43 protein-coding genes and 3 tRNA genes are annotated in these 57671 nt (G+C 47.1%); 22 read left to right on the top strand and 24 right to left on the bottom strand.

The genetic code is table 11. The annotated features are described in order from the left end of the window. Nucleotides 1-468: 468 nt before the first annotated feature. Nucleotides 469-729 carry a hypothetical protein gene (locus JGK22_RS04030; RefSeq protein ID WP_293208111.1) on the top strand — a complete coding sequence of 87 codons (261 nt, stop codon included), beginning with the start codon at nucleotides 469-471 and terminating at the stop codon, nucleotides 727-729. Between the two features lie 76 nt (nucleotides 730-805). Here JGK22_RS04030 and JGK22_RS04025 read toward each other — a convergent pair whose 3' ends face one another. From JGK22_RS04025 to moaC, 3 genes are all read right to left on the bottom strand, one after another. After that, nucleotides 806-1108: a DUF3181 family protein gene (locus tag JGK22_RS04025; protein WP_293180728.1), complete on the bottom strand. Its 303-nt coding sequence runs from the start codon at nucleotides 1106-1108 to the stop codon at nucleotides 806-808. A gap of 62 nt (nucleotides 1109-1170) precedes the next feature. Further along, the gene (locus JGK22_RS04020; RefSeq protein WP_293157023.1) at nucleotides 1171-1428 is read right to left on the bottom strand and encodes a 2TM domain-containing protein; all 258 of its coding nucleotides are present in this window, start codon (nucleotides 1426-1428) and stop codon (nucleotides 1171-1173) included. An 87-nt stretch (nucleotides 1429-1515) separates the two neighbouring features. Further along, nucleotides 1516-2037, bottom strand: a complete 522-nt coding sequence (gene moaC / locus JGK22_RS04015) for a cyclic pyranopterin monophosphate synthase MoaC (RefSeq protein WP_293180725.1) — start codon at nucleotides 2035-2037, stop codon at nucleotides 1516-1518. Between the two features lie 78 nt (nucleotides 2038-2115). On the opposite strand from moaC, the gene JGK22_RS04010 reads away from it, so the two are divergent. Continuing rightward, nucleotides 2116-2189: transfer RNA gene (locus JGK22_RS04010), tRNA-Arg, on the top strand. Between the two features lie 349 nt (nucleotides 2190-2538). Here the strand turns inward: JGK22_RS04010 and JGK22_RS04005 are convergent. From JGK22_RS04005 to JGK22_RS03995, 3 genes are all read right to left on the bottom strand, one after another. Then, on the bottom strand, nucleotides 2539-3783 hold the full coding sequence (locus JGK22_RS04005) for an MFS transporter (RefSeq protein WP_293190156.1): 1245 nt from the start codon (nucleotides 3781-3783) through the stop codon (nucleotides 2539-2541). 229 nt (nucleotides 3784-4012) lie between these two features. Then, a complete protein-coding gene (locus JGK22_RS04000; protein WP_293180719.1) occupies nucleotides 4013-5200 on the bottom strand; it encodes a glycosyltransferase family 4 protein in 1188 nt (395 codons plus the stop codon). Between the two features lie 232 nt (nucleotides 5201-5432). After that, entirely contained in the window at nucleotides 5433-7121 is a 1689-nt protein-coding gene (locus JGK22_RS03995) for a DUF2079 domain-containing protein (RefSeq protein WP_293312391.1), read from the bottom strand. Nucleotides 7122-7209: 88 nt separating this feature from the next. Between JGK22_RS03995 and JGK22_RS03990 the strand changes: the two genes are divergently transcribed. Next, nucleotides 7210-8448: a histidine kinase gene (locus JGK22_RS03990; RefSeq protein WP_293190152.1), complete on the top strand. Its 1239-nt coding sequence runs from the start codon at nucleotides 7210-7212 to the stop codon at nucleotides 8446-8448. Nucleotides 8449-8661: 213 nt separating this feature from the next. Here the strand turns inward: JGK22_RS03990 and mutT are convergent, their stop codons facing one another. The 6 genes from mutT to JGK22_RS03960 form a co-directional block, all read right to left on the bottom strand. Next, complete coding sequence (gene mutT / locus JGK22_RS03985) at nucleotides 8662-9066, bottom strand: 8-oxo-dGTP diphosphatase MutT (protein ID WP_293180710.1); 405 nt, start codon at nucleotides 9064-9066, stop codon at nucleotides 8662-8664. Between the two features lies 1 nt (nucleotide 9067). Next, a complete protein-coding gene (locus tag JGK22_RS03980; RefSeq protein ID WP_293180707.1) occupies nucleotides 9068-9250 on the bottom strand; it encodes a hypothetical protein in 183 nt (60 codons plus the stop codon). 191 nt (nucleotides 9251-9441) lie between these two features. After that, the gene (locus JGK22_RS03975) at nucleotides 9442-9783 is read right to left on the bottom strand and encodes a DUF760 domain-containing protein (protein WP_172187001.1); all 342 of its coding nucleotides are present in this window, start codon (nucleotides 9781-9783) and stop codon (nucleotides 9442-9444) included. Nucleotides 9784-10003: 220 nt separating this feature from the next. Beyond that, on the bottom strand, nucleotides 10004-10963 hold the full coding sequence (locus JGK22_RS03970) for an RNA polymerase sigma factor, RpoD/SigA family (protein ID WP_293180704.1): 960 nt from the start codon (nucleotides 10961-10963) through the stop codon (nucleotides 10004-10006). 542 nt (nucleotides 10964-11505) lie between these two features. Beyond that, entirely contained in the window at nucleotides 11506-12282 is a 777-nt protein-coding gene (locus JGK22_RS03965; RefSeq protein WP_293312389.1) for an RNA methyltransferase, read from the bottom strand. Between the two features lie 74 nt (nucleotides 12283-12356). Beyond that, nucleotides 12357-12438: transfer RNA gene (locus JGK22_RS03960), tRNA-Leu, on the bottom strand. Nucleotides 12439-12698: 260 nt separating this feature from the next. On the opposite strand from JGK22_RS03960, the gene JGK22_RS03955 reads away from it, so the two are divergent. Then, nucleotides 12699-13595 carry a Uma2 family endonuclease gene (locus JGK22_RS03955; protein ID WP_293180698.1) on the top strand — a complete coding sequence of 299 codons (897 nt, stop codon included), beginning with the start codon at nucleotides 12699-12701 and terminating at the stop codon, nucleotides 13593-13595. 198 nt (nucleotides 13596-13793) lie between these two features. Here the strand turns inward: JGK22_RS03955 and JGK22_RS03950 are convergent, their stop codons facing one another. After that, nucleotides 13794-13928 carry a hypothetical protein gene (locus JGK22_RS03950; protein ID WP_293312387.1) on the bottom strand — a complete coding sequence of 45 codons (135 nt, stop codon included), beginning with the start codon at nucleotides 13926-13928 and terminating at the stop codon, nucleotides 13794-13796. A 56-nt stretch (nucleotides 13929-13984) separates the two neighbouring features. After that, nucleotides 13985-14215: a hypothetical protein gene (locus tag JGK22_RS03945; protein WP_293312385.1), complete on the bottom strand. Its 231-nt coding sequence runs from the start codon at nucleotides 14213-14215 to the stop codon at nucleotides 13985-13987. A 33-nt stretch (nucleotides 14216-14248) separates the two neighbouring features. On the opposite strand from JGK22_RS03945, the gene ccsB reads away from it, so the two are divergent. The 3 genes from ccsB (at nucleotide 14249) to tilS (ending at nucleotide 17701) form a co-directional block, all read left to right on the top strand. Continuing rightward, the gene (ccsB, locus tag JGK22_RS03940; RefSeq protein WP_293180695.1) at nucleotides 14249-15319 is read left to right on the top strand and encodes a c-type cytochrome biogenesis protein CcsB; all 1071 of its coding nucleotides are present in this window, start codon (nucleotides 14249-14251) and stop codon (nucleotides 15317-15319) included. 400 nt (nucleotides 15320-15719) lie between these two features. Then, entirely contained in the window at nucleotides 15720-16151 is a 432-nt protein-coding gene (locus JGK22_RS03935; protein ID WP_293180692.1) for a KGK domain-containing protein, read from the top strand. A 410-nt stretch (nucleotides 16152-16561) separates the two neighbouring features. Further along, nucleotides 16562-17701 (top strand): tRNA lysidine(34) synthetase TilS, encoded by a 1140-nt coding sequence (tilS, locus tag JGK22_RS03930; protein ID WP_293312383.1) that lies wholly within the window; start codon nucleotides 16562-16564, stop codon nucleotides 17699-17701. 2 nt (nucleotides 17702-17703) lie between these two features. Here tilS and hmpF read toward each other — a convergent pair whose 3' ends face one another. After that, a complete protein-coding gene (gene hmpF / locus JGK22_RS03925) occupies nucleotides 17704-19509 on the bottom strand; it encodes a pilus motility taxis protein HmpF (protein ID WP_325315127.1) in 1806 nt (601 codons plus the stop codon). Nucleotides 19510-20244: 735 nt separating this feature from the next. On the opposite strand from hmpF, the gene JGK22_RS03920 reads away from it, so the two are divergent. The 9 genes from JGK22_RS03920 (at nucleotide 20245) to JGK22_RS03880 (ending at nucleotide 37072) form a co-directional block, all read left to right on the top strand. Beyond that, complete coding sequence (locus JGK22_RS03920; protein WP_293211091.1) at nucleotides 20245-21627, top strand: IS200/IS605 family accessory protein TnpB-related protein; 1383 nt, start codon at nucleotides 20245-20247, stop codon at nucleotides 21625-21627. Between the two features lie 349 nt (nucleotides 21628-21976). Continuing rightward, nucleotides 21977-23203: a response regulator gene (locus JGK22_RS03915; protein WP_293180683.1), complete on the top strand. Its 1227-nt coding sequence runs from the start codon at nucleotides 21977-21979 to the stop codon at nucleotides 23201-23203. A gap of 719 nt (nucleotides 23204-23922) precedes the next feature. Next, nucleotides 23923-24312, top strand: coding sequence for a hypothetical protein (locus JGK22_RS03910; RefSeq protein ID WP_293180680.1), 390 nt, complete (start codon nucleotides 23923-23925; stop codon nucleotides 24310-24312). Nucleotides 24313-24802: 490 nt separating this feature from the next. Further along, on the top strand, nucleotides 24803-25336 hold the full coding sequence (locus JGK22_RS03905; RefSeq protein ID WP_293180800.1) for a chemotaxis protein CheW: 534 nt from the start codon (nucleotides 24803-24805) through the stop codon (nucleotides 25334-25336). Between the two features lie 146 nt (nucleotides 25337-25482). Next, complete coding sequence (locus JGK22_RS03900; RefSeq protein WP_293312381.1) at nucleotides 25483-28569, top strand: methyl-accepting chemotaxis protein; 3087 nt, start codon at nucleotides 25483-25485, stop codon at nucleotides 28567-28569. A gap of 141 nt (nucleotides 28570-28710) precedes the next feature. Then, nucleotides 28711-29529, top strand: coding sequence for an HNH endonuclease (locus tag JGK22_RS03895; protein ID WP_293180674.1), 819 nt, complete (start codon nucleotides 28711-28713; stop codon nucleotides 29527-29529). Between the two features lie 51 nt (nucleotides 29530-29580). Then, the gene (locus JGK22_RS03890) at nucleotides 29581-34854 is read left to right on the top strand and encodes a hybrid sensor histidine kinase/response regulator (RefSeq protein ID WP_293312379.1); all 5274 of its coding nucleotides are present in this window, start codon (nucleotides 29581-29583) and stop codon (nucleotides 34852-34854) included. 373 nt (nucleotides 34855-35227) lie between these two features. Continuing rightward, nucleotides 35228-35722, top strand: coding sequence for a peptide-methionine (R)-S-oxide reductase MsrB (gene msrB / locus JGK22_RS03885; RefSeq protein ID WP_366024950.1), 495 nt, complete (start codon nucleotides 35228-35230; stop codon nucleotides 35720-35722). Nucleotides 35723-35848: 126 nt separating this feature from the next. Next, on the top strand, nucleotides 35849-37072 hold the full coding sequence (locus JGK22_RS03880) for a Rid family detoxifying hydrolase (protein ID WP_293312377.1): 1224 nt from the start codon (nucleotides 35849-35851) through the stop codon (nucleotides 37070-37072). A 603-nt stretch (nucleotides 37073-37675) separates the two neighbouring features. Here the strand turns inward: JGK22_RS03880 and JGK22_RS03875 are convergent. Next, nucleotides 37676-39823, bottom strand: a complete 2148-nt coding sequence (locus tag JGK22_RS03875; RefSeq protein ID WP_293180665.1) for a polyribonucleotide nucleotidyltransferase — start codon at nucleotides 39821-39823, stop codon at nucleotides 37676-37678. After that, nucleotides 39792-39959: a hypothetical protein gene (locus tag JGK22_RS03870; RefSeq protein ID WP_293150440.1), complete on the bottom strand. Its 168-nt coding sequence runs from the start codon at nucleotides 39957-39959 to the stop codon at nucleotides 39792-39794. Before JGK22_RS03870 ends, JGK22_RS03875 begins: the two co-directional genes overlap by 32 nt. 264 nt (nucleotides 39960-40223) lie before the next feature. Between JGK22_RS03870 and JGK22_RS03865 the strand changes: the two genes are divergently transcribed. Next, nucleotides 40224-43583, top strand: a complete 3360-nt coding sequence (locus tag JGK22_RS03865) for a DEAD/DEAH box helicase (protein ID WP_293312375.1) — start codon at nucleotides 40224-40226, stop codon at nucleotides 43581-43583. Between the two features lie 259 nt (nucleotides 43584-43842). Continuing rightward, complete coding sequence (locus JGK22_RS03860) at nucleotides 43843-44670, top strand: SWIM zinc finger family protein (protein WP_293180659.1); 828 nt, start codon at nucleotides 43843-43845, stop codon at nucleotides 44668-44670. 498 nt (nucleotides 44671-45168) lie between these two features. Here the strand turns inward: JGK22_RS03860 and JGK22_RS03855 are convergent, their stop codons facing one another. The 3 genes from JGK22_RS03855 to queG all read right to left on the bottom strand — a co-directional run bounded on the left by JGK22_RS03855 (nucleotide 45169) and on the right by queG (nucleotide 47368). After that, complete coding sequence (locus JGK22_RS03855; RefSeq protein ID WP_293180656.1) at nucleotides 45169-45807, bottom strand: HAD-IA family hydrolase; 639 nt, start codon at nucleotides 45805-45807, stop codon at nucleotides 45169-45171. Nucleotides 45808-45884: 77 nt separating this feature from the next. Beyond that, nucleotides 45885-45956: transfer RNA gene (locus JGK22_RS03850), tRNA-OTHER, on the bottom strand. A 428-nt stretch (nucleotides 45957-46384) separates the two neighbouring features. Continuing rightward, the gene (gene queG / locus JGK22_RS03845) at nucleotides 46385-47368 is read right to left on the bottom strand and encodes a tRNA epoxyqueuosine(34) reductase QueG (protein ID WP_293208704.1); all 984 of its coding nucleotides are present in this window, start codon (nucleotides 47366-47368) and stop codon (nucleotides 46385-46387) included. Nucleotides 47369-47579: 211 nt separating this feature from the next. On the opposite strand from queG, the gene JGK22_RS03840 reads away from it, so the two are divergent. Together JGK22_RS03840 and JGK22_RS03835 are read left to right on the top strand one after the other, a co-directional pair. Then, entirely contained in the window at nucleotides 47580-48542 is a 963-nt protein-coding gene (locus JGK22_RS03840) for an orange carotenoid protein N-terminal domain-containing protein (RefSeq protein ID WP_293180650.1), read from the top strand. Nucleotides 48543-48882: 340 nt separating this feature from the next. Next, nucleotides 48883-49314 (top strand): nuclear transport factor 2 family protein, encoded by a 432-nt coding sequence (locus JGK22_RS03835; protein ID WP_293312373.1) that lies wholly within the window; start codon nucleotides 48883-48885, stop codon nucleotides 49312-49314. A gap of 764 nt (nucleotides 49315-50078) precedes the next feature. Here the strand turns inward: JGK22_RS03835 and JGK22_RS03830 are convergent. From JGK22_RS03830 to rsmH, 3 genes are all read right to left on the bottom strand, one after another. Then, nucleotides 50079-50501 carry an anti-sigma regulatory factor gene (locus JGK22_RS03830; protein ID WP_293150468.1) on the bottom strand — a complete coding sequence of 141 codons (423 nt, stop codon included), beginning with the start codon at nucleotides 50499-50501 and terminating at the stop codon, nucleotides 50079-50081. A gap of 458 nt (nucleotides 50502-50959) precedes the next feature. Further along, nucleotides 50960-52633 carry a SpoIIE family protein phosphatase gene (locus tag JGK22_RS03825; protein WP_293180644.1) on the bottom strand — a complete coding sequence of 558 codons (1674 nt, stop codon included), beginning with the start codon at nucleotides 52631-52633 and terminating at the stop codon, nucleotides 50960-50962. Between the two features lie 354 nt (nucleotides 52634-52987). Continuing rightward, entirely contained in the window at nucleotides 52988-53890 is a 903-nt protein-coding gene (rsmH, locus tag JGK22_RS03820) for a 16S rRNA (cytosine(1402)-N(4))-methyltransferase RsmH (protein ID WP_293180641.1), read from the bottom strand. A 228-nt stretch (nucleotides 53891-54118) separates the two neighbouring features. On the opposite strand from rsmH, the gene JGK22_RS03815 reads away from it, so the two are divergent. Beyond that, nucleotides 54119-55303 (top strand): NAD(P)H-quinone oxidoreductase subunit H, encoded by a 1185-nt coding sequence (locus tag JGK22_RS03815; protein ID WP_293122540.1) that lies wholly within the window; start codon nucleotides 54119-54121, stop codon nucleotides 55301-55303. Between the two features lie 94 nt (nucleotides 55304-55397). Here JGK22_RS03815 and JGK22_RS03810 read toward each other — a convergent pair whose 3' ends face one another. Continuing rightward, nucleotides 55398-56069, bottom strand: coding sequence for a hypothetical protein (locus tag JGK22_RS03810; RefSeq protein ID WP_293241439.1), 672 nt, complete (start codon nucleotides 56067-56069; stop codon nucleotides 55398-55400). Nucleotides 56070-56316: 247 nt separating this feature from the next. Between JGK22_RS03810 and JGK22_RS03805 the strand changes: the two genes are divergently transcribed. After that, entirely contained in the window at nucleotides 56317-57531 is a 1215-nt protein-coding gene (locus tag JGK22_RS03805) for a class I SAM-dependent methyltransferase (protein WP_293312371.1), read from the top strand. Nucleotides 57532-57671 lie beyond the last annotated feature (140 nt).

Raw genomic sequence — 57671 nt, 5'->3', positions numbered from 1 at the left:
ATTACGCTGGATGTGACAATTAAATCTCTGGTGTCCGGGGCTATAAGGTGTATTTTTAAACTTCTCCTTCAAATTTAGATCCGCCTTGCATCCCCCTTAAAAAGAGGGACAAAAGAGGATCTTGCTTCACTCTTTTTTAGCTGTCAATTAAGTAAATGAGTATGAAAATATACAAGTATTCAAATAGCGATCGAGACGAAGTGAAGTGAAGTCAAGCAATTGCTCCCTGACACCCATACACATTCTGTTACACCGCACCGATTTATTGGCGCCTACTTACTTAGTCCCATTTTGTTTAATATTTACGATCGCGCCACCGCCCCACCATTCCCTAAATTCACCGCGATCAATAATCAGAAAAATATAAATAATTGTAAATAAGCGAACTCAATCACAGACAGTGCGATCGCACTTTGCTAATTTCCTAGTAATTAAAAGCCTAGGGTGCCATCAGCTACGAGATAGAAGTTGCAAAATGATAGTTTAATTTGCGGTAGCGGTAACAATCTATTTGTCTTAGAAGCCGATGGAGGATTTGATACGATCCCTGATTTTACCGTCAATCGAGATTCGATCGCACTAACCGATGGTTTGAGTGTTAGCCAGTTGGGAATAACTCAAAATACTCAGGGAACTCCGATCGAAAACCTCTTGACAGGGGAGCAGTTAGGTGTGATGGTTGGAGTAAGTGCGAATGCGATTACCCCTGCTAATTTCTGGTTGATTTAGGCAAATAATGAAAAGTGCGATCGCCCTTAAGTCAAATTAAGGGCGATCGCACTTAAATCCCAATCAATAATTGAGATCACATATCCCGTTGAAATTCCTCAAGAACATCCATCAATTGCACTTGACACTGCATCGGAATCAAATCTGCCAGCGGCACTTCCCGCTTACCGCCACCGAGCTTAACTGAAATACCTTGCAAAACTCGTGCAACTTTGTCATCATTTAAACTGCCATCTTCCAGCATCGGGTAAAGTTGTTGGGCAACAACGGTATGCAGGTGGGCATCACGGAGATATAAATGCCACTTGGCAATGTCAATGTAGACATTTTCGCCGATTTGGGCGGCTAAGGATTCGATCGCAACTGTAGTATTAGCCATATCTAAAAAAGCAAATTATTTGTGCTGGATTAAAACAGTTAACAAATCGCCGACAACTCCCTTCAACCAGAATCTTTGGTTAAAGGCGAATAATCGGCGATCGCAAAAATGAAAATCGCGTGGGCCAAAACTACTAGAGCCCATACACCCGTCACTGTAACTGCCCAAGGCCAATCAGCCTTTTGCAAATTTTGAACAAACCACAAACCTGAATTGGAAGCAGAAAAAAGACCGACGTGGATCGCAAAATTCATGCGATCGTCTAATTGACGGTACTCAGGGTCTTTGCGATCGGGTTTGCGGGGCCAACGAGGAGGCATAGTTTTTCACTTGATGTTAGTAGTTCTGTGCCTATTTTAAGCATAAGTGCTACTTTTTGAATTCTGCCTCCCCCCAAGGCCGGAACTTTATCCCTCTAAATTTTGATAGTCTCCCGATTTGCCGCCGCTTTTGCTTACCAGTCGAATCGATTCAATGGCGATCGACTTGGACAACCCCTTAGCCATATCGTACAGAGTCAGCGCTGCAATCGAAACCGCCGTCATCGCCTCCATTTCCACACCAGTTTCGCCCTTAATTTTCACCGTCGCCCGAATTTGATACCCCGGCAACCCAGCATCCGGTATCACCTGCACTTCCACGCTGCTAATGGGCAGAGGGTGACACAGAGGAATCAGATTCGCCGTCTGCTTAGCCGCCATAATTCCAGCCAGCCTTGCAGTGCCCAATACATCGCCTTTCGGCGCATTCCCCGCTTCGATCGCCGCAAACGTCTCCGGCAGCATCCGCACCCGCGCCGCAGCCACAGCTTGGCGCACAGTTGCCACTTTCGCCGAAACATCCACCATTTGGGCTTCCCCGCTGTTGTCGAGGTGAGTTAGCTGCGCGCGATCGGGCAATTTAGAAAAAGTTTCGGAAAGGTCTTGCATTATTTTAGTAAAGGTGTTACTGTTAGATTCTGTGAGAAAAGAACTTAATCAATTTTAGATTAAGTCTGAACTCGACAGGGGCTTGTAGCTTAGTTGGATAGAGTGCATGGCTACGAACCATGAGGTCGGGGGTTCGAATCCCTCCAAGCCCATTATCAAAAGCGACGCATCTTACAGTATTTTGTAGGGTGCGTTTGTTGTTTAAAGTTGCCAAGTGCGATCGACAACAGACAAGATTCCAAAAATAGCTAAGACGGGCTCTCCGGCCCATTCCACAAAACTTTTTTCTTGTGGGATGGGCCGGAGAGCCCGTCCCGAGACGAAGAGAGGAACGAAGCAATCGCAGAGTCTATTTTTCACATCGCTTTTACTATCTTGAGATCTTATCTAAACTGTATCGGACAATAAACAAGATTGCAAAAATAGCTAAGACGGGCTCTCCGGCCCATTCCACAAAACTTTTTTCTTGTGGGATGGGCCGGAGAGCCCGTCCCCATCCTGTCACCTATTCAAAGCATAAACATCTTTGCCACGCCCGATCGCAAATTTAAGCGAATGAGACAAATTCTTGCTACACAAAGTAACAAAAATCAGCAAAGCCAAAGCAGCCAGAACAGCCGCCAAACCAAACATATTCCTGTAGCCAACTTGTTCAGCAACAAAACCCAAAGTCGGGCCAGCAAGCGCAATCCCCAAATCAAACCCACCAATACAAATCGAAAACAAACGACCTCTTTCTTGAGGTTCGCACCTATCCGACATCAGCGTCACCATCATTGGCATAACAGTACCGCCAGCCGTACCTTCAACCAAAGCCGCGATTAAAAAAGCACCGCTGCTGTTAGCAAAATACAACAATAACATAGACACGGCGTAACAGATTAAGCCGCCAGAAATAAACAAGCCGCGGCCGTATTTGTCCGAAGCCCGCCCCGTCACCAACCGCAAACTGAAACTGGCGATAGCCGCCGTAGAATAAAATAATCCCGGATTCAAATTAACCTTAGTTTCTTGGATAAACAAAGGCATAAAAGTGCTCAAAGTTCCGAATACCAAACCAACCAGCAATAGCACCAAAGCCGGAATCCGCACCCGGGGATTCCACAGCATTTGCCAGTATTTTTGGCTGTTTTTGTCCTCAGATAGCGAGTCAGACTTTGTTAACTCAGCGAAATTCGGTTCCACAACTTTGGTGGTAATAAATAAAGCTGTTGTGGCGAAAGCCGCCGACATCGCAAACAAAGCAGGATAACCAATCCCAGCTTGAATAAATCCGCCCATCGCAGGGCCAAATGCCAAACCGATAGGGGCCGCCAAACTCATATAACCGATTAATTCGCCCCGCTTTCCAGGCGGCGACAAATCTGTCACCAAAGCGCTGTAAGCTGTAGTAAAAGCGGCGATACTAATGCCGTGAAAAGCCCGGAGAAACAACAGTAATGGGACAGATTGAGCTAACAGGTAGCCGATAGGGGCAAGTGCAGCGACAGACACGCCTAGCAGCAAAACTTGTTTGCGCCCCCGGCTGTCGGCTATTTTACCCAACTGCGGCCTCGATAGCAAAAGCCCGATCGCAAATGCACCCATCACAAAACCAATTTGCTGCTTGCTACCGCCCACAGATTGAACGTACAGCGGCAAAGTTGGCAGCAGCGAAGCCAAACTACACCAGAATAGCAAGCCTGCGGTAAATAAAGTTACCAAGCTGCGTTTGGGTTGGGGTTCGATGTCCCTAAAAATATTCAAGATGCAAATTCCCTGTAAATTTTCTGATTACCAATTAGCAATTGCCAATTCCCATTACCAATTACCAATTACCAATTACCAATTACCAATTACCAATTACCAATTCAGTAACTTGAGAATTGCCACATTTGTTTCTGTAAACTGTCAACCCTTCGACAAACTCAGCGCAAGCTGTCAACTATCAACTGCAAACTGTCAACTGTCAACTGTCAACTGTCAACTGTCTGTTTTACCAATCAACCTCGGCCCTTTCCTCCACCACGCGCTGATAAACCCATTCGGTTTCCATTGCCAACTTCGGCCAACTAAATCGACGTTCCAAATCCTCATAAGCATTGTCAACCAACCATCGCCCATAACCAGGATTTCTCAGTACCTCCAAAATCCCCCAGGCCAAAGAATCGCGATTGTTAGCCTCAGTAACAACACCAGTTTTTGTATGCTGCACCACCTCCGGTAAGCCACCCGCATTCGACACCACCACAGGTACTCTTGCAGCAAAGCTTTCTAATGCTACAATCCCAAAAGGTTCGTAAAGACTGGGGAAAACCGCGCAGTCAGCCACCGTCTGGAATTTGTCGAGATGTTCCTCAAACATGAAACCCGTAAAATAACACTTATTCCAAATTCCTAAATTCCAAGCCATAACTTTGAGATGGTCTGTATTGCCACCACCAACAATAACAATTTTTGCGTTACCCCCCATTTCCCTAATTACTTGAGGTGCTGCATTGAGAAATACAGCAATGCCTTTTTCGTAGCTAATTCTGCCTACATAATAAACTATTTTTTCGTCGTCTGCTGCAAACTTGCGGCGGAAATCCATCGCGTCAAATTCGTCCCTGCGCGGCTTTTTTTCCGATCTAATTCCGTTGTAAATTACCTCTATTTTGTTCCACGGAGTCGATAGTACAAGTTCGGCTTCCCGCCGCATATAGTCGCTGCAAACAATGACGCGCCAAGCGTTATAAGCGAGGTCGTTTTCCTTGGCGTTAATGTAGCGCTGCCCGTCATTGTGGAGGCCGCTGAAGCGCCCGTATTCGGTGGCGTGGATGGTGGCAATTAGCGGTACTTTAAAGGTATGCTTGAGGGCGATCGCCGCATCTCCCACCAGCCAATCGTGAGCGTGGATCAAATCAAAGGGGCCTTCTTCTAGCATTAGTTTGCCGCCTTGGTGCCCCATGCTTTGGTTGAGGTTCGCCACCCAGTGAAAAAAGTCCTTGGCGTGCCCGACTACTACACGATGCACCTCTATTCCTTCAACCACTTCGTACATCGGCGCGTGACCGAACTCTACTGTAATTAAGTGAATCGAGTGCCCTAGCTTCACCAATTCTGGATACAGTTCCGATACGTGGCGGGCGATACCGCCGACTATTCTGGGAGGAAACTCCCATGCCAATACCAAAATTTTCATCTTTCTCCCCTCCTAAGAATTTATATATCTTAATGTTTATTGTTGACTACTTTATTGTATGATCCACAGCCTAAAATGTTGATCGATCGCAAATCTATGCCCGAGGGCTGACTTTTGGCAGCAACAAGGACGGAAAATTATGCAGAAACCGGGTGTTTGCAGCAATTGCTCTCTGGCCCGGTTTCTGGAATATTTGGCCTAAACCGACAGTTTCGGGCGATCGCCCGCACCCTCAAGATTGCTTCAAAATCGGTTCCAACTCGCGGCGAAAACGATCCCAAGCAGCCACCGATGCAGAATTAGAAGCAGCGCCCTGACGCATTAAAATCGCACCGTCTTCAAAGCCAACAATTCCGTAGTCTCCAGATTTGGACATTCGATCGATCGCTGGCACGATTTGCTGCAACTGTCCGCGTTCCCGGCGAAACGCAGGTTGATACTGCTGCAACTGCCACATATCGGCAATTACATATTCCATCTTCACTGCCTCTCCCGCATCATTCCGCAGTTCAAACATCGGAAACCGGAGAATTTCCCGGCGGCTTGACAAAATCGGCACAATAGTATTCGTTGCAGCCACGCTAGCATTATCAGGAATTTGAGCTAACAGCGGGCGCACTTGAGACACGTGCTGCCACTGTCTGATGAGAGGAACCTGCACCCAAGGATCGATCGCATCGGGCAAAATAAACGAAAAAGTCCGATTGGGGTTAGACGTGAAGGTAAAAAATAGCGACAAGCAGATGCAAAACCCCCAAAAGCGGCGAAACTGTGAAGACGAAGGGAAAGGCAACACCGCATTCGGAAAACGCAAGATTGTTTGTTCTCCCCTCCTAATTCTATCTTCTTCCTTTTGACGGCCAGCCCACCACAGGATTGCCCCATAAAACAGCCCCGGAACCACAGTCATCGCATAGCGAATATTAATTGCCAGCACAGATTCTCCTTTAGCTAAAAATAGCTTTAGCAGCGGGAAACCTGCGATCGTCCAAGATGCGGGCGCTACGGCAGGAACCAAAGCTAACGGCAACCACTGACCAAGTAGGTATCTAATCTTACCAAAAAAGGGCGTAAATAGCTCAGTCACCAACCGCCCGGGATTGCTAACCATTCCCCAAATAATTTCAAGAGTCGAAGCTTCATCACCATCAGCATATTGACCGAAGCGTTCCATCATAAACCGCTCGGAAATATCAGCAGAAAACAAAGGCATAATCAGATTTGTCAAAGCAATCATGTAACCAAAACTGAGAATGCACACAGCCAAGCCAGTCAGAGGATAGCGCCGACTCAAAATCATGTAAGCCCCCACCCCAAACAACACAACTCCCCCATCTTCTCGCACGGCTAACATTAAAGTTGCGAGAATCCCAAACAGCGGCCACCAGCGCTTCTCCATCGCCAGCAACAAGCCAAAAACATAAAGCGGAGTTTGGCAAGAATCATGAAAATTACCCAAAGTCGGGCCGATAACGGCGTTAGCTGCGTAATAGCTCACGACAATTGTCGCCGACAGTCGCGGTTCTAGATGGTGTCTGGCGAGAGCGTACAGGACTAAACCAGCCGCCGTAATTAAAGTCACCTGCAACACCGTCAAAGTAACAGGAGAGGGGAACAGCGAGTAAATTGGCAGCCACAGCATCAGCGCTGGGGTGAAATGCTGCCCCAACCGATAGTAAGATACAGACGGGAGCTGATTTTGGTGAACCACGTTAGTGGACAAAGCCGAAGACAGGGAACTCTCAAACAAGTGACCCCGAGTGCCGTTCCAAAAAAGTTGATTGAAAATGCCTTGGTCGTATGTAGCGTAAAAGCTGTAGTAGCGGTGCAGCGTCAGCAGCAGGCACAGCACAAAAAAGGCCGCCGCCACTTGAACCACTACCCGCAGCGACTCATTTTTCTTCCATCTCAAAAATGTCATTGGCCCGCCGTAATGAAATCATCGGACAATAGCATAAATCTAAAGTAAGTATTAAATTAAAGTAGAAGTGAAATAACTCGGCTCGGCAATGGTCAATTATTTTCACCCGATCGAAAAAGTCAACAGCGTCAATCCAACATCCGGCAACGACGACACCGACTGTTCTCCCGAACAGCCGACCAATCCTGCACCGCTTTTACAGCTTTTGCTGTTCGTAGACAAGCGTCCCTCTTCCAGGGAACAGACCAGACACATCCGCAAGTCCCTACAGGCTTTGAAGGCAGAGTGCGACTTTGAGCTTCAAGTCATCGACGTAGGAGAACAGCCGGATTTAGCCGAACACTTTAAACTTGTAGCCACTCCCTCGCTGCTCAAAATTCATCCCGATCCCCGACAAACTCTCGCCGGCAGCAATTTGATCGCCCAACTCGAACATTGGTGGCCCCGCTGGAAGCGTTCTGTAGAAGAATACGCAGCTCAGCAGCAGTCTACCTCGGCTCTGGCTGCCAATCTGGCCGACCCAAAACCCATCTATTCGGTTGCTTGCGCCACCGAACTCGTGCAGCTTGCGGATGAAGTTTTTCGGCTCAAACAGGAAAAAGAACACCTGCAAGAGCAGTTGCAGTTGAAAGACAGGATTATTGCGATGCTGGCTCACGACTTGCGAAATCCCTTAACGGCCGCATCTTTGGCTTTGGAGACTTTGGAGTCAAATCAGAAGGTAAAGGAGGGGCAAAAGTCCCGTTTGACACCGACTCTGGCGGCTCATTTGATGAAACAAGCCCGCCGCCAAATCCGAATTGTCGATCGCATGATTACAGATATCCTGGAAGCAGCCCGGGGTACTAACGCTCAACTCCACATGGAACCCAAAAAAATCGAACTGAGGGCGATTTGTCAAGATGTAATCCTGCAATTTCAAGACAAATTTCAGGCTAAAAGTCTGAACTTAGAAACAGACATTCCCGCAGATTTGCCCTTGGTTTATGCCGATCCCGATCGCATCAAACAAGTCATAGTCAACCTGCTTGACAACGCCAGCAAGTACACGCCAGAGCAAGGAACTGTAAGTATTTCCATACTGCACCGCACTGCTTACAAAGTTCAAGTCAGCATTGGTAACAGCGGCCCAGGAATTCCCGAAGAAGATTGTGCGAGCATTTTTGAAGACAGCTATCGCTTGCAGCGAGATAAATCAACAGACGGTTACGGCATTGGACTGTCTTTGTGTCAAGGCATCATCCGCGCCCACTACGGTCAAATTTGGGTAGACTCTGTACCCGATCGAGGTAGTTGTTTTCACTTTACCCTGCCTATTCAGAAATAACTGTCAGTTGTTAGTTGTTAGTTGTTAGTTGTTAGTTGTTAGTTGTTAGTTGTTAGTTAACAGTTGTCAGTCGCAAGCAACCGAATTTGATATAGCGGTTCTCAAGCGTGGTGAGGTATGCCCTATGCCCTATGCCCTATGCCCTATGCCCTATGCCCTATGCCCTATGCCCTATGCCCTATGCCCTATGCCCTATGCCCCATTCCCTAAAGTTCAATTTGAACGTAGGGCAGCGATAATCTGTTCGTTTGCTTTGGGAAAAGTAAACTGGTCAATTTCGTCGAGTGTCACCCAGCGAATTTCATCGCATTCGATCGTTTGCGGTTCCCCGCTGATGTAGCGGCAGTGGTGCACGTAAAGCCTAACTGTAAATTTAGTGTAGTCGTGGTCAATTGTAATCAAGCGATCGCCAACTTCTACCACAATCCCCAACTCCTCCATAATTTCCCTTTGTATGCAAGCTTCGATCGTTTCTCCCGGCTCTATTTTACCGCCAGGAAACTCCCAGAAACCGCCGTGCAGTCCGTGTTGTCGGCGCTTGTCAATCAAAATTTCTTGGCGATCGTTCCAGATCGCAGCAACGCCGATAACTTTGTGGGCCACAGGAGAAAGAGACATATTAATTGGGAATTGGGAATTGGGAATTGGGAATTGGTGATTGGTAATTTTGACGCACTGCTAGTTTCGTACTTACCGTTTTTTTAACCGCAACTGTGGGCTGTAACGAAGTATTACGGTGAAACAACCAGCTAGATGGCAACCCGTGCGATCTATTGTAATTAAAAATTAATAATTTAATCATATTATCAATTTTATTAACAAATCACAAGTGACAACTAATACCGTCTCATAAAAGTCTGGCTGCAAACTTTCGTGTTGGGTTTCAATTCAGCAATCTACCCATCCAAAATCCAAAATCTAAAATCTAAAAATTTAAGCCCCCATCTTCCGAAGGGGGCTTGACACTTGTACGATTTAAATGTTAATAATCAACTAATCATCCGAGCCGTGTCTCTCACTAGCTTGGATGGACTTTTCAAAAGTCATTCGCTGTTCGGCATTTTTGAGAAAATAGCCGCTAATCATAGCCGAGGCGAGCAATCTACCCAAATGTTCGCGACTGGTAGTCACTGTCACCCCGAAGTGTTCCGAAGGTAAATTCCCCAAAAGCCCGACAATATTTCGCTCCATTACTTGAAACACTTCGTGAGAAGTCGGCTTAGACAACTGAGAAACAGTGTCGGGAGCCATTGACTGCACGTATTGCCATAATAAATTAGCATTTTCTCCGTCTTCTTCAAAGAATTCAGGGGATTTATTAGATGAGTTGCTCACGAGTACCTCCGTTTCAGAGACAGCTTGTTATTTTAGACGCGGGCGGTTAAATTAAATAACCCTTATCCGATCGCTGCTGCTATTTATTACCAAGTAATTACTAATGTAGCAGGACAGTCGCAGCAACCAAGTGGGTACAACCGAATTAAAGGCGGCGGTTTTTACGATTTTAGATTGGAAAATGGCGATCGCCTGTGTCCCGATCGCCATTCCCATCTAGCTAGCTGGCGAGATAATCGTTAATATCTTGCTTGCGCTTGCGGAGTTTGGTTAAAGCTTCCCGTTCAATTTGACGCACCCGTTCCCGACTGATGTTCAGACGATCGCCTATTTTTGCCAAAGTTAAAGTTTGCCCGTCTTCTAAACCGAACCGCAAAGCAAGGACTTCTCGCTGTTGCTGAGTCAGTTCCGCCATTAGGTGGTCTAAGTCAGTCCGCAGGGAAGCTTGCAGGGCAAAATCTTCTGGAGTAGTACCCGTATCTTCCAACAAATCGCCCAACTCAGTATCTTGATTGTCTCCCACGCGCAAGTCCAGTGAAAGTGGCAGGCGCGCGCGATCGAGATATTCGCGAATTTGCTTGGGAGTCAAATCTAACTCTGACGCCAATTCAGCAGCAGTAGCCGCGCGGCCGAGCTGTTGAGCTAGCAGGCGCTGAGCCTTTTTAATTTTGTTGAGTTTTTCGGTAATGTGGATCGGCAAGCGGATGGTGCGACCTTTTTCGGCGATCGCCCGGGTAATTGCCTGACGAATCCACCAATAAGCATAAGTTGAAAATCTGTAGCCCTTAGTCGGGTCAAATTTTTCTACTCCCCGCTGCATCCCGATCGTACCTTCCTGAATTAGGTCGAGTAAATCTACATTGCGCTTGATATATTTTTTTGCAACAGACACAACCAGGCGCAGGTTAGCTTCCACCATGTGGCGCTTTGCCCTTTCGCCATTGTCGATCGTCCGCTGCAACTGTGCCTCAGACAGCCCGACTGTCTGTGCCCATTCAGCCGCCGTCGGGTCGCGGCCTAACTCTTCGGCTAAAATATTTTTTTCCTGATGCAGTGCGGCTGAGCGCTGTACCTGTTTCCCGAAGAGTATTTCTTGCTCATGGGTCAACAGCGGAACGCGACCGATTTCCCGCAAGTAAGCGCGAACAGAATCTGTATCTGAGGACTTAAGAGTTTTCATGAGCTTTTCCCGCTGAGGATCTGTGCCTCTAAAGGTTTGTCGGATAGCAAACCTCTAGCTTTAGCTGGGAAGGAAAGCGGGCGGGGACTTGCGCTTTCCTTCCATTTAAAGAGGCTTAATTTTATGGTAGCTAGCTGTTACTCCCAGTCAGAACCCTCTCAGGTTAGGTTTTGGTTGGGGGTGCACAATGCTACTTATGTTAAGAATCTTAACATTTGTGAGAGCAGTTGGCTACACTTCTTTACATTTATTTCATGGAAGCCTGCAATGTTGGTACGAGAGTACCCGCAAACAAGCTTTGCAGTTGCATCATGTTAAACAAAATGCGCTAAATCTCAGAGGGGTAGAGGGGTAGAGGGGGAGATGGGGAGATGGGGAGATGGGGGGTAGAGGGAAGAGGGGGAGAGGGGGAGAGGGGGAGATGGGGAGATGGGGAGATGCTTTCGGACAACGCAATTAAAAAATACACTTTAAATGCCCAGCAGCTTTTCAATACCGCCCCAACAGATAATGACTAATGACTAATGACTAATGACTGATGACTAATGACTTCTTTGCCGTTGAGCTTCGTACAAGATGAGGGCTCCGGCGATCGACACATTGAGAGATTCTATGCCGCGGCCGAGGGGGATTTGGATTTGTCGATCGGCTAAACTTCTCAATTCTGACGACAATCCAGAACCTTCGTTGCCCAAAACGATCAGAGTCGGCACTCGCAAATCAACTTCCCAATAAGTTAAACTGGCGCCGGCAACGGTTGCTAAAATTTGCATCCCGCGATTTTTATACCCGGAGACTTCGGCGGTTAAATCTGGAGTGACTGCTACTGGCAGCTTAAACCAAGCTCCTGCTGAGGCGCGCAGCACCTTGGGATGGTCTAAATCAGCGCTGTCTGAACTCAGCAGCAAGCCGTCGGCATTAGCAGCAGCGGCGGTGCGGACGATCGCCCCCAAGTTGCCGGGATCTTGGATGGTTTCTAAAGCTATACCTAAAGTTGAGATTTCTGCGGGTTGTGTTGCGGTACGGGGTGCGGTGGCGATAATGCCGTCGGGTTGGACTGTAGTGGCGATCGACTCTAAGACTTTGGCACTGACTAATTCTGTGCGATCGGCTAAACCAACAATTTGTTCCCACAATTTCCCATGCTGATCCAGCCATTCGGGAGTGCAGCAAACCGTTGCTAACGGGTATTTGGCCGCGCAAGCTTCTTCGAGCAAATGCGTACCTTCGAGTAAAAATAATTGTTGTTCCCTGCGTCCCTTAGAGCTGTGGAGTTTGCGGATTTCTTTTACTAAGGGGTTTTGAATACTTGTCAGCATTTTCTTAATTCAGCAGAGCGAATGGGGTTATTGCCTGTATCGGGTTAACCCCAAACTTTTTTCTGCCTTGGGAATGCGGAACCCGGGACTTGAACCCGGAAGGCTTGCACCACATGAACCTGAATCATGCGCGTCTACCAATTCCGCCAGTTCCGCATTGGTCACGAATTACTACTATCGGGTATGCTCGCCAGTTTGTCAAGTGTTTTGGGAAATATTTTTTTATTCTAGCTGCGAGTAATATCAAGTCCGTTGGCAAAGGAAGAAGAAAGAAAATCTTCCTTCTTCCTTTTTCCCAATTCCCAATTTTATAAAGGCGAAGATGGCCCATGCCCCATGCCCCATGCCCCATGCCCCATGCCCCATGCCCCTTCTGTTATAGTTGTTGTGGCAGATAGTTCTCACCTCGACTACCTATGTCTGAGCCATTAACCCTCGATCCGAGTCAGTTGCCAGATATTAGCAACTTAGTTCTAGAAGACGATACTCCTTTGGACAGCTTCATCAACGAAAAACAGCAGCGATTGCTGACAACGGTTTTATATAGCGGTGGCGATACGGGGATTACCGTTCCCTTTATTGCGGCGGCAAATGTCGGTTTGTTCAGCAGCGTGCGTCAGCCGGGAGTCGCCCCGGATGTTTTTCTGAGTATCAATATTACTGGTGCTGAGGATTGGTGGGAAAGACAAGTGCGATCGTATTTATTTTGGGAATTTGGCAAACCTCCCGAAATTGCGATCGAAATTGTTTCTCCAACTCCAAGTAACGAATTGGGCAGCAAATTAATAGATTACGCTCGAATGCGAATCCCGTATTATGTTGTGTACGATCCGCTACGCGAGTTGAGAGGCAGTACGCTGCGAATCTTTGAATTGCACAATCAATCTTACGTGCCTAAAACTGATGCTTGGTTTCCCGAAGTCGGTTTGGGACTAACTCTGTGGCAAGGTGAATTTGAAAATGTTACTGGTACTTGGTTGCGCTGGTGCTCTGCTGGTGGCGCTTCCATTCCTACAGGCGACGAACTGGCGGTACAAAAAAATACTCAGTTATCTCAAAAAGATGCTCAGTTATCTCAAAAAGATGCTCAGTTATCTCAAAAAGATGCTCAGTTATTGGAGGAACGGGCGCGCACTAAACAAGCATTTATCCAGACGATCGAACTCGGTTTAAGACTGAAATTCGGAGATGAAGGATTGCTGCTGCTTGAGGAAATTTTGGAAATTTCTGATGTGGGTGTTTTGCAGGCGATCGCCTCTGATATGCTTGCAGCCAACAACCTGGACGAAATTCGGCAAATTTATCAATCGTAATCTTACAAGGTTAGTAATCTCATCTCTGTTTATAATTTTAAGTGTTGCTTAATTTGCTGTGAGTTGAGATATTAGCTGGCGTCGAAATTGTTAAATATTGTGGAGTCAGAGGTGGCTTACTTAGGAACGAGAATTAAATAACTTACAATTTTTATTGTTCTTGTGGGATGGGCGTCCCGCCCGTCCAGAAAAGACGGGCTATAAGGGCCCATCCCACAAATATGTGTAAGTTATTAAATTTTCGTTCCTTACTGCTAATTGCTGATTTTTACCAGAAAGAATTGGTTGAAAGCCCCAAGCCCGATCGGGATAAATTAAAATCAGACGATTCATTACTCCCATCCTCTTCCTTCCTTTGTCAAGTGCTGTCAACTGTCAATTGTCAACTGTCAACTGAATCGCTCTCTCTCGGTTCTCTGATGGGTGTTCCAGATATCTGAGTACAACCAATTCCCTTGTGTTAGTTGCGGGTGCAGAATGTGGGTTGATGGGCCCGGGCGATCGCCCGCCGCGCCGGGGCCCCCTACCTCAACCACCGCCAAAAACTCAGAATTGCCACAAAAATTCAAAATCTCAAACCCAAAACTGCCCAACCCCAGTACGATCGATCTAGTTAGCAAAAAATAAGTAAAAACACTACCGGAGTAAATTATATGGATCTGGTCGTACTCCAGAACTGGCTGGACAACATCTCCTTTGCCATCTTGTTCGCAACAATGCTCATTTACTGGGTGGGTACAGCATTCCCCGGCATTCCCTACCTGTGGGCCTTGGGAACCGCAGGGATGGCTGTCGCCAACCTCTCCATCGCCGCTTTACTCGGTTCTAGGTGGATAGAAGCCGGCTACTTCCCACTCAGCAACCTTTACGAATCCCTATTTTTCTTAGTTTGGGGAATCACCACCATCCACCTAGTCGCGGAAAACATGAGCCGTTCCCGCCTAGTTGGAGCAGCCACATCCCCCGTAGCAATGGCAATATCCGCCTTTGCAGCCCTGACTCTGCCCGACACCATGCAATCGGCAGAGCCCCTAGTACCAGCCCTCAAATCCAACTGGCTGATGATGCACGTTAGCGTCATGATGCTCAGTTACTCAACTTTAATGGTAGGAGCATTGCTGGCGATCGCATTTTTAATCGTCACCCGCGGCCAAAAAATCGAACTCACAGGTAGTTCCTTCGGCACCAACGGCAACCGCAACGGCAACTACCGCCTGCAACGCCCACAAAATCCCGAACCTCAAACCCTCGAAACAGTAGGCGACAGCGCGTTAGCTTTCAGCGAACCGTCTTTCAACTCCAACAATAACGGTTTTGGCGCCACCGCAGTCCTAGAATCAGCAACAATTCAAACCGCATCAACCGCGGCAACTCAAACCTCAGAACTTCTCTCGCCCCAGCGCTTGAATCTAGCAGAAACTCTTGATAACATTAGCTATCGCATCATCGGTTTAGGATTTCCCTTACTAACAATTGGGATTATTGCCGGTGCCGTTTGGGCTAACGAAGCTTGGGGATCTTACTGGAGTTGGGATCCGAAAGAAACTTGGGCGCTGATTACTTGGTTAGTATTTGCAGCCTACCTGCACGCCCGCATCACTCGCGGCTGGCAGGGAAGACGCCCAGCAATTTTAGCCGCCACAGGTTTTGTAGTAGTTTGGATTTGCTATCTAGGCGTCAATCTGTTAGGCAAAGGTTTGCATTCCTACGGTTGGTTTTTCTAATTTCTGAACCACAAATCAGTCCCAGAGAAACAGAATAAATCACCGAATAGGGATTAATATAATCTCCAGTTGTAGGCAGCTATTTCCAGCAAAGTGTGTCAATTTAAGCCTAAAATCCTTTGTATCTATTCCTGTCCTCCCTTCTTAAGGGCTAGGCAAGGTTACAGATAGGTACGTAGTTGGGCTTTAGCCCTCTTTCTTTATACGCATAAAGAGGGCTAAAGCCCAACTACGTACCTTAGACCATTACTACGTTTGATATTAAGTTGACACAAAGGCAATGCCCACTTTGCTAAACTACTGAGACTGTAAAATTTTACTCCCTCTTCCTTCTTCCTTCTTCCTTCTTCCTTCTTCCTTCTTCCTTCTTCCTTCTTCCTTCATTAAAATGACAATTGATATGGACGATTCACAAATATTTCTCAAAGAAGACGATGTTTTGTCGGCTCCTACCAGCGCTTTGATGTATCAATGTACGTTCAAAGTCAACGAATATATGACCATTCTGAATTCAAGATTGCTAGAAGAAAGATTATTGTCAGATGGCATGGATTGCGAGCTGTTAAGTTCAGGAAAAGGCTGGACACAAGGAAAAGTTAGATTGCGCCTGGAGTTCATTCCCATCGAACCTGAGGTGAAAGAACAAAAAGCTCTTCCCGCCGCACCGGAAGAATCAGACACCGCCCAAAACAACGCCGAAGATAGCTCCGACTCAGAGCAAATTGATACAAATGAGCCATTAGATGTCACGGACTCAACAGAAATAAGTAATGATTTTCCTATTTCTAGGTATCCAGACAGCAACCCCCACAGTCGAGGAATGTGGAGCTAAGCTGCTACTTACAGGGAGGGAAAGCAGGAAGATTTTTAAATTTTAAGTTGAGAGTTTTGAGTTGAGGAGCTTCTAATTGCATCCTTCATACAACTGACAACTAACAACTGATACCAATTAAAAAATCCTTGCTACAACGCTCTTAGGAACGAAAATTTAATAACTTACACAAGTTTGTGGGGTGTCCCGCCCGCTGGCCCTTTTTGGACGGGCGGGACGCCCATCCCACAATAAGTAGTTAAAATTATAAGTTATTTAATTCGCGATCCTTAGTTGAGTTTGTGTAGTCAAATATTGTCGGTGGTGCGTCGCTCGATCGATTTTCTGTCTTTTGTTGGGTAGTATCGATGGCGACACACCCTACGACTACTGACAAGCTGACAACTGACAACTGCTAACTATCAACTGTAATGCCTGAATCTTCCAATTGGACGCGCCTCCACGCTCAACTGCACCGGACACTGCTGCAACGACAAATCTTGCCCTCAAATCAGCGATTGTTAGTAGCAGTATCCGGCGGGCAAGATTCTCTGTGTACGCTCAAATTACTGCTGGATTTGCAGCCCAAATGGGGGTGGAATCTAGCCATTGCTCATTGCGATCACTGCTGGCGTTCTGATTCCCAATCTAATGCTAATCATGTAGAAAATTTAGCTAAAAATTTCGGAATATCCTACTATTTGCAAACGGCCTCGGACATCCCCAAAACCGAAGCAGCGGCCAGAAAGTGGCGGTATCAAGCTTTAACCGAAGTTGCGATCGCCCACAACTACCCCTACATTGTCACAGGCCACACAGCCAGCGATCGCGCGGAAACACTCCTCTACAACCTAATTCGCGGTAGTGGCGCCGACGGACTTTCCTCCCTGACTTGGACGCGCCCCCTTGCCGATTTGCGATTGCCGATTTTAGATTTTAGATTGGGAGATTCTGGCGACAATCCCAATTTCCAAATATCTGCCGATTTGCGATCGCACAATTTAGATCAAACTCCCCAATCAAAAATCCCAAATCCCAAATCTAAAATCTACTTGGTTCGTCCGTTGCTGGAAATCACCCGATCGCAAACAGGTCAATTTTGTCAAGAGCAAAAACTACCAATTTGGGAAGATTCCACTAATCAAGATTTGCAATATGCGCGCAACCGAATTCGATCGCAATTATTGCCTTATTTAGAAACTCATTTCAACCCAAAAGCCCAACAAGCCCTCGCCCAAACAGCCGAACTCCTGCGCGCCGATGTCGAATATCTCGAAATTGCAGCCAGTGAATTACTACAGCGAGCCATCTCTCCAACTACAGACAACCCGCAGTTGCAAATTCAACTCCCCGTCAAGTTAAATCGCCCAATTTTACGAGAAGCACCCCTGTCATTGCAACGGCGAGCAATGCGACAGGTATTGCTACAAATATTGCCCTGTGCACCCAGTTTTGACAGCGTAGAAAAACTCAGCAGCTTAATCGCAGCGCCCAACCGATCGCAAACCGATCCATTTCCTGGAGGAGCGATCGCCCGAGTTGAAAACCCTTGGATCGCGATCGATATTTAATTTTAGGCGCTTGGCAGAAAACTCGAAAGAGCTTGCCGCAGATCCGAAACAACCCGATCTTGCTGCTCTCCAGTTTGCTGTACGCGATCGAGTTCTCCCCCCACCGCTTCCAGCTTTTGGCGCAGCCCGCTCAAATTGTCCTGCACCGGTTGCAACATTTCTTGATAAACATTCACCCGGCCCCAGAGTTCCGCCACAGCACCTTTCTGGCTGAACAAAGTCTGCTCTAACTGCTTAAGTTCATTGCGTTTCGCTTCACTTTCCCCATTTTGACGGTTGACATTTCCCTCAATTTGAGATATTGACTCCCGCACCTGCTGAATTTCGGTTTCCAGCCGTTGCAATTCTTGGCTTTGCTGCTGGCGTTGAGTATTGAGCTGTGTGACGATCGGCCCCAAATCAATCTGTCCAGGTTCTGTTTTTTGAGGATTAGCAGTACCCAAGCGACGCCACAGCACCGCCTGATGCTGCTTCAAAACATTTTCCCGTTCCTGCAAGCGGAGGCGCTGTCCCACCAAAGTTTCATTCAACATCTGATAACTTTCGAGTTCATCGGCCATTTCATTTTCCAAAGCCATGCGATCGTACTCGGAAGCCGCTTGAATTTTGGCTTGCAACTCCTCGATTGTTTCCCGCTGGAGAGTCAACTCCTCCTCTTGATCGTTAACAAACCGGAACACCTTTTCCAAATCCTCTTGCAGGTGTTGCACCAGCCCCTGTAATTCCTCAACCGGCATCCGCTCCAGAGCAGACACATCTACTACCTGCTCCACAGCCCCAGCACCCGAACCAGACGCCAGCCCGGAGATTTGCTGGTACATAGTCTCAACAGCCTTCACCTGGACAGACATAGACTGAGCCTGCTCCTGCTTAGCGCCGAGGGTACATTGCTGCCCTTTCAGTTGGGCCCGAGCTTGCGCCAAAGCATCTTGGGATTGATACCATTCCTGCCAGCGGCTTTGGAGGCTCTGATTTTGTCGATCGACCTCTTCCTGCTGTTGCTGAGCGTTTGTGCGTTTTTGCTCCAACTGCTGCCAGTGCAAATCCAGAATTGCCTGCTGAGCGCCCACAACACCAAAAGACTGATTCAGTTGTTCCCGAACTCCTTGGGCCGCAGAAATTGCTCCTCCCAGCTTGTTCATCAACTCCTGAATTCTCAATGCCTGCTGCTCGTCAACAACTGCCCCCTGAGGAGCCTGAGACTGCTGGTGAGCCACCTGCTGCTGTTCGCCCCGCAACTGTTCCCAAGCCGTCTCCATCTCCGCGCGGCTGCGATCGACCTCTTCTCGCAGTCGGTTAGCTTCATCTCGAGTATTTTCAATTTCCGAGCGTTGAGCCTCCAGGCGCTCCAACTCCTCCTCCATTTGAGCCAACTGCTCTTCGCGGGCTTGCATTTCCATTTCCCGGCGATTGAGTTCCTGACTCGAAAACGTCAGAGAAGCCTTCCACTGCTCAATTTCCTCTTCCTTATCCTTAAACTTGTCCTGCAAGCGGGAGAAATTTTGCAGAATGCTCACCAACTGGCGGGCAGCCTCCTGAATCCGCTGCACTTGCTTGTTAGCGCTCAACTCCACCAGCACCAGCGTGCCGTCGTTAAACTTATTAGCTTCCTCAACTGGGATCGCGTCATCGCCCGGTACGGCGCTCCAGTTGTGTTCGCCCCGCTGACAAGCTAGCAGTTTCAGTTCAGCCTTACCGCCACCGAGACCAAAGCCGCTTCTCTGTTTTTGTACTTCTGCTAGATACAGCACACTAATAGTCCTCTCTTTGGTGTCGTTTGCCCGATCGGGAATAGCATCCTTGAACAACTGTCTTCAGCACTCGCCGAGAGCACTGCTTCTCTCGCACTGCGTCTAGAAAGCACTGCCGCCGCCTGCTTTCTGAACCAATGGGAGAGCAGTATCAATGCCGCTTGATTCAAGACTAGCAAAACTGGGGGGACTGCCATAGCCCAAAGCCGAAAAAGATCAGTCAGTCAAAAACTTTCATTGATTGTATCAGGCTTTGGCTGCGGGTCGATCGCCATCTCGTCCTTTAATTACCCAGCATCGGGTCTCCTCCGCAGGCGGACTAGGGATTTGAACCGCGCTGCCTTAGAATAGTGGAATCACGCGAGCCTGTCATCGAGATCTACTCTTGAGCAAAAAGGTCAATGCTTTAAGACAGAACCCAACCGCAAGGACGCACAGCGCAAGGTAAACGTCAAAATTTTGGCGGTCGAAGACTTGAACCAGTCGTCCCTGCCAGCGTTGGACGACGATCGAAAAGCCCAGACAATTGTGTGTGTCATAAACCCCACGCACCAATGCCGGGGTGATGACTGTTAACAATTTACCTAGATTTACCCAGGATTTAGTAGTTAGATTCTCGGTAAGCCAATGGATAGATTGATGAGTATTGGCGAGTTAGCAGAGCTTTAAAGCTGTTAACATACGAAGAGATAAACACATTGAGAGGTCGAATCAATGGCTACCCTAACTTATTGCAAAGGCTTGCCCACACCAGTACACGAACTCAACGAACTAGGATTTACAGATTTCGAGATGTTCTTAGAAGCTTACGCCCAGATTTTTAGGGCTGCAAGCATTGAAACAGTTGACCGCTTACTTTTAGGTACAGAATTCAAGAAATCAGATTGGAACAAGCATTTACAGCAAACCTACGGCATCAATAAGCGCCACGCAAATGGTGTAATCAGTTCTGCCAAGGGTCGTGTAGATGGTGCTAAAGAACACAGGATTTTACATCTAAAAGCTCTTGAAGGAAAAATTAAATCTATTGGTGCGTGGGTCAAGAAAGCCGAAAGCAAGTTGGTATTAGCTCGTAAGTTCTATGCCAAGAAAAAATGGCAGAAATCAAAAACAGGTTGCAATTTCCCCCTAGCCTGCTCACTTCAATATAAATCCACAAACTGGCAGAATTTGCGCTTTCAAATTCACAACAAAAAGCGTAAACTGACTGGGTTAATTAACAGAGTAGAACATTTAAGGCTTTCGCCAGTCAAAGTCTTCATCCCGATGAGGGATATTTTTGTTGTCGGCTCTAAGGATGAGTCTTTTGGCAATCAAGTCTGCCAGTGGAATGGGGATAAAATAACTTTTAGAGTCCCCAAATGCTTAGAGTCACGATTTGGAAAAACTGTGTCCTCTGAGATTGGTGATTTCAGCCGCAACATCAACAGACTGCCAGAATGCGGTGCTAAAACCTGGCATTTCTACCGTAAGAATGGAAAGTGGGTTGCTGCTGTGCAGTTTACCCCAAATCCCGCGAAGCAGGTTTCGAGAGAGAGAATGTACGGTTGCATTGGTATCGACATAAATCCCGGTTCTATTGGGTGGGTGTATGTCGATTCTGAAGGGAATCTCAAAGCCAAAGGGCAGATCCCATTGCAGATAGGTTTACCCTCCGGCAAGCAACAGGCTCAAATTGTTGATGCTTGTCTGCAACTAGCTGCAAAAGCCACAGAATTTGAATGTCCTGTGGTTTGTGAAGAACTTGATTTCTCAACAAAAAAGCAATCGCTGCGAGAGAAAGGTAGAAAGTATGCTCGAATGTTGTCGGGTTGGGCGTATAGTGAGTTTTATAAACAACTCAGTTCTATTTTGTCGAATCGTGGGATTGAGTTGACAACGGTCAATCCAGCTTATTCAAGCATTATCAGCTTGGTGAAATACCTGAGAATGTATGGCTTAGCTAGTGACGAAGCGGCTGCACTGGTAATTGCTCGTAGGGCACGCAAGTTAAGTGAAAAAATACCTTGCTCCTTAACCGCCTATTCTGAAGTGAATTCAGAAAAGCACGTTTGGAGCGAGTGGAACAAACTGAATAAAAAAATCAAACGTTCCGCTATGATATCACGTCGTTGTGATTATTACAGTGTTTCTAACTGGAGTTTCTTGGTCAACCTCGATACTGAGGAAGCGTAAAGCGCTAAGAAAGAATGTTTCAAACTTATACCGCAGAGTTTACCTAGGTTTGCCTAGGTTTTTATAAGCGGCTTGTAAGACTTAATTCTAGACAGGCTGATGCCTGAAATTGCTGCCCGAAGCTCAAAATCCCCAGGCCTCCATAGCTGGGGAGTATGTCAACAAGAGAAAATCGCCCTTTCGTCAATTCCTAATTGTGCCAGTGGCATCAAGCCCTTCATTCAGTTGACAGTTGACAGTTGACAGTTGACAGGTAAATTATTGACAGAAACTAAAGTCAATATGAGCGCGATCGCACAGTCTTTCCGATTTCAGACGCCAACGGTTTTAAGGAGGATACTTTAGCTGCATGCAGGGAAATTTGAGTGAAATTGACATCCGCAGCATCCTGCAATTAATTGAGTTAGGTCAGCGCACCGGAGAACTGTTCGTAGAGGCCTACAGCTTCATCGGCAACTCGGGTAATCTACCTACCCAGCGCTCCCCTGCAGGACAATCCTGGTATGTCTTCTGCTTCAACGGTCAGATTATTTACGCTACCCAGAGTGCGGGCAGTTTGTTTCGCTTGCGCGACTACCTGCGCCGCTACAAAGCAGACACCGCCCTTGACAAAATCCAAGTTCCCTATATGGCATCTACCAATGCCCCAGAATACGCCTACCTGTGGGCCCTGCTAGAAAACCACACCCTCACCCCAGCTCAAGGGCGCAACATCATCCACAGCATGATCCACGAAACCCTGTTTGACTTGCTCAGCCTCCACCAGGGTTCCTTCACTTTTGAAATGGGATCGGCATTGGCTCCTCAACTCACCAGCTTAGAAATTAGCTCGCTGCTGGCGAAGATTGTCCAACAGGTGCAGCAGTGGAAGCAGTTTCACCCTCACATTCAGTCGCCCAACCAATGCCCGATGATTTCAGATCCCGCCCAGCTCCGAGTCGCGCTCCCTGCCAATACCTTTAATACTCTCAGACGCTGGGCCGACGGTCACACTTCGATCCGCCAAATGGCGCGCTACCTCAACCGAGACGTGCTGACTGTCGCCAAGGCGATTTACCCTTTCGTGCAGCAGGGATTGGTGCAAGTATTTTTCCAGCCTTCTGTTGTCCCTGGCAACAACAAAATAGAATGGTCTTCTCCAGAAACCAAGGTCAAGAGAGTTGTCTGTATAGACGATGACAATGTGATTCGCAAAACAGTTGAGTCAATTTTAAACGAACAGGGTTACGAAGCTACTGGCATCAGCAATCCCCTCGAAGCCCTGAGTTTAGTTTTTAAACTCAAACCCGATTTAATTTTGTGCGACATCGCCATGCCCGAACTCGACGGCTACGAAATTTGCGCGATGCTGCGAAATTCTAGTGCTTTCCGGCACACGCCCATTGTCATGTTGACAGGGATCGACGGATTTATCGATCGCGTTCAAGCCCGCATGGCGGGGGCGACTGACTACTTCACCAAACCTTTTGGCGAAAGCGAGTTATTAATGCTGGTAGAAAAATATGTAGGCCCGGGCTATCCTCCGGCCAATCTCTCGGAAAAATTATTAAGCCGATCGCTAGAACACGAATTATAAGCCAATAAATTCCGCACTGATGGCACGGGAGGTTTTTTGTATCCCAGCAACCCAGGGCAGTCCCGGCAGTCACAGAGAGAAAGCTCCTTGCTGCGGGCGATCGCACCATCAACTAGAATGTATAAATTTGCGAGCTGGCCGTCCGGCGTCAGTAAAACTCAGTTCAATTTCTCGACCGCTGTCGGGCCTAAGTCGCTCAAAGTGCAAATATAATATATTTGTTCTCCACTTGCAGCCGATCGCCAAAACCGATGGGCACAGCAATGATTCCTTGAATTTCAAATCTCAAGCAGACTGAATTATCTGAACAGACAAGACATCTTCTGTTAAATTTCCCAAGTAAAGCAAACGCTGGCTTTATGGCTAAACCGACATCGGATCAGGACTCAAATTCAAAAGAAAAGACCTTCAAACCAAACTGGAATCCGTTTTGTCAAATGAAGTCGGATTGGTTGTCATTGCCTGCAAAGCTGGTTGGTGCAGGTTTGGATTCAATTTTATCTCATGTCCGAACCTGCCCACAAAAACTGAGATATTGGTTCTCAAATCTGGCTACTTTAGCCCGATTTGAGAAATCGTTGAAGATGTCCTCGCCATCATCCACATCTTTAGTTACAGCCTGGGCGCGATACTCAGAAAATACCAATAGCAAGTATGCCGAGACCGTTAGTTACCAAGTTTACCCGTGCCAGAAATTAGGGGTAATCCGGAAAAAGTGGGTGAGCGCTGTTCGCAAAGTTTACAACATTTTAATTGCTTACCTAGACGAACATCAAGGTTTTATCAAAATCGGCAAGGGTCGAGGAAAGCGAGGTTTGAAAATGGTGCTAAAAACATCAGGTTTAATTCCTAAATGGTGCATCCCTAGAACGCTGGCAGCATTCAAAACCAGGATTCATGATTTAGGTTGGGAATGTGACAAACAAATTGCTTCTGCTTTTGCCACAACTTACGATTTTATATTTTTTCCGACATTTGAGATGTATAAAAGAGTAATTCAAAAAAATCGCATTTTAAGGAGTAAAACGGCGACATCAATGATGAATTTGGCTGGCAAAAATTCAGGAAAACCTTACAAAACTTGTGTTGCCTTGACGGTTCCAAGTTAGTTGGGAGCAAAGACGAACCCACCTCTAAAACATTCGTGCCGTGGGAAAAATTATACTTAAAATTGGGTGGTTGCCCAAATTGTAAGTTTCCTGACTGTGGGTATGAAATTTCTAGAGATTCCCCGGTTGTAAAGATTTTGGGGAAAGCTTTGTGGGATAAAATATCGATCGCTAATGTCCGAGCTCGCTCGTGTTGTACTTAGCATCTAGCAGGAAGTCTAAAATTATCCCAATCTTCAGGGTAAAAGTATCAGATAGTTAATAGCAGCAACAAAATAGGGAATTATGTAGAAAAAAGGCTGTCTGCACCAGTGGAAGTTTTAAGGTCTCAACTCAAGCAGGATTGGTGCAAGGAATTAGTCATAAATACTGCCAACACATTTACAAAAAGGACGGTTATAGTTATGTTTCATAGACCGAGCTCCCATTTTCCTCCCAACACCGACTTGAGTAGGGGTACGATGTGGGTTTCCCAGAGAGAAGAATTATGATTAGTGGCAGCCCAGACTTTATATTACCAGGACAAGGCATAGATCAGGCTCCGGAATTCCAGGAACTAGAAACTCCCGAAGGCGAGCTGCACCTGCGGTTCTACGTTCCTTCGGGGAACGAGTTCGCACTGCCGGCAACAGGGATTAGAGAGGTGCTATCCCCCTCCCCAGACCGAATGACACCCATTCCTAACGTTTCCTCCTTGCTTTTAGGTACGCTAAACATGAGAGGACGAGTGATTTGGGTGGCAGATCTGGGCCAATTTCTGGGAGACCAAACACCTCTGAACACCGATCGACCCGAAATCCCGATCGTGGCTGTGGAAGACCAAGATACGATTTTGGGGCTGGCAGTCGATCGAATTGTGGGGATGGACTGGCTCGACGTAGACCAACTGCACTCTCAGAACAATGCACCAGACGGCATGATTCCATTTCTGAGGGGAGAATGGATGTTAGGTGCACCAGCGACTAAAGTGCTCCGACTGCTAGATCAAGTGAAAATTCTGCGCTCTGCGCGGTGGGCAGCGTGAAATCGATTTTAGATTTGCGATTTGCGATTTTCGATTGGGGTCTAACTATCAACAGTCACAGGACTTGAGGCACGCATCTAAACATTCAAGCAAGATAAAAATCTAAAATCTCAAATCTAAAATCTAAAATCAAAAGAGGGCGGCAAATGGCAACAAGTACCAACTTTCAGCAGGACTACCAACGGGCAGAAGCGGCCTACATGGATGGCAACTATTCAGAAGCCGCAGCCCTAGTTTATCAATTAGTAGAAGATTTTCCCGAAGACCCCAGCGCTCGGCTGCTGTGCGGGCACATATACTGCTACGGACTGCAACAGTATGAAGTAGCACGGGAACAGTACATGGTGGTGCTGAGCCTGAGTGACGACCCGAGTTTGGTCGAACACGCTCACAGCGGTATTAGCCACACAGACCAATTTTTATCCGGAGAACTGCACACGGAAAGTTTCGAGGCTTTGTCTGCGGAAACTGAATTGGAATTCTACCCAGACTTGTCTATGGAGGAAGGGTTGGAAGACCCGGATTTAGCACTTTTCCAAGGGAATTCTCCATCCATGTCCTATGGGAGTCAATCGCCACAGGACATGGAAAACGAGGACTTGGCAGATTTGGGGATGAGCGGGTTGGAGTGGGAACCACAAGACAGCAGTAGCAGTGCTGCAACCTCTCTCGAAGATTTAACTAACCCCTTTGCTGGCGACAGCGGCGCAATGGCAGCTTATGCTGATGCGTCCGAGCCGCTAGACATGGACGAATTTGGCTCGGACTTGGGAGATCCTTTTGGCTTAGATGACCCAGGGTTTGATGCTGGTGACTTGTCTGATAGCAAAGTTTCTGGTTCCAAGGCGCCTTATTCAGGAGAGTTGTTTTCAGAAGCTCCAACTCAGGTACTCAACGGTCAAAGTTTTGCTGGTTCTGAAACCGGGAATTCCTTCGATTCGGAGCAATTAGACTCCCCCACTGGGCCGTCTGACAATTTTGGCGAACCTTTTGCGCCGCTCGATTTGCCAGACGAACTCGACCTGAATGATGACGACTACGACTATCAATCCCCGCCCGTGACCGGGCAAAATCAAGGTCAGAAGCCACCTCTGCCAGAAGAGGCAGACCCTTTTGCTCAGCCGATGTCCTCGGGTTTTGGGTCTTCTCGATCTCAAAGCAAGCAGCCGAATATTGACTCGGAATACTCGTCAAATTATTCGCTGGCGGAAGACGAAACGCTGTTGATGGGAGGTGCTGTCCCCAATTCTCAGAGTCAAAGGTCGAGCCGGGGACAATTTAATTCGGCCGATCGCTCAAACTCTAACAGCAATGGTTACGGCGACTCGGAACCGCAGGCATTTGGCTCCATGGACAGCTTTGAGCTAGATGCTTTTGATGACGACGCTTTCAGCGATTCCTTCTCTCTCGACGAAAACGAGCAAGCGACTGCTTTCGGGGCTGCTACCAAGAACAGCAGCGACTGGTCGTCAAGAACTGGGAACGCTCAAGAACACAGCGGCTTTTTAGACGAATTTGACGATTTTGACGATTTGGGCAATTTGCCGGATTTTGATATCTCAGAAGATGCCAACAGTTCGATCCTGACTAGAGGTAACACCAATTTCGGCAACTCGACCAGCGGCATGATGGGTACGAGCGGCAGCGGTCTGGACTTTGACAATAGCGACGGCTCGGCAATTCGAGACGATGAGATTTTTAGCATTTCCGGCCCTGCTGATGCGTCGGTGCCGACTTTTGCTCCGACAGAAAGTGAGGCGATCGATAGTTCGGTGACTGTAGAACAGGGCGGACTGGCTTTCTTGGAAAATGCCCCTCTGTTTACCAAACAGTTGTACACGGCAATCGGGGCTGGATTGGTTTCTCTGGTAGCTGTGGCTTTCGTGACTAACATTGCCTCCTATCAAGCTCTGAAGCAAGACAAGCCGGAGGCGATCGTTTACCTGCGCCAAACAGGCTGGGTAATGACGGCTGCCGCAGGCTTTACGAGCTTTTTGACTTCTTGGGGTATCGGCCAGTTGATCGCCAAGCAGGTACGCAAGTCCTCGGACAATTTGCAAGCTCAGTTCGATGCGGTATCTCAAGGAACTTTGGACGCTCGGGCAACGATTTACTCGGAAGATGAATTTGGCAAAATGGCTGCTAAATTCAACCACATGGCGAAGGTGATCCAAACTACGATTAGCGATACCAGACGCAAGTCTGACGAGCAGGAACAGGCAAAAGAAGACTTGCAGCGCCAAGTGATTCGCTTGCTAGATGACGTGGAAGGAGCGGCTCGGGGTGACTTGACGGTGACGGCGGAAGTGACGGCAGACGTTTTGGGCGCTGTTGCTGACTCGTTTAACTTGACAATTCAAAACCTCCGCGAAATCGTCCATCAGGTGAAGCAGGCGGCTCGGGAGGTTAGCAAAGGCGCTACGGATAGTGCCAAGTTTGCGGGCGATTTGTCTTCTGATGCGCTGCGGCAGGCTGAGGAACTGGCGGCGACGCTGAATTCGGTGCAAGTCCTCACCGATGCGATTCAGCGGGTCGCAGAGAGTGCTAGAGAGGCGGAAGAAGTGGCCCGGGGCGCGGCGGCAACGGCTCTGAAAGGGGGCGAGGCTGTGGAGCGGACGGTGGCCGGGATTTTGGAAATTCGAGAAACGGTAGCAGAAACCACGAGAAAAGTCAAGCGGTTGGCGGAAGCTTCTCAAGAAATTTCTAAGATTGTGGGTTTGATTGCGGCGATCGCCTCTCGGACGAATTTGTTGGCTCTCAACGCTAGTATTGAGGCGGCGAGAGCTGGGGAATCGGGTAGGGGTTTTGCGATCGTGGCGGATGAGGTGCGGCAGTTGGCAGATCGATCGGCGAAGTCTTTGAAAGAAATTGAGCAGATCGTGATGCAAATTCAAAGTGAAACCGGCGCGGTAATGACGGCGATGGAAGAAGGGACGCAGCAGGTGATTGAGGGGACAAGATTGGCAGAACAGGCGAAGCGATCGCTTGAAGATATCATTCAAGTTACCAATCGCATTGACGTGTTAGTGCGATCGATTACGGCGGACACTGTGGAGCAGAACGAAACAGCTCGTTCGGTGGCCGCTGTGATGCAAGCTGTCGAGTTAACTGCTCAGGAAACGTCCCAAGAAGCGCAGCGAGTTTCCGGTGCTTTGCAAAATTTGGTAGGCGTTGCTCGCGACCTTTTGACATCGGTGGAAAGGTTCCGAGTAGAAACAGCAGAAAGACAATAATTGATTGTTTAATGCTTTTTTTACTTCCTGATTTACAAGCACCTTAGTGTGGCAATGATGGCAAACAAAAAGCAACCTCGCAGTCTTGAAACGATTGCGGGGATGCCAATCCAGCACCTAAATAAACTAGGAGTTGTACAGATGAACGATAACATAGTAGAGGTAATTCCTGGTATTTTTGGTGAAATTCAGCCGAATGGCTGTATTATCTCTACTTTAACCAAGTCTAGCAGGGGCTATGCCAACAAAAGACTTAAGATTGACGGTGAATGGAAAACGTTTACAGTTCACCGTTTAGTATTAGAAAATATCTTAGGTCGTCCGATTAGATCAGAATACTTTTCTTGTCATACTTGCGATGTCCGTAACTGCATTAATCCCAACCATTTATGGGAAGGTTCTAGGCTGGAAAATTCTCAAGATAGGTTTAGAAAAGGACGGGTTAAAGATGTAGGAAGCACATCTGCTCCTAAACCTCAAAAAGTACCGCGAGGCATAGAAGTAATTCCCGGCATTCGGGCCGAAATACAGCCAAATGGCTGCATGATTTGTATCCTGGCTAAAAGAAGTGATGGTTACGCCATTAAGGGTACTAAAATTAATGGCAAAACTAAAAGTTTCTACGCTCACAGACTGGTATTGGAAAACAAACTGGGACGATCGATCAAACCGGGTTATTTTGCCTGTCACAGTTGCGACGATCGCGGTTGTGTCAACCCCGATCATTTGTGGGAAGGAACTCCCGCCGATAACTCCCGCGATTCTATAGAAAAAAACCGCTTTCCTTTCGTTCCCGGCAATATAAATCCTAACCGCAAGCTAAAACCCGAACAGGTGCAGCAGATTCGCTATCTTTTAGGTGAGGGGATATCGAAAAGAGAAATAGCCAGGACATTTGCCATATCTCGCAGTCAGATTATTCTCTTGTCAAGGGGACAGATTTACAAAGACATTCTCTAAGACTCCTAAAATAGACAAAATACAATAACGCTTAAAATCAGGAATAAAACTATGCTGCCGGAGCAACAACAGAGGATCATGGGCTACTTTATTGAGGAGGCAAAAGACCACCTCAATACGATCGAACAAGGCTTGCTCAACCTACAAGCGACGATCGAAGACCCAGAACTGGTTAACGAAGTATTTAGGGCTGCTCACTCTGTCAAAGGAGGAGCCGCAATGCTTGGCCTGACTAGCATTCAGCAAACATCTCACCGACTAGAAGATAGTTTTAAAATTTTAAAAGAGTGCAGCGTTAAAGTAGACCAACAGCTAGAGTCGCTGTTTTTGCGAATTTTTGACACGTTACAAGGGCTGTTAGAGCAACTGTCGGGGCCTTTTGGGCTGACAGAGGAATTGGGAGAGCAGATGGTTCGAGAATTAGAACCTGTATTTGAAGAACTCAACGGGCACTTGGGGGGACTCGTCGGACACTGCGCTAACGATTCAGACGAAAGCAGCCCGCTGCCAATACCACAAACAGTTATGGCCCGAATGGGAGCCGGGACGTTTAACTCATCGATGAGTTTTGCGGACTCGGATTCAGCTTACGCATCCGATCTCACAGAAACGGAAGAAACCGCGCTGCATCTGGTATTTGACTCGGATGTGCCGGCGAGGATGCGGGAAATGCTGCAAGAGTTCAAACAGCCTGAGGGTTCTGACAGCAGGCGACAACTTAGGAATATTTGTCGGAACTTGAAAATGGCGGGGGAGGAATTTGAACTGCCCGAGTGGATAGAATTGATCGCTGTGGTAGAAAAGGCGATCGCCAACTCAGAAAATACCTACCGCACCTTAGCCCCAACGGTCATCAAAGACATCAAACAAGCCCAAGAACAGGTACTTTTGGGTCAATCTGGGTCGATCGCACCCAGCGCCAAACTTCTGGCGCTGGTGCCGACGGTTGTGGTTCCGGAAACAGATTTTGAAGACTTGCTGGCATTCGCTCAACCGGGTACGTTGGGTTCAAATGCGGTCTCTGTTGAAGATGCGGCCTGGGATCTGGCTTTGGGCGGCGATTCCCCGGATGGATCGAACAAGTTGCTGCCAACAATTTCTGGGCTGAGCATAGACGAGCTGTTCGAGCAACTCGACGGCGACGAAAGTGACGATTACGCCGGAGGTCTATCGCCGTTGGACAATTCCCCAGGGTTCGGAGAATCAGATGTAGAGACAGGTTCTTTTAGAATCTCGACGCGCACGGGCCCGGAAGTGGGGGCGGCCGAACTCAACACTTTAGCAGACTTGTTTGAAGGCGAATCTCCAGATCTCGACGGCGCTTGGGAAGAAGAAGATGATCTGGACTACGTACAATCTGCTTCTAGGATGCCGACGGGGGGAATCATGGAATTAGATGATGATGACAATTCCGGCGATTTTACTGATTTGTTGTTTGACGAATACGGTGAGGAAAATTCGGAAACGAATGCGAGGACTCCTTTAGAGGATCTCACGAGTTTGTTTGGGGACGATTTGCTGTTTGGAGGTGAGGCTGATGGTTCGGCGGTGGCAGCCGATCGCGAAAATGCGGGTTTAAAGCAGCCGCCAACTCGCAAACAGCTTGAAACAAACAGGCAGGGTTTGGATCGGGGAGAGGGCAGGGTCGGCATTACCAGGAGGCAAGCTGATGAAGATGCTCTCGGTACGCTTTTGGACGAAGTGGCGGCCCAAACTTCTGTTGTGACGGCAGATGCTGATTTGGATAACTTGTTCGGCGATTTAGGCTCATCTGAGGAAGCGACTGTGCCGACAGTTTCCGAGGAGTATGCTCTCAACCCGGATGCTTTCGACGCAGAATTTTCGGATCTACTAGCAGGTGGTGGCAATGATTCAGGGGATGCAGAAAAACCGACTGTAGCCGAAATAGATGATTTCGAGTTGCTCTCTGGGGTGGAGGAAGACTCGGATTTCAGCGAGCTGTTGAGCATTACTTCTGATTTCCTTTCTTCTGAAGGTGAAGCTGGGGAGAGCAGGGGCGATCGATCTTTAGCTACTGGCAGCACACCAAATGAGGAAAGTGGCAGCGTTTTTAATATGACATCAAATTCTGATTCTGATTCTGATTTAGATATTTCTGCGGATGGAGATTGGCTAGAAGATGCTTTTGGCCTGGAAGACGAGTCTGTGCAATCGACCAACCTGGATCTGGAGGATACCGATTTAGATGCGCTGTTTGGGGAGATTACGTCGGACTCGATTTCTGAGGATGAGGAGACTGGGCGCGATCGGCAGGCGGTTCATTCCCAAGAAGCGGCGAATTTGGCAGATCTGTTCGGTTCTGTACCTACGGGTACTGAGTATGACGGGGAAGCTTCGCCAGAAGTCGATGGGGATTGGTTGAATTTAAATGGAGATTCTCAATTGCCCAGTGCTGGTACGGCAGCGGATGAGGGGGACTTGGCGAGTTTGTTCTCGGACTCCGAGGCTACTGTTTCGGAGGCAGGCTTGACAGATTTGGCAGCGGCTGAATTGGGGCTATTGTCCGATCGTCCTGATGCGGAAATTGCCAGTGTCGAGTCTGATGAGGGTACTTTCGATTTGTTGGAGGATATGTTTGGCGAAGCGCCTCCACCGTCGGTGGATGCCGAAGCTGGTTTTGATTTGCAGGAGTTGTCGGCCGAAGTTCCTGAGAGTTTGTTCGATCGAGCCCAAACAGATGCGGCAAGTGAATCCGACGAGGAGGAAGATGATTTGTTTGGCGCGCTGGAAACGGATTTTGCGGCTGGCGATTTAGAGGTGATGTCGTCAGAATCTCTCGATGATATGTTTGAGGGCGATGCTGATTTGCTAGCAGCTCTGGAAACCGGGGCGACTCTCAACACCGAAGAGTTGGATGCTTTTGATGATTTGTTGGATTCGCTAGATGCTGGGCCTCTGGTGACTTCGGAACTGACGGGCTTTGGCGACGAAGAAGAAGAATTGAGCGAAGCCGATGCAGCACAGTTGGAAGATGAGTCGCTGGCGGACTTTTTTAGCGACATTCAATCAGGTACTGAGGATTCCGAAGGCAATTTTGACGATTTAGAAGCGCTGTTAATCGCAGGCGGTGCTGGGGTCGCAATGGCAGCCTCTGGGGGTGCAAATCCGAGTCCGGTAACGACGGAAGTTTTCTCCGATCTTGAAGATCTGCTGAGCGAGAGCGCAACTATGCCGGAAATTCCAGCACCGGCGAAAACTGCCCGCAAAGCACCACCCGCTCCTGCTGCGGAGAGCGACGACGAATTTGGCGACTTAGAAAAACTGCTGGAAGATCCAAAGGACAGCGGCCGTCAAAGCGAAACCAATATCGGACAGTCGTCGGTCAATAACAGACCCAGGCGGAATGCCCGCGCGGGCGGGTTCGGCGACCAAACCATGCGCGTACCGGTCAAGCAACTGGACAACCTCAGCAACTTGATGGGGGAACTGGTAGTCAACCGCAACAGTTTGGAGCAAGACCAAGAACGGATGCGGCAGTTTTTGGACAATTTGCTGCACCAAGTGACGCTGCTGAGCGATGTCAGCCAACGGACTCAGGATTTCTACGAGCGGAGTCTTTTGGAGATTGCTTTGCTGGCAAACCGCCAGGGACATCGATCGGCATGGCGCACCGAAGAGTCGTCCCACCAACGCGAAAGCGCTTGGAGACCAGAGGAAATGGACAGGTTTACTCCTTTCCACAGTTTGGCTCAGGAGATTATCGAGCTGATCGTGCGGGTGCGGGAGTCGGCGGCGGACATTGAGTTTTTGGTGGATGAGGCGGATCAGGTGACTCGCCAATTGCGCCAAGTCACGACTCAACTGCAAGAAGGTTTGACTCGCGCCCGGATGAAGCCGTTTGCGGAGACGACGGACAGGCTGTTCCGGGCGGTGCGGGAAATTGGGATTAAGTGCGGGAAGCAGGCTCAGTTGCAGGTTGAGGGTAAGGATATTTTGATCGACAAGATGATTGTGGATCAACTTTATGACCCGATGACTCACTTGGTGAACAATGCGATTACCCACGGAATCGAAGCGCCGGAGGTGCGTTTGGCAGCCGGGAAGCCTGCGATGGGCAGGATTACGATTCGGGCTTTCCACCAAGGGAATCAAACGGTGGTTTCGGTTTCTGACGATGGGGCGGGAATTGACCCGCAAAAGGTGAAGGCGAAGGCGATCAAGCAGAATTTGTTGACGGCGGCTCAGGCTCAGAGGATGTCTCGCTCGGAAGTTTACAATTTGCTGTTTATGCCCGGTTTCAGCACTCAGGAACAGGCGACGGAGTACGCCGGCCGGGGGGTCGGTATGAACGTCGTGGAGACCTCCTTGCACGAAATTCGGGGGACTGTGGGGATTGATTCGACGATCGGCAAAGGCACAGTATTCACCATCCGTTTGCCTCTGGTGTTGAGTATTTCTAAGGCTCTGACTTGCATTAGCGATCGAGCTCGGATTGCTTTCCCGATGGACGGGGTGGAGGACATGATCGATGTACCTCGCGATCAGGTGACGACTGGGGCAGACGGTTTGCCTTGCATTGAGTGGCGGGGTTCGATTTTGCCGTTCCGCCCGCTGCGGGATTTGCTGGGTTACAACCGCCATTTGGGCCGGGGCAGTGTTTACGGGTTTAATACTGACGATGACATGATTTCGGTGATCGTGCTGCGCTCTGCTGGGAATTTCTTGGCGGTGCAGGTGGATCAGGTTTCGACGGAACAGGAAATCGTGATCAAGCAGTTGGAGGGGCCTGTGCCGAAGCCGATCGGGATTGCGGGTGCTACGGTACTCGGGGACGGCAAAATTGTGGCGATTGCCGACGTTCTGGAATTGATTGATTTGGCTACTGGCAGGCTGCGGAAGGAAGCTGGCGGTACGCTTTGGGATGAAAGTGGCGATCGGGCTGCTGCGGAGGCTGCTGAGGAGAAGACTGAGCCAACTGTGCTGATTGTGGACGATTCGATTACAGTGCGATCGCTCTTGTCGATTACTTTTGAAAAAGCTGGCTACCGTGTTGAAGAAGCTCGCGACGGTAAGGAAGCTTGGGAAAAGATGAAATCTGGCCTGCCTTGCGATATCGTGTTCTGCGATATTGAGATGCCGAGAATGGATGGTTTAGAACTGCTTTCTCGGATGCAGAAGGATGCGGTTTTGTGCGAATTGCCGATCGCGATGCTAACGTCTCGCGGTGCTGACAGACACCGCCAAATGGCTTACAGTTTGGGCGCGAAGGGCTATTTCACTAAGCCTTATTTGGAGGAACAGTTGATGGATGCTGCTGCTCGGATGCTGAAGGGTGAGGTTGTTGGTGCTCCGGCTGTTGTCTAGGTTGGGTAACGTGTGAATGGGTATGAGTTCTGTGAGGGCTAAAGTCCTCGCAGGACTTTTGTGCGATCGGGTTAATTAACTGTCATACTTGTAGAGTAATATCGGATTTTTTTAACCACAGAGAGCGCAGAGGGCACAGAGAGAGAAGATAAAGATGAATAATTTATGATGCAATAAGTAAGGTTCGTAGTGTGGACTTTAGTCCGCAGTATTTTGCGGACTAAAGTCCACACTACGAACGATTTTTGTTATGGTAATCAGTCGGACGTGATATGATATCATGTCCAAGAAAAAGCGATTGAAAAAGGTACAAATCAAGCAAAAAGTTTTGGATTTGACTGGTAGTTTAGATTAATTAGCAACTGGATGGATTATGAAGAAACGATTATTTTTGAAAGCTGGTGTAGCAACAGTCAGCATGGCATGGTTATCGTCCTGTTTGCCTGGAAAGTCAGATGTTATGGCTGCTAGTAATGGTGTTTTTGAAGTTACTAAAACTGAGGAAGAGTGGCGCAAACTTTTGACTCCGGCACAGTTTAATGTGTTGCGAAAACACGCTACTGAACGCTCTCATACTAGCATTCTCGACAAGCAATACGGTAAGGGAATTTATGCGTGTGCTGGGTGTAATTTGCCAGTTTTTGCGTCGCAAACTAAATTTGATAGCGGTACTGGTTGGCCAAGTTTTTACGATCCGATCAAAGGGGCGATCGCCACATCGATCGATAATTCGCTGTTTGGGACTAGAATTGAGGTGCATTGCCGTCGCTGCGGCGGGCATTTGGGTCATGTATTTGATGACGGCCCTGCACCTACTGGCAAACGTTACTGCATGAATGGTGTGGCGATGAAGTTTATTGCTGGGTGAGGTTCTTTCACGGGAATTCTGTGGTGTGAAATCCGATAATCATCCGCGCGCAAAATGGCAGGTGCACTCCTGATTCGCCCGGATGGTATAGTGATTTTTGGGACGAAAGGGCGATCGAGGTTATGAATGGACGCTGAAGAACTTTTAGAAAGATATGCCAAAGGCGAACGACAATTTCATTCAGCTATGCTCAGAGGTGTAGACCTCAAAGGTGCAGACTTAAGTGGGATAGACTTAAGCTCTGCAAACTTGACAGCAGCAGAGTTGAATGAGGCCAACTTAACGAAAGCAACGCTTAATAGTACAAACCTCACGAAGGCATCTTTGAAAGGTGCGAATTTGAGCGGGTTAGTACAAGCTCAATCTGCAAACTTCACTGATGCAGATTTGTGCGGTGCTAATTTGAGTAAAGCCAATTTAAATTATGCTAATTTTAGTAATGCGAACTTGAATGAAGCAATCCTAAGTGATGCCCAACTAGCTGGTGTAAAATTTATTGAAGCATCCTTGATTGAAGTGTGTTTGAGCAGAGCTAAACTCAACAGTGCAAACCTGACTCAGGCAAACTTGACTGAAGCAGACTTAAGTCGGGCAGATATAACTAGCATAAAAATCAAAGATACCAATCTTCAGGGAGCCAAGCTGCGCGGTGTCAATTTGTCTAGCTATGATTTGTCGGGTATCAATCTAGCAAAGGCGGATTTAGCTGGAGCCGAATTGATAAAAGTAAATCTAAGAAACGCTTGTTTGCGGGGTGCAATTTTAGAGAGAACGGGTCTTCAAGGAGCTAATTTGATCCGAGCAAATCTGGAGGGTGCTAAGCTTAAGAGAGCAGATTTGACTGATGCCAATACTTATGGTATGAACATCAAGGATGCAGACTTAACTGGTACAATCATGCCTGATGGAGAATTTTACAAACCAGAAACCAATCAACAAGAATCTCAAACAGGAACATCTATGACACGCAAAATTATTCGTACTGACAAAGCACCCGCACCAGTCGGCCCTTACAATCAAGCGATCGCCGCAACGGGCACTATGCTGTTTGTAGCTGGCCAAATTGCGATCGACACTAGACTAAACGATATCGTCTACACCGACGACGTAGCAAAACAAACCGAACAAGTTATGGCAAATCTCGAAGCCATTCTCACCGAAGCCGGCGCGACTTGGTTGGATGTGGTAAAAACTACAGTTTTTCTCAAAAATATGAATGATTTTGCCGCTGTGAATGCGGTTTATGCGAAATATTTTGATGCGGAAACTGCACCTGCGCGCGCTTGTGTCGAGGTTGCGCGTTTGCCGAAGGATGTGTTGGTAGAGATTGATTGTATTGCTGTTATTTGATTATTAGGACTCGATCTTCCGAATTCTTGCCCCCTACTTCCCCGTGAGACAAATTAGGTACGTTGTTGCGCTTCAGCGCTCTTTATAAATATTAGGAAAGAGCGCTGAAGCGCAACAACGTACCCTCAACTCAGATTGTTCTTAAGTCAACCGTATTAGGTTATACTATTTCTCAAAAATCTTGGTACAATAAAATTTTGGGCAAGAGTTAAGCAGAGGGTTGTTTATACTGACCATTTTGTAAGGTGCGTCGCTCGATCGATTGTCGATTTTTTTGAGGGATTTTTAATGGCGACGCACCCTACAGCTAAGCATACTTTATATTTTATTCAGTCCGCGGAGGCGGACTTCGTTTGTATAGTAGCGGTTTCAACCGCCAAACGATCGCAGATAGTTTTAAGTGCCGAGGGGAAAGTGCGCGACTGTATGAACTTCCACAGCCGATCGCACTTTTGTCGATCTGTCGCTGTCGCGCACCTACTCCCAAATCAATCTGAAACAATCAGATTTTATCTCAATTAGCAATTAGGAATTACTAATTACCAGTTACCAATCAGCAATTAGCAATTACTCCAAAAGCAATTACCAATTACCAACTGTCAACTATTTATTCAACGCTTCGCGGGCGGCTACCGCTTCGTCGGGATGAATGTTCAAACGGGTCAAATTAATTCGACCTTTATTGTCAATTTCTCGCACTTTGACAATCACTTCATCATTCACAGCTAACTCGTCTTCCACTTTCCCAACACGGTAGTCCGCTAACTGGGAAATGTGAATCATTCCTTCTTTTCCTGGCAGAATTTCGACAAAAGCGCCGATCGGAATAATTCGAGTTACGCGGCCGACATACACGTCTCCAGCATTCAACTTCCGCGTCATGCCTTGGACAATATTGTAAGCCCGTTGAGCTTTTTCACTGTCGTTACCAGCAATTGTCACGGTTCCGTCGTCTTCGATGTCAATCTTGACACCAGTTTCTTCGGTGATGGCTTTGATTGTTTTGCCACCTGGCCCAATTACCAAACCGATAAATTCGGGATCGATTTTCAGCGTTAGCAAACGCGGTGCAAACGGCGACATTTCCTTGCGGGGAGTGTCGATGGTTGCTAGCATTCTTTCTAAAATGTGCAGTCTCGCAGGTTTGGCTTGACGGATCGCATTTGCGATCGCATCTAAGGGCAAACCTTTGATTTTCATGTCCATTTGCAAAGCAGTAATTCCGGTGTCGGTACCGGCTACTTTGAAGTCCATGTCGCCTAAGAAGTCTTCAATTGCTTGAATGTCAGTCAAGATTCGGACTTCATCGCCTTCTTTGATTAATCCCATAGCCGCGCCGCTGACGGGTTGGGAAAGGGGAACGCCTGCATCCATTAACGCTAGCGTTGAGGCGCAAACTGAACCCATTGAGGTTGAACCGTCGGAGGAGAGGATTTCGGAAACTACGCGAATGACGTAGGGGAAATCTTCTTTGGATGGCAAAACTGGCAGCAAAGCGCGTTCTGCAAGGGCTCCATGACCGATTTCTCGGCGTCCGGGCGATCGCATCGGTTTGGTTTCTCCCACGGAAAATGGGGGGAAATTGTAGTGATGCAGGTAGCGTTTGTCTTGCTGCGGGTGCAAGTCATCGGCTAAATCTTGGGCGTCTCCTGGGGTTCCCAGAGTTGCTGCGGACAAGACTTGGGTTAAGCCGCGATTGAACAGCGCACAGCCGTGTACTCGCGACGGCAGCACCCCTACACGACAAGAAACGGGTCGCACCTCGTCTAGCTTGCGGCCGTCTACACGGACGCCATCTTCGATGATTTGCTTCCGCATCATTTTCTTGGTAACGTCTTTGAAAACGTTGCCAATTGTCTTGCTGGTGGCTGCTAGTTTGATCGGATCGTCTTCGGCTAGTTCGGCGATCGCAGATTCGACTGCATTTGCCTTCACTTCGTCCAAAGCTGCATTCCGTATTGTTTTGTCTTTTTCAAATCTTGACAAAATGATGCGGATGGGTTCTTGGGCGCGATCGCGAATGAAGTTTTCGAGGGCGAAATCTTGCGGTGGGCGTTCCTCTACCACGAAATCGATGCCCAATTCTGCCATGATTTCGCGCTGGGCTTGAATCAAGTCACAGGTTGCTTCGTAGCCGAAGTCGATCGCCTCGATGATATCCTGTTCCGGCAATTGGTTGGCGCTGGCTTCCACCATGATTACTCCGTCTGGAGAACCGGCTACCACGAGATCCAATTCGCCTTCTTTGATTTCGCTATAGGTGGGATTGATGATGAAATCGTCCCCTACCAAACCAACTCGCACAGCCGCCATCGGCCCGTAAAACGGCATTTTCGCCAGCAGAATCGCGACGGAAGCGCCTGTCACTGCCAAAACGTCGGGGGGCACTTGTTCGTCCATCGACAGCGTTGTTGCGACAACTTGGATGTCATCTCGCAGCCAGCTAGGGAATAGCGGACGCAACGGGCGATCGATCAAACGCCCAGTCAAAGTAACTTTTTCTGGGGGACGCCCTTCCCGGCGCAAAAATCCACCGGGAATTTTACCGCCAGCGTAGAGTCTCTCTTCGTAATCCACCAACAGGGGCAGGAAATCAATTCCCTCTCTCCCCTGCGATCGAGTCGCTGTCACTAAAACCGCCGTGTCACCCGACTGAATCAAAACTGCACCGCCTGCTTGAGGCGCCAGTAAACCAATCTTCAGTCTAATATCCCGTCCATCAAAAGATATTGACTTGTCTATCTCTACCATGTAGCACTGCTTCCTTATCTACCACATTCTTTCTCTGTCGGGATCGTAACATTACCACAGGATGTTTGAGAGGAACCAGCCAAAAGAGAGAGATAATCGGCGGGCGATCGACTGTCAGTGTCTTGATTGTAAGCATTTATACTCTTTAATTTTTTTTCATGTTCTCCAGTCGATTCTCCGGTCGATCGCCCGCCAAACACATTCCATAGATGGTACTATGAATTTTCGATTGGGAAATTTGGATCAATTAGGTCAACCGCAGATGTCAGGCAGATAAACACAGATTAACGCAGATAATTTCAAGATATTTCGGATTTTTTGCAAGAGTTATATTATTCACAAATCAAACAGGACTGCTGTAGCAAGTCTCGCAATTAAATAAAAATATTAGGATTTAAAAATGGCAATTTTACACGGCAGTTGGCTACTGGAAAAAGAAAAAAGTGGCTTATTTATTTGGGGAGAAACTTGGCGGAAAGTTGGGGCGATTGATACCGTTAAATCGGGGATGAGTCTACAGCATCCTTTGGCAATGACCGAATCTGAACTGAAGACTTTTCTAACTTCCTTGCAGCAGTCGGGCAAACTCAACTGGCAATTACCCGAAACCGCAGATATTCAGGAGAAAAGCAAGAAGACTAGACGATCGCCCAAAACGACCACCGCAGCCATTCCTACGGAAAATTTATCGATTCAGAGGCAAGTTCGGGCGATCGCACTTCCCACCCAAATCTCCGCAGACAACGCCACACTAATCCCGCAGCACTCAGCAGCAGCACTTGAAGAACCAACAAAAATCGAGGAAATTTACCTTTATCCTTGGCAAGTAGAAGGTTATTTACTCAACCCTCAAGCAGCTTTTGTTTTCTTGCAATCACTGCCACTCAATAGCACAGAACTAGACTCTTTTGTCGGATCGGATTTGCGTTTTTGGTCTCATATTGCTAGGTGGAGTTTGGATTTGTTGGCGAGGTGCAAATTTTTGCCAGCATTAGAACCACAACCTGACGGTTCTGCTATTGCTAAATGGCAACCTTTGTTAGATAGTTCTACAGATACACTCCGCCTCGCTACTTTTGCCAAGCAAATGCCGGCGGCTTGTCGAATATATCAGAAGAAGGAAGAAGGAAGAGGGGAGAAGGAAGAAGGAAGAAAGGAAGCAGAAATCGGGGAATGGGCTTTGGCGGTGGATTTGCCGGTGGGGGCGGAGGATTTGGTGTTGGGGTTTTTGAGTAGTGTTGTAGATTGTGAAGTGCGATCGTCTGCGAGGGCTGCGCTAACGGCTGCTGGCTCAACTTTAGATATCAAAACAGTTTCCCCAACCCGCGAATGGTTGCAAGCTTTGCAGCAGGAATCTGGGATTGTGCGCGCCGAATCAGCAGCTTTGGAAAAGTTGGCAACCAAGCTGACTGCTTGGGCTGCACCGCTGCAAAATCAACTATCTCAACAAAATCAATTTCATACTTGTTTTCAACTACTACCGCCGTCTCCAGGTAAAGTTAACTGGAGTTTAAATTATTGCTTGCAAGCAGTAGATGAAACCGATTTTTTGGTAGATGCGAAAACTGTTTGGAACAACTCTGTCGAACGTTTAAATTATGCGGGGCGGACAATTGAATTGCCTCAAGAAACTTTGCTCAGTGGCTTGGGTTTAGCCTCGAAACTTTATCCGTTAATTGAGCCGAGTTTGCAAGCACAACGACCGCAATCTTGTCAACTAAATCCGCTGCAAGCTTACGAGTTTATTAAGTCTGTGGCTTGGCGGTTTGCTGATAGCGGGTTGGGCGTGGTTTTGCCGCCGAGTTTGACAAAGGCTGATGGTTGGGCGAGTCGTTTGGGTTTGAGTATTAAGGCGGAAAAAACCCCCCCCAACCCCCCCTTAGTAAGGGGGGGAGTAGGAGAAACTAACCCCCCCTTAGTAAGGGGGGGCAAGGGGGGGTTGGGCTTGCAAAGTCTGTTAAGTTTTAAGTGGGAATTGACGATCGGCGGACAGCGCATTTCTAAGGCAGAATTTGACAACTTGATCGCGTTGAATTCGCCTTTGGTGGAAATTAACGGCGAGTGGGTGGAGTTGCGCGCAACCGATGTCAGGGCGGCTCAAAGTTTCTTTGCTAGTCGCAAAGAGCAAATGACTCTTTCCTTGGAAGATGCTTTGCGGTTGGCTTCGGGCGATTCCCAGATGATTGAAAAGTTGCCTGTGGTGAATTTTGAAGCAACTGGTCAACTTCAGGAATTGTTGAATACTTTGAGCGATAATCAGGCCGTAAGTGCGATCGCAACTCCAGCCACTTTCCGAGGACAATTGCGGCCTTATCAAGCGCTAGGGGCGGGCTGGTTAGCATTTTTAGAACGCTGGGGTTTAGGTGCTTGTCTCGCGGACGATATGGGTTGCGGCAAAACGATTCAGCTAATTGCTTTTCTCCTGCATTTGCAAGAACAGGATGCCCTAAAAGCCCCGACTTTACTGGTTTGTCCGACATCAGTGTTAGGGAATTGGGAACGCGAAGTCAAGAAGTTTGGCCCGACGTTGAAAGTGTTACTCCATTATGGAGATCAACGCGCTAAAGGTAAAGCATTTGCGGCCGCAATTAAGGGAAAAGATTTAATAGTTACCAGTTATTCTCTGGTGTTTCGCGATGCTAAGGAAATTCAAAGCACTAAATGGCAGGGATTGGTTTTAGATGAAGCGCAAAACATTAAGAATTCCGAGGCGAAGCAGTCGCAGGCGGTGCGGCAAATAGAGGCATCTTTTAGAATTGCGCTGACGGGAACTCCGGTGGAAAATAGATTGCAAGAATTGTGGTCAATTTTAGAGTTTCTCAATCCCGGCTATTTGGGACCGCGCAATTTCTTTCAGCGCCGGTTTGCAATTCCGATCGAGAAATATGGAGATAGAGAATCATTGCATACTTTGCGATCGCTCGTCCGGCCTTTCATCCTCCGCCGCCTGAAAACTGACAAAGAAATCATCCAAGATTTGCCGGAAAAACAGGAGATGACTGTATTTTGCAGTCTGGCGTCAGGACAGGCGGCTTTATATCAGAAAATTGTCGAAGAGTCGATCGCTAATTTAGAATCAGCCGAAGGCATTCAGCGCCGAGGCATGATTCTGGCTTTGCTGGTAAAACTGAAGCAACTTTGCAACCACCCTGCCCTTGTGAAAGCAGAAGGTAAGCCGAAGGAATTGAGCATTAACAGCCAAGAATCGGGAAAATTGCAGCGGTTGGTGGAAATGTTGGAAGAGGTTGTCGCCCAGGGCGATCGGGCTTTGATTTTTACTCAATTTGCTGAATGGGGAAAACTCCTGAAACCGCATCTGGAAAAGCATTTAGGGCGAGAGGTTTTGTTTTTGTACGGCGGCATTAAGCAGCAGCAGCGGGAAGAAATGATCGATCGCTTCCAGCACGATCCGCAAGGCCCGCCGATTATGATATTATCCTTAAAAGCGGGCGGTACTGGCTTAAATTTAACCAGAGCAACCCACGTTTTCCACTACGATAGATGGTGGAATCCCGCAGTAGAAAATCAGGCAACTGACCGCGTATTTCGGATCGGTCAAACGAGAAATGTGCAAGTTCACAAATTTGTCTGTACTGGTACTTTAGAGGAGAAAATTCACGATATGATCGAAAGTAAAAAAGCTCTCGCCGAACAAGTAGTCAGCGCGGGCGAAAACTGGCTGACTGAACTCGATACTGACCAACTTCGCAATTTACTAATTCTCGATCGCAATGCTATTATAGAAACAGAAGAAGAATAATTTTTAGGGTTCGTAGTGAGGACTTCAGTCCTTCTTAAATGCGGACTAAAGTCCTCACTACAAACCTTCTTCTTTCTTCTTCCTTCTTCCTTTTTGAATGCGGACTAAAGTCCTGACTACAAACCTTCTTATTTCTTTTTTTCCTTATTTTTGCGGACTAAAGTCCTCACTACAAACCTTCTTCTTCCTTCTTCCTTCTTCCTTCTTCCTTCTTCCTCCTTCCTTCTTCCTTCTTCCTTCTTCCTTCTTCCTTCCGCTTATGATTGACAGAGAATGGTGGACACAACAATGGCTCGATTTAATCAATACCTACCGCTTCAAAAAGCGATTAGAACGCGGATGGCAATATGCGCGGGAAGGCAAAGTTCTCAGCATTAAATTTCCCAACCAAGAAGTAATTGCCATAGTTCAAGGAACTGATCCTAAACCCTATCAAGTTTCTTTAGGACTCGATACTTTAACCGATGAAGATTGGGATTACGTGATTGAAAATATGTCGCAAAGAGCGGTTTTTTCAGCTAAACTATTAGCTGGAGAAATGCCTCACAATATTGAAGATGTATTTGCGGCGGCCGGAAAAACCCTATTTCCGTTAAGTTTGTCAGATATTCGATCGCGCTGTAGCTGTCCTGACTCGAAAAATCCTTGCAAACACATCAGTGCAGTATACTACTTATTGGGCGATCGCTTCGGCGAAGACCCCTTCGTACTGTTTCAACTGCGCGGTAGAACCAAAGAGCAAATTTTAACCGCACTCCGCCAGAGACGCGGTACCCAAGCAGAGGAAAATTCCCAGCTAAACACCTATGACAATTCCCCCGCCGCGAATGCTAAAGTGCCAAAGGTCGATCGCTTTTGGGAATACAACCAACAGCTAGAATCATCTTTAGTCGTGATTGTGCCACCGCCCAGCAGCGAAACCGTATTAGATATTTTAGGCCCCATTCCCCTGGCAACCGACGCCAAACTGACAACTACCAAATCCTCCCCCGCATCAGACGGCATCAAACAGCATTTGAGCAAAATCTACCAAACAGTTAGCCAGCAAGCAGTTTTAGCCGCACTGAAACGAAGTGAAGCAGACTAAAAGATTATTCTTTCTTTGTTTCTGGGAATTACGCAAAGTCTAAGAAACCGGTTTCTGAGAAAATATCTGCTGGGTAGCAAAACATTTCGAGAGAAACCGGGTTTCTTTTAATTATGCAAAGTCTCAGAAACCGGGTTTCTGAGAAAATATCTATTGGATGGCAAAACATTTCTAGAGCAACGGGCTTTCGGCTAACTATCCATCAGGTTAAGAAACCCGACTCTAATATCAAATTCAAAACAATAATAGAACTAATTGCGTTTAACAGAAGGCGGATTGGTGAAACGCAACCAAGTTGCTAAAGTAGCTACGGCGAAAACTGAAGCCAAGCCGAACGTCAAGAAAGTTTCAAAGGCTGACATAATACTGTTCCTCTTTATTTGAGCGATCGAGTAAATCTTTTCCTTTTTCTTTATATCAGCCTCAATCAATTTCTTCAACCTGTCCGGACATAAAGTATTTACTACTTTACAATGTAAAATATTTCTTTACAAAAAGTTACAGTCTTCCCAGATTACTCATAATATCGAGCAATTCCTGAGGCCGTTCAATCAAAAAATCGGGATTGTGTGCAGCCAAAACTTCCTGAGAATTAAAACCCCAACTTACCGAAATTACCTTAATACCAGTTTTTCTAGCAGCATCTATATCTCGGATTTCATCTCCTACATACACGACTTCTTCAGGATTTATATGCTCTTTTTTCAGCCATTTATTAATAACTTTATGTTTGCCAAAAGTTGAACCCGAGTAAATAAAGCTGAAAGTGTTTTGCAACCCGTTGATTTCTAGCAAGGCTAAGACATTCTCTTGGGAATTAGAGGTGATAATCCCCAATTGAAAGCCAAGGTTTTTTAACTCTAGCAAAACTTCTTTAATTCCCGCAAATAATTCAATTTTAGGAATTTCACTGCGTAACTCTGCTTTCAATTTTCTAATCAGCAGCGGGAATTTGAAGATAGAAATGCCAGAATACCGGAGGATTTGCCAAGAAGTTAAGTTGCTTAATTGAGCGAGTTCATCTTTTGTCGCAGACTTAAAGCCGAATTCTGCTGACAAACGGTTGGTGATGTTCAGAAGAATATCGATTGTATCTGCTAAAGTACCGTCAAAATCAAAAATAATTACTTTGGTCATTGGGGAAGATTAAATCACGAGGGGGAAATCTCTTCTATATTACTCATTGCCTTTTGATTGTTAACGCAAAAAAAAGATAGCAACGGCGGGAATCGCACCCGCATCTCCCGGTATACTCCAGGGAATTCTACCATTTAAACTACGTTGCTGGTGGCAGCGAACCGAATCAAACGGTTGTCTCTAATCAATCCCAAATCGAAAATCTAAAATCCTCTCTTCCCCCGAATTTATCCGTGGGGTCGCCTCTAAAATCTAAAATCTAAAATCTAAAATCGATTGACGGGGCGATCGCTCTACCACTGAGCTACGCTGCCCCATTGCATTATACATTTTAAATGCAACTATTTGAGAATTGCCAAGCTGACAAACTCTAGACATAAATAACTATCAAGTAGGGTGTGTCAGTTGCGATAATTGTTATTTCCTGCCAACCATCTCAAAACTGACGCACCATTTTTTCTTGGTAGGTTCGTTTGCAGACATCGATTTTAAAAGAAGGAAGTTCGGCAACGAGCAATGTACGGGATGTAACGGATGTCAGAAAGAAGGAAAAAAAGACTGAAACTACTGACAACTATCAACTGTCAACTGTCAACTGACTATTAATTTGATTTGCTTTCGCATTCCGCCGCAACATTTCGGGTTTAATTCGCCGCAGCGCCGAAGCTGTAAATCGGCGGTTCCATTCTTCATCGGAAATCTCCGCTAATTCTGCAAGTGTCGGTGCTATGTTTTCAGGATAAGGCTCAAATTCTGCAACATCCGTTGGTTTGGCAAATCGCTGATTCCAGGGACAAACATCTTGACAAATGTCGCAACCTGCTACCCAACCTTGTAAATTAGATGCAATTTCGTCGGGCAGTTTTTCGGCTCGATTCTCGATCGTATGATAAGCTATGCACCGATCGGCATTCACGACAAAAGGCTCAGTAATTGCCCCCGTCGGACAGGCCTCAATGCAGCGAGTGCAAGTACCGCAATGTTCGGTGTGTGGCGCATCCGGCTCTAACTCGATATTAGTCAAAATTTCGCCCAAAAACACCCAAGAACCGTATTCTCGCGAAATTACATTACCATTTTTAGCCATCCAGCCAATCCCCGCCCGCTGGGCCCACACTTTATCCTGAACCGGCCCGGTATCAGCATAATACCGTGCTTCAATTCCTTCGCCTTGCGATCGCACCCAATTTGCTAACAGCTTCAGTTTTTTGTGCAAAATTTTGTGGTAATCCCGCCCCCAGCCGTAGCGAGAGATTTTAGCATACTCTCTGACTGCATCGTCCCCCCCCTCCAACGGGGGATTCTCGGGGCGTTGGTGAGGCGTGTAGTAATTGAGGGCGACACATATTAATGACTGCACATCTGGCACGAGCGATCGAATATCCAGCCGTTTCGGGTTAGCCATCCATGCCATATCCGCCTGATAACCCTTGTCCAGCCAAGCCTGCAATCTTTGTTTTTCTCGATCGACATCTGCGTCTGCTGAGGCGATCCCGACTTTGTGAAATCCCAACTCTAGGCCTTTTTGCTTAATGCGATCGCTATTAATTGTTATTTTCATCGGATAAAAAACCATATCACAAAATGGGCTATAAGTCTATTAATATTTAGACTGATTTTACGACAGAATTCATAATACTTTCACAATCTTTATATTTATAAATTTGAACTGTAATTTGTCAAAAACGTTACATAATTTTAATTAAGGGAGAATTCGATTCGCACATCTCAAGTACGGAAATCAAACCTACAGCGAATCCCACAGTATAAACATGGCAGTTAGCATTCAATCAGCTCAATCTATTTTCTCGAACACCGAGATTGCTAGTGCTGTTCCGGCCACCACGGACTCGTTCTACAAACTCAGCGTTGAAGACCAACTCGCACTGCTCTGGTATGCTTACACGGAAATGGGCATTTCCATTACCGCAGCAGCCCCCGGAGTAGCCAGCATGGCGCTGGTTGAAGGCGTCCTGGGCGAAATCAAACAGATGTCGCCGGCTGCTCAAAGCAAAACCATGTTTGACCTAGCCAGCAACGCCGACACCACCATCGGCCGGATTTACACTTCATTGCGCGTCAATACTAAACTCGGTTTCTGGTACGAGTTGGGACAGTTGATGAAACAGGGCGCTGTCGCTCCCATCCCTGCTGGCTATCAAATGTCTCCCGAAGCAACCCAAGTCCTTGAAACCATCAAGAAGCTCGATCCGGGTCAACAAATTACTGTACTTCGCAACACCGTAGTTCACATGGGCTACGATCCCGATTTCAGCCAAGAATACGGCAAACGCTCTGCTCCTCGCAGCACTCCAACCGCTGTAGCAGAGCGGGTGAAAACCCAGATTGAGGGTATCAGCGAGCAAACTGTGCTCAGCTACATCGACAACATGAACGCCTTCGACTTCACCCCAGCCGTCGGTTTATTTGCTGAAGACGGTGCTCTCCAACCGCCTTTCCAAAAGCCGATCGTCGGTCGCGAAGCTATCCTCAACTATATGCGGGAAGAGTGCATCGGCCTGAAAATGCTGCCCGAGCGAGGTGTGTCGGAGCCTGCTGAAGATGGCTACCGCCAAGTCAAAGTCACGGGTAAAGTCGAAACTCCTTGGTTCGGCGCCAATGTGGGTATGAACATCGCGTGGCGGTTTATGCTCGATCCTCAAGGTCAAATTTTCTTTGTGGCGATCGACTTGTTGGCTTCTCCTAAGGAATTGATGAATTTGATGCGCAAATAGCATCTTCTTGTTTAACAAAGACTCTACAGCAACCCAGATGCCACGAGGTGTCTGGGTTTAGTTGATTTGAGATTTGAGATTTTTCGATTTTTGATTTGAGATTTGAAGGATTCAAGGATTGGGAATGGCTGATGGCATAAGGGTTTGCGACTTGCCTACAGTTGCATTATTTTTGGTAACTGGTACAATTTCGGTCGATCGGCCTCAAAGCTCCATGAGGCGCATAGCATTATTGATTTTTTTTAGATAAAATTTATGACCCTAGCTATATCTTTTGATGGATTTGCTGTGACCAAGAGAATGATTACATTAGATTCATTCATCTCCAATCATTTCTTATATGACCGCCACAACTCGACCTATTTTAACTCGCTCTATAAATATCGTCGGTCTCACAAAGCCTGCGGTACAGCGATATTTTGAAACTTTTAACGCGGGCGATTTTGAAGCGACCGCTAATTTGTTTGCTGAGGACGGGGTTCTGCACGCGCCATTTGAAGAGCCAATTATCGGCAAAAGCTCGATCGCCAGTTATCTAAAAACAGAAGCGCGAGGAATGCATCTCGAACCCCAGCAAAGTGTAAGCAAAATTTTAGAAGATGGCACAGTTGAAATTCAGGTCAGCGGCCGGGTGCAAACTCCCGCATTTGGTATTAATGTCGGATGGATTTTTTTGCTCAATTTTCAGCAAGAAATTCTTTCAGTAACCGTCAAACTCTTAGCGTCTCCCCAAGAATTGCTGACTCTGCGGCCTAAGAAATTCGGTTCTTAATATAGGAATTATCCAGGGAGTGAGGCACAAATTGGTAATTGGTAATTGCCCAGAAAGCGACCGCAATGAAATTGTTTTATAGTGAGGAATAACCTCATCTCCAGAGGGAGCATCTCAATGAATGCAAAAAAGCAATTTCTTTACAGTGCTGTCCCCGAAGAGCGAGTGTTGAATAGATCGCTCTTCGGGGACAGCACTATAAAATCAAAACTGAGATGCTCCCATCTCCCTAAGCATAGCCAACGCTAGAGAAACCCGATTTTTTCGGTATTTATCAGCCCAGAACAGTACCTAGAGCAACCGCAGCCGACAGCTAAGACATTAATAGTTAGGACGCTGCTCAAAGCATCGTCCCACAAAAATCTTTTTTCTTGTGGGATGGCTTTGAGCAGCGTCCCAAAATTTGATTAAAAGGACTTTTGCAAGAGGTCTTTTGTCAAGTGTCCTCAAGCGGTCAACTGTCAACTGTCAACTGTCAACTGTCAACTAAATGCTTGTTTCTTCTTAATTATTTCTTCTTCCTTCGGTTCTACAATCTTAGAGTCTGGTTAGAGAAGAACGAGATTACACGAAAAAGTGGCTGTCACCGCACGGTGCGACAGACAACCACTAGAATCAAAAACATTGTCAATCACTAATGACTAATGACTGATAACGTTCGCGAGCGGGGACAGCGCTAATGACTAAAGACGTTCGCGAGCGGGGACAGCGCTAATGACTAATGACTAATGACTAATGACTAATGACTAATGACTAATGACTAATTAAGATTTTTCGGGCAAACTCGCTTCCAACTTCAGACAGTTACGACCGTCTAATTGCAAAGTGTAGTCCACCCGATCCATAAGTCGGCTCATAATCAGCCAGCCATAGCCGCTTTCCTGTTTAGCTTCCGGCCTCGGGGGACTGTAAGTATCCATTTCGTAACCTTTACCGTAATCCCAAATTTCTAAACCAATATCCCGATTTTTTAAATTCAAGCGAATTAATACCGGCAGGTTGGGTTGATCTTTGTGAGCATGGCGGATCACGTTAGAATAGGCTTCTGCTAACACCAAGCGCAAACGATTCGACTGACGCGGCCAATCGACGTGCTCTCCTAGCTCAACTTCCAAACTGCTCAGCAACCAATTTTCAACTATTGTTAAAAACCGCAAGTCGCTTGGCACATGAAGCTCAGTATTCATAAAAAAATCCCGTAAGTTTGAAAACCCTGTGTCTTCAGACCAGGTATGAAACATGACGCACCAAATTTATCTGGCGTTAATATTTGCCGCTACATAGAGGATACTCAATGGCGGGCGATCGATGCAATACAATTTTTTTGAAAGCCTCGATCGCAAAGCATCAGTTAAAAGTTAGGCATTTACCCCGCCCAAAAAACGGATACCGTGCCACTTACCACCGTCGTGGAGAGATCCAAATTTTAGAGGAAAGTTCAAGCTCCCGCGATTGAATGCGAGAGTCAAATCTCAAATCTCAAATCTCAAATCGACTGACGCGCTAGTTCTGTAACTTTTGCCGTTAGCGAAGCTTGCAGAAGAGCATCGCCCGCGTTCTCTGTATTAATCTGTAGGCCCTCAACTGACGGCTGGAGTTTTTGAGACCCAAAGCCCCCGACTCTTCGTCGGCATGACTGACAGATTCAGAGAACCTCCAGAGAGAGTATGGTTTGGTCGTCTTCCTGAACGGGATTGTCAGCTCGGATGTAAGCCAACAAATTGTCCAAGTTGAAAGAACCAGGCTCTTGAATCAAAAGTTGCCAAAGCCCTTCTTGTTGTAGCATAGAACGGGTTTCTTCGCCCCCTGCGACCGCCTTAGTGGTCACGCTAGCTTCAGTAATCCCGTCACTTGTCAGCAGAAATACATCTCCTGACTTTAATTCGATCGCACCAGCTTTACCTTTCCAGACTGGCAATATCCCCAAGGGAATACCGCGAGCTTTGAGGAAATTCGGCTCTGCTGGCGTTGCACCGCTAGCTGCTTGAGCTTTCACCTCTGAGTTAGACCAAACGATCGGATAAATGTGACCAGCATTAGCAAAAGCCAGGTGTCCTGTTGACGGAGTGTAACGAGCTACAACCATTGTAATAAAATGGTTGTTGCCGATCAGATCGTCAGCCATACTGCTGTTCATATTCTGCATCACTCTCTCGGGTTCGGGAGAAACTTCTTGAGAAAGTTCGCGCCGCATCACCGAAATCGCGCTAGCCATAAATAGAGCAGCCGGAACGCCCTTACCGGAAACATCTCCCACAGCTATCCAAATATCCCCTTGAGAGTGGACGTAGACCTCAAAAAAGTCGCCGCCAACTTCCCGCGCGGGATAGCAACAAGCTTGCACCCTGACAGTTTCAAAATCCGGCCAACTTTGGCGCAACAAGTTTGTTTGGATTTGGCGGGCCACCTCCAACTCGTTTTGCATCTGATTGGCTAAATCCAGAGTGCGCTGATAGAGCTTAGCTTGAGACAGGGCGAGAGCAGCTTGAGCTGCTACACCTTCTATTAACTCTATCTCTTCTCCCGACCAAGGGTTAGTGCCACCTTGCTGACACAGGGCTAGTACCGCCAGCAAGTCTTGCTGATAAGTTAGGGGCACAGCAATCTCAACCGAGTTACCGTCAGCCCCACTGTTGGCGCTGACTTGAGTTTGGCGGCTGGCTACGGCTTGAACCAGCAAATTTTCATCAAAAGAAAAGCTGCTAGGTTCGGCGTTTTGGGCTTGGTAGGGAAAGGTACTGGGTAATAGTCGATCGACCTCTACCGGCCGCAGCATACAATAGTTGGCCTCAAAAGTTTGACCTACGGTTTGAACAATAGTTTGTACCATACTAGAGTAATCTAGCGACCCGCGAATCACGCCCATCACCTCATTAAACAGAGATTCCTTGCGTAAAGCGCGGCGCAGTGCAACGCTGCGCTGCTTGTAGTATTTGTAAGTTTCTGACGCTTGATTGATAACTGATTTGAGCTCTTCAGGATTCCACGGTTTGGTGATGTACTTGAAAACTTGACCTGCATTGATTGCTTCTACCAAGTCTTCAACATCGGTGTATCCCGTCAGCAGAATCCGAATCGTATCAGGAAAGCGATCGACTGTTTTCCCCAAGAACTCGGTACCATTCATTTCTGGCATCCGCTGGTCAGATATAATCACCGCCATCTCGCCCTGTTCGTCTAGAACGGACAGGGCGCTGAGGGCGCTATCTGCTTTGTAAACCTGAAAATCGCGTCGAAACGTCCGGTACAGCAAATCCAAGTTGTCGGGTTCGTCATCGACTACCATTAGTTTCAGTTTGCTTCCATCTCCCCGACTCATGCTATTCCCTACTCCTAGGCGAATTAATCAGGTCTAAAACTAACTTGTCAAGTACCCTTGGCGGATTCAGCGGAGCCGAATCTGCGTGAGGGGTTTGGGTTTCATAGGTCAGTGCCATGTTAGTGATACCACAAGGAAGTTCGGAACTTGCATCCGGTCGCGGCCTGACCAGAAAGAATTGGTTTAAAGCCCCAAGGTTGAGCGGGAGAAATTAAAATCAGACTATTCATTACTCCAATCCTCGGACTTCCTTCTTAGAGGTCGCCCTCAACTGTCAACTGTCAACTGTCAACTGTCAACTGAACAGACCTCGCCGCCTTTGAGAGCTCGTCCTTTATTCCCGTTACAGCCGAATCAAGTTAATTTTTCTGCCAGTCTGAGCTTAGCAGAACGAGAGCGGGGATTTCTAGCTAGTTCGTCGGATTGTGGCACGATCGGCTTTTTTGTCAGTACCTGCAAACACTCTGTTGCTCTCAACTGGTGCTTAACCGGCCTGTCTTCGAGACTGTGAAAAGTAATAATTCCAATTCTCCCACCGGGTTTTAACCATTTAGGCGCTTGGTTGAGGAAAGTGTCTAAAGACGCTAGTTCGGAGTTGACAGCTATCCTTAAAGCTTGGAAAGTGCGGGTGGCGGGATGGATTCTACCGTTGCGCTGCTTGGGTGGGAAGGTAGAGGCGATCGCACCTGCGAGCTCTGTAGTAGTTTCAAAAGGACGCGATTGCACAATCCGCCTCGCGATGCGCCGCGACAGTCGCTCCTCGCCGTACTTGTAAATAATATCTGCTAGTTTAACTTCTTCCCAGTGATTGATAATCTCTTCTGCGGTCAAAGATTGCTGCTGGTTCATACGCATATCTAGTTGAGCTGGATGGCGAAAACTAAAGCCTCGTTCCGGTGTATCGAACTGAGCAGAGCTAACGCCCAAGTCTGCTATAATACCATCAAATTTGGCATCAGGAGACTGATATTGGGCAAAATTGCCGTGCCAAAACTCGACGGGCGAGTTGGCAAATCGGGATTGGCAAAAACGGATGGCTTCTGTATCGCGATCGATCGCCACCACCGTCACATCAGGGGCCGCCGCCAAAATCAAACTCGTGTGTCCGCCGCCCCCAAGCGTCGCATCCAAATAGCGCCCGCCGGCACGCACAGCTAAACCCGCAATTAACTCACTTCCCAAAACAGGAACGTGATAGGTGTCAACACTGACATCCGATCCAGGGGTATCCTTTTCAGATAGCTCGATATCCTTCATAATCTATAAAAGTGAAACAAAAATCAACAATAGTCAGTTGTCAGTTGTCAGTTGTCAGTTGTCAGTTGTCAGTTGTCAGTTGTCAGTTGTCAGTTGTTCTCAGTTCCTAGTTAGAAAGTTTTTTTGCTAATGAGCAATGACCTGTTTGAGCAATTACCACTGACCAATGCCCAATGCCCAATGACCAATTACCAATGACCAATTACCTATTACCAATTACCTATTATTATGTCAAGAATTGAGACTAGAACTGAACCAATGGTGCTCAACATGGGCCCGCACCACCCATCCATGCACGGCGTACTCCGGTTAATTGTCACCCTGGACGGCGAAGACGTAGTGGACTGCGAGCCTGTTTTGGGCTATCTACACCGCGGCATGGAAAAAATTGCCGAAAACCGCACCAACGTGATGTACGTCCCCTACGTGAGCCGCTGGGACTACGCTGCGGGGATGTTTAACGAAGCGGTGACAGTCAATGCGCCGGAAAAGTTAGCGAATATAGCTGTCCCCAAACGGGCGAGTTACATTCGGGTAATCATGCTGGAGTTGAACCGGATTGCTAACCACTTGATGTGGGTGGGGCCGTTTTTGGCAGACGTGGGCGCGCAAACTCCCTTTTTCTACACTATGCGCGATCGCGAACCAATTCTCGACTTGTGGGAAGCAGCCACCGGCTACCGCATGGTAAACAACAACTACTTCCGCATCGGCGGAGTCGCAGCAGATTTACCCTACGGTTGGGTAGACAAATGCGAAGATTTCTGCGATTACTTCCTTCCCAAAATTGACGAATACGAACGTTTAATTACCAACAATCCGATCTTCCGCCGCCGGATTGAAGGACTGGGTACGATTTCCCGCGCCGAAGCGATTAACTGGGGACTATCGGGCCCCATGTTGCGCGGTTCCGGTGTGAATTGGGATTTGCGGAAAGTTGACCATTACGAATGTTACGACGACTTCGACTGGGAAGTTTGCACCGAAGCTGCGGGCGATTGTTTAGCCCGCTACTTAGTCCGAATTCGGGAAATGCGCGAGTCAGTTAAAATCCTCTATCAAGCCTTGAAAGCACTCCCTGGCGGCCCTTACGAAAACTTGGAAGCCAAGCGCTTAGAAAGCGGGCCAAAATCTGAGTGGAACAGTTTCGACTATCAGTTTATTGGCAAAAAAGTAGCGCCAACTTTCAAGATTCCTAAGGGCGAACATTACGTGCGTGTTGAAAGCGGCAAGGGTGAGTTGGGAATCTATATTATCGGCGATGACAGCGTGTTTCCTTGGCGCTGGAAGATTCGTGCTGCGGATTTCAATAATTTGCAGATTTTGCCCCACATCGTGCGCGGTGTAAAGATTGCGGACTTGGTGGCGATTCTGGGCAGTATCGATATTATCATGGGTTCTGTCGATCGCTAGATGAAAAAGGGCGATCGTATTTTTGGGCTATTTGCTAAAAAGTGCGATCTCCCTTTTTTTGAATCCTCGATCGGCTACTATAAACTATGGAATCTCAACAATAAAAATCATAGCTAAAAATTACTTGAGTTCCGCACTGCGTGCAAATACGCTTATCACAATCATAATCTACTTCTAACAGCCGCAAGTTTGTGCTGTTGCAGTAGGGGCAATACTCAGTTACAGATAAACTTTCAGGGGGGATACACTGCCATTTTGGTAAATTAACAGCTACCTCTGACTCTAGGGAAGTTAATGTATTAACAGGTAAACTCCATACCCTATCTAGTAATTCATTGACTTTGAAACTTAATTCATTAACATTTTCAATCCACAAATAGCCGCAGCGGACAGCACGACAGATCGAAACGTTTCTCTCTTCTTCAATAAATATAGAGTTTCCCTTGGGATCGATCGCCTCGCATTTCCACAATGTTAATACTATAGGAACTTCTTGTGAGTAATTCACTATCAAAGCCGGGATATCGTTTAGTTGATGTTCTGTAAAACAAGCCACCCATATATCGCCGGCAATTCTCTTGCATCTTTCTAAAGAAACGCAATTTTTCAAGAAATTATCGAAGGCGATGATATCTTTGTCTACTTCATCGTGACCTAAGTAATTATTGCGTCTTTTTGTGTCTGCAAGATCGAAGATAACTAAATAAGCTGGTAATAATAACTCGCTGGATTTTTTGAACTCTTCTAAAAATGAATCTCTCGACATACAGAAGGATTATATTTAAAAGCTAAGGCTAGCTTATCACAGCGAGCGAAAATTGCCAATCTCAAATCTCAATTTTGCGATCGGCGTCAAAATGATATAATAAATTTTGAAAAATAGAGATGTTACAGAATGAATGCCAAATTTATGAACATCAAAATTTCTCTCTTTTCTCTTCCTCTGTGTCCTCTGCGCCCTCTGCGGTTAAAAAATCTTTATTTCCTCAATAAAATAACATCAACTATAAACTATGACAGTCCAGCAATTAGATATTAACGATAGCAACCCCGAACTCTGCGCTTTAATCAGCGAAAGAATTGCCGCCAGTCCCCAGCAGCGCATTACCTTTGCGGAATATATGGATTTGGCACTATATCACCCGCAGTATGGTTACTATAATGGCGATCGACCAAACATCGGCAAACAAGGCGATTTTATCACGTCGCCTCATTGGAGCGCAGATTTTGCTGAGGTTTTGGGCGAGCAATTTGTGGAAATGTGGCAAATTATCGGCAAACCTCATCATTTTACCATAGTAGAAATGGGTGCGGGGCGGGGAACCTTTGCCACACATTTACTGCAATACCTGCAACGACAACATCCCGATTTATTTAAAATATTAGAATACATTATTGTTGAGATTTCCCCTGTACAGCAAGCGGTGCAGCAGCAAAACTTAGCTGAATTTAAAATAGTCAAGTGGTGCAAGTGGGATGAAATAGCTAATAACTCGATTGTCGGATGCTTCTTTTCTAACGAGTTAGTAGATGCTTTTCCAGTCCATCAATTTATCATCGAACAAGGGCAACTTCGGGAAATTTACGTTACCGCAAACGAAGAAAAAAACGAACAATCTGGAAGCAAGTTTATTGAAGTAGTAGGCGAGCTTTCAAATCCTAAGATTGCCGAATATTTTGATTTAGTAGGAATTGATTTATCGGCAAGTGTCTATGGGGATGGTTATCGCAGTGAAGTTAATTTAGCAGCTTTAGAGTGGATAAAAACAGTTGCAGAAAAATTGCAGCGCGGTTATTTATTGACAATTGATTACGGCCATCCGGCGCACCGATATTACAATCCGAGACGCACAGAGGGAACGCTGCAATGTTATTACCGCCACCGCTATCACAGCAATCCTTATATTAATGTGGGGTGGCAGGATTTAACGGCCCATGCTGATTTTACGGCGCTGGAAAAACAAGGTAAATTGTGCGGTTTGGAGATGATGGGTTTTACTCAGCAGGCTTGGTTTTTGATGGTGTTGGGTGTGGGCGATAGAATTGCTTCTCTATCTGCAAATGATGCACAAGTATTGGATTTGGCAACATTTTTACGCAGGCGGGAAGCGCTGTATCAATTGATCGATCAGATGGGTTTGGGGGGGTTTGGGGTTTTGGTGCAGTGTAAGGGGCTGAGTGAGGAGGAGAAAGGGGAAAAGCTTAAAGGCTTGAGAGTGCCAGATTAGTTATTTAGATGAGTTTTTAAAGTTGATATTTGGGGAGAATCTCAGTTTTGCATTTACAGTGCGAGCGTCCCCGCTCGCGTGCTTGTACAAGCACGCGAGCGGGGACGCTCGCACTACCATAAAAAATGCTTCTTGCAAAA

The organism is Microcoleus sp. PH2017_08_TRC_O_A (assembly GCF_020738665.1).
GTDB lineage: Bacteria > Cyanobacteriota > Cyanobacteriia > Cyanobacteriales > Microcoleaceae > Microcoleus.
This window is presented reverse-complemented; position numbering and strand designations above follow the sequence as displayed.

Bases quoted from the DNA above. Each gene is read 5' to 3' on its own strand.
- JGK22_RS03855 (WP_293180656.1), bottom strand. From the start codon at position 45,807: ATGACCAAAGTAATTATTTTTGATTTTGACGGTACTTTAGCAGATACA.
- JGK22_RS04020 (WP_293157023.1), bottom strand. From the start codon at position 1,428: ATGCCTCCTCGTTGGCCCCGCAAACCCGATCGCAAAGACCCTGAGTAC.
- moaC (WP_293180725.1), bottom strand. From the start codon at position 2,037: ATGCAAGACCTTTCCGAAACTTTTTCTAAATTGCCCGATCGCGCGCAG.
- queG (WP_293208704.1), bottom strand. From the start codon at position 47,368: ATGAAAATAACAATTAATAGCGATCGCATTAAGCAAAAAGGCCTAGAG.
- mutT (WP_293180710.1), bottom strand. From the start codon at position 9,066: ATGTCTCTTTCTCCTGTGGCCCACAAAGTTATCGGCGTTGCTGCGATC.
- JGK22_RS04025 (WP_293180728.1), bottom strand. From the start codon at position 1,108: ATGGCTAATACTACAGTTGCGATCGAATCCTTAGCCGCCCAAATCGGC.
- JGK22_RS03835 (WP_293312373.1), top strand. From the start codon at position 48,883: ATGACCGCCACAACTCGACCTATTTTAACTCGCTCTATAAATATCGTC.
- JGK22_RS03830 (WP_293150468.1), bottom strand. From the start codon at position 50,501: ATGAATACTGAGCTTCATGTGCCAAGCGACTTGCGGTTTTTAACAATA.
- JGK22_RS03840 (WP_293180650.1), top strand. From the start codon at position 47,580: ATGGCAGTTAGCATTCAATCAGCTCAATCTATTTTCTCGAACACCGAG.
- ccsB (WP_293180695.1), top strand. From the start codon at position 14,249: ATGGATCTGGTCGTACTCCAGAACTGGCTGGACAACATCTCCTTTGCC.
- JGK22_RS03955 (WP_293180698.1), top strand. From the start codon at position 12,699: ATGTCTGAGCCATTAACCCTCGATCCGAGTCAGTTGCCAGATATTAGC.
- JGK22_RS03990 (WP_293190152.1), top strand. From the start codon at position 7,210: ATGGTCAATTATTTTCACCCGATCGAAAAAGTCAACAGCGTCAATCCA.
- JGK22_RS03890 (WP_293312379.1), top strand. From the start codon at position 29,581: ATGCTGCCGGAGCAACAACAGAGGATCATGGGCTACTTTATTGAGGAG.
- JGK22_RS03880 (WP_293312377.1), top strand. From the start codon at position 35,849: ATGGACGCTGAAGAACTTTTAGAAAGATATGCCAAAGGCGAACGACAA.
- JGK22_RS03805 (WP_293312371.1), top strand. From the start codon at position 56,317: ATGACAGTCCAGCAATTAGATATTAACGATAGCAACCCCGAACTCTGC.
- JGK22_RS03860 (WP_293180659.1), top strand. From the start codon at position 43,843: ATGATTGACAGAGAATGGTGGACACAACAATGGCTCGATTTAATCAAT.
- JGK22_RS03900 (WP_293312381.1), top strand. From the start codon at position 25,483: ATGGCAACAAGTACCAACTTTCAGCAGGACTACCAACGGGCAGAAGCG.
- msrB (WP_366024950.1), top strand. From the start codon at position 35,228: ATGAAGAAACGATTATTTTTGAAAGCTGGTGTAGCAACAGTCAGCATG.
- JGK22_RS03980 (WP_293180707.1), bottom strand. From the start codon at position 9,250: ATGATTAAATTATTAATTTTTAATTACAATAGATCGCACGGGTTGCCA.
- JGK22_RS03965 (WP_293312389.1), bottom strand. From the start codon at position 12,282: ATGCTGACAAGTATTCAAAACCCCTTAGTAAAAGAAATCCGCAAACTC.
- JGK22_RS03915 (WP_293180683.1), top strand. From the start codon at position 21,977: ATGCAGGGAAATTTGAGTGAAATTGACATCCGCAGCATCCTGCAATTA.
- JGK22_RS03815 (WP_293122540.1), top strand. From the start codon at position 54,119: ATGTCAAGAATTGAGACTAGAACTGAACCAATGGTGCTCAACATGGGC.
- JGK22_RS03995 (WP_293312391.1), bottom strand. From the start codon at position 7,121: ATGACATTTTTGAGATGGAAGAAAAATGAGTCGCTGCGGGTAGTGGTT.
- rsmH (WP_293180641.1), bottom strand. From the start codon at position 53,890: ATGAAGGATATCGAGCTATCTGAAAAGGATACCCCTGGATCGGATGTC.
- JGK22_RS03865 (WP_293312375.1), top strand. From the start codon at position 40,224: ATGGCAATTTTACACGGCAGTTGGCTACTGGAAAAAGAAAAAAGTGGC.
- JGK22_RS03935 (WP_293180692.1), top strand. From the start codon at position 15,720: ATGGACGATTCACAAATATTTCTCAAAGAAGACGATGTTTTGTCGGCT.
- JGK22_RS03810 (WP_293241439.1), bottom strand. From the start codon at position 56,069: ATGTCGAGAGATTCATTTTTAGAAGAGTTCAAAAAATCCAGCGAGTTA.
- JGK22_RS03970 (WP_293180704.1), bottom strand. From the start codon at position 10,963: ATGAAAACTCTTAAGTCCTCAGATACAGATTCTGTTCGCGCTTACTTG.
- JGK22_RS04000 (WP_293180719.1), bottom strand. From the start codon at position 5,200: ATGAAAATTTTGGTATTGGCATGGGAGTTTCCTCCCAGAATAGTCGGC.
- JGK22_RS03920 (WP_293211091.1), top strand. From the start codon at position 20,245: ATGTTCTTAGAAGCTTACGCCCAGATTTTTAGGGCTGCAAGCATTGAA.
- JGK22_RS03870 (WP_293150440.1), bottom strand. From the start codon at position 39,959: ATGCTTACAATCAAGACACTGACAGTCGATCGCCCGCCGATTATCTCT.
- tilS (WP_293312383.1), top strand. From the start codon at position 16,562: ATGCCTGAATCTTCCAATTGGACGCGCCTCCACGCTCAACTGCACCGG.
- JGK22_RS03895 (WP_293180674.1), top strand. From the start codon at position 28,711: ATGAACGATAACATAGTAGAGGTAATTCCTGGTATTTTTGGTGAAATT.
- JGK22_RS03950 (WP_293312387.1), bottom strand. From the start codon at position 13,928: ATGAATCGTCTGATTTTAATTTATCCCGATCGGGCTTGGGGCTTTCAA.
- JGK22_RS03825 (WP_293180644.1), bottom strand. From the start codon at position 52,633: ATGAGTCGGGGAGATGGAAGCAAACTGAAACTAATGGTAGTCGATGAC.
- JGK22_RS03875 (WP_293180665.1), bottom strand. From the start codon at position 39,823: ATGGTAGAGATAGACAAGTCAATATCTTTTGATGGACGGGATATTAGA.